Annotated in this window: 39 protein-coding genes and 2 tRNA genes (1 of these 41 running past the window's edge); 20 read left to right on the top strand and 21 right to left on the bottom strand. The window is 49.1% G+C overall.

What is annotated here, in order from left to right:
- On the top strand, positions 1 to 308 hold the 3' end of the coding sequence (locus tag HMPREF0645_RS03205; RefSeq protein WP_007173413.1) for a transglutaminase-like domain-containing protein. Its footprint begins 1,531 nt before the window's first position; 308 of the gene's 1,839 nt are visible here — the last part of the coding sequence; its start codon lies beyond the left edge, outside the window; its stop codon occupies positions 306 to 308.
- 4 nt (positions 309 to 312) lie between these two features.
- Positions 313 to 2,484 carry a DUF3857 domain-containing protein gene (locus HMPREF0645_RS03200; protein WP_007173412.1) on the top strand — a complete coding sequence of 724 codons (2,172 nt, stop codon included), beginning with the start codon at positions 313 to 315 and terminating at the stop codon, positions 2,482 to 2,484.
- Positions 2,485 to 2,747: 263 nt separating this feature from the next.
- Here the strand turns inward: HMPREF0645_RS03200 and HMPREF0645_RS03195 are convergent, their stop codons facing one another.
- Complete coding sequence (locus HMPREF0645_RS03195) at positions 2,748 to 4,157, bottom strand: amidophosphoribosyltransferase (protein ID WP_007173411.1); 1,410 nt, start codon at positions 4,155 to 4,157, stop codon at positions 2,748 to 2,750.
- A gap of 723 nt (positions 4,158 to 4,880) precedes the next feature.
- Between HMPREF0645_RS03195 and msrB the strand changes: the two genes are divergently transcribed.
- The 4 genes from msrB to recA all read left to right on the top strand — a co-directional run bounded on the left by msrB (position 4,881) and on the right by recA (position 9,180).
- The gene (gene msrB, locus HMPREF0645_RS03190) at positions 4,881 to 5,918 is read left to right on the top strand and encodes a peptide-methionine (R)-S-oxide reductase MsrB (RefSeq protein WP_007173409.1); all 1,038 of its coding nucleotides are present in this window, start codon (positions 4,881 to 4,883) and stop codon (positions 5,916 to 5,918) included.
- A gap of 129 nt (positions 5,919 to 6,047) precedes the next feature.
- Positions 6,048 to 6,665, top strand: coding sequence for a DUF6621 family protein (locus HMPREF0645_RS03185; RefSeq protein WP_044123160.1), 618 nt, complete (start codon positions 6,048 to 6,050; stop codon positions 6,663 to 6,665).
- 89 nt (positions 6,666 to 6,754) lie between these two features.
- Positions 6,755 to 7,978 (top strand): saccharopine dehydrogenase family protein, encoded by a 1,224-nt coding sequence (locus tag HMPREF0645_RS03180; RefSeq protein WP_211205375.1) that lies wholly within the window; start codon positions 6,755 to 6,757, stop codon positions 7,976 to 7,978.
- A gap of 149 nt (positions 7,979 to 8,127) precedes the next feature.
- Positions 8,128 to 9,180, top strand: a complete 1,053-nt coding sequence (gene recA, locus HMPREF0645_RS03175; RefSeq protein ID WP_007173405.1) for a recombinase RecA — start codon at positions 8,128 to 8,130, stop codon at positions 9,178 to 9,180.
- A gap of 50 nt (positions 9,181 to 9,230) precedes the next feature.
- Here the strand turns inward: recA and HMPREF0645_RS03170 are convergent, their stop codons facing one another.
- The 3 genes from HMPREF0645_RS03170 to dxs are packed head-to-tail and all read right to left on the bottom strand — an operon-like array spanning position 9,231 to position 13,932.
- Entirely contained in the window at positions 9,231 to 10,688 is a 1,458-nt protein-coding gene (locus tag HMPREF0645_RS03170; RefSeq protein ID WP_007173404.1) for a TrkH family potassium uptake protein, read from the bottom strand.
- The gene (gene trkA, locus HMPREF0645_RS03165) at positions 10,688 to 12,028 is read right to left on the bottom strand and encodes a Trk system potassium transporter TrkA (protein WP_007173403.1); all 1,341 of its coding nucleotides are present in this window, start codon (positions 12,026 to 12,028) and stop codon (positions 10,688 to 10,690) included. Before trkA ends, HMPREF0645_RS03170 begins: the two co-directional genes overlap by 1 nt.
- An 8-nt stretch (positions 12,029 to 12,036) precedes the next feature.
- Complete coding sequence (gene dxs / locus HMPREF0645_RS03160; protein WP_007173402.1) at positions 12,037 to 13,932, bottom strand: 1-deoxy-D-xylulose-5-phosphate synthase; 1,896 nt, start codon at positions 13,930 to 13,932, stop codon at positions 12,037 to 12,039.
- Positions 13,933 to 14,751: 819 nt separating this feature from the next.
- On the opposite strand from dxs, the gene HMPREF0645_RS03155 reads away from it, so the two are divergent.
- Together HMPREF0645_RS03155 and HMPREF0645_RS03150 are read left to right on the top strand one after the other, a co-directional pair.
- Positions 14,752 to 16,161, top strand: a complete 1,410-nt coding sequence (locus HMPREF0645_RS03155) for a C1 family peptidase (RefSeq protein ID WP_007173401.1) — start codon at positions 14,752 to 14,754, stop codon at positions 16,159 to 16,161.
- A complete protein-coding gene (locus HMPREF0645_RS03150; protein WP_007173400.1) occupies positions 16,161 to 17,126 on the top strand; it encodes an endonuclease/exonuclease/phosphatase family protein in 966 nt (321 codons plus the stop codon). The genes HMPREF0645_RS03155 and HMPREF0645_RS03150 overlap by 1 nt, the downstream gene beginning before the upstream one ends.
- Positions 17,127 to 17,192: 66 nt before the next feature.
- Here HMPREF0645_RS03150 and HMPREF0645_RS03145 read toward each other — a convergent pair whose 3' ends face one another.
- Positions 17,193 to 17,618, bottom strand: a complete 426-nt coding sequence (locus HMPREF0645_RS03145; RefSeq protein ID WP_007173399.1) for an FMN-binding protein — start codon at positions 17,616 to 17,618, stop codon at positions 17,193 to 17,195.
- 118 nt (positions 17,619 to 17,736) lie between these two features.
- Here HMPREF0645_RS03145 and HMPREF0645_RS03140 point away from each other — a divergent pair, with 118 nt between their 5' ends.
- Positions 17,737 to 18,702, top strand: coding sequence for a metallophosphoesterase (locus tag HMPREF0645_RS03140; RefSeq protein WP_044123159.1), 966 nt, complete (start codon positions 17,737 to 17,739; stop codon positions 18,700 to 18,702).
- Between the two features lie 56 nt (positions 18,703 to 18,758).
- On the opposite strand, the gene HMPREF0645_RS03135 is transcribed toward HMPREF0645_RS03140, so the two are convergent.
- Positions 18,759 to 19,658 (bottom strand): diaminopimelate dehydrogenase, encoded by a 900-nt coding sequence (locus HMPREF0645_RS03135; RefSeq protein WP_007173397.1) that lies wholly within the window; start codon positions 19,656 to 19,658, stop codon positions 18,759 to 18,761.
- A 195-nt stretch (positions 19,659 to 19,853) separates the two neighbouring features.
- Positions 19,854 to 19,927 (bottom strand) — tRNA-Met (locus HMPREF0645_RS03130).
- 171 nt (positions 19,928 to 20,098) lie between these two features.
- On the opposite strand from HMPREF0645_RS03130, the gene HMPREF0645_RS03125 reads away from it, so the two are divergent.
- From HMPREF0645_RS03125 to HMPREF0645_RS03115, 3 genes are all read left to right on the top strand, one after another.
- A complete protein-coding gene (locus HMPREF0645_RS03125; protein ID WP_007173396.1) occupies positions 20,099 to 20,497 on the top strand; it encodes an START-like domain-containing protein in 399 nt (132 codons plus the stop codon).
- A 182-nt stretch (positions 20,498 to 20,679) separates the two neighbouring features.
- The gene (locus tag HMPREF0645_RS03120) at positions 20,680 to 22,608 is read left to right on the top strand and encodes an LptF/LptG family permease (protein ID WP_007173395.1); all 1,929 of its coding nucleotides are present in this window, start codon (positions 20,680 to 20,682) and stop codon (positions 22,606 to 22,608) included.
- A gap of 13 nt (positions 22,609 to 22,621) precedes the next feature.
- Complete coding sequence (locus tag HMPREF0645_RS03115; protein WP_007173394.1) at positions 22,622 to 23,830, top strand: bifunctional 3,4-dihydroxy-2-butanone-4-phosphate synthase/GTP cyclohydrolase II; 1,209 nt, start codon at positions 22,622 to 22,624, stop codon at positions 23,828 to 23,830.
- A gap of 61 nt (positions 23,831 to 23,891) precedes the next feature.
- Here the strand turns inward: HMPREF0645_RS03115 and HMPREF0645_RS03110 are convergent, their stop codons facing one another.
- The 11 genes from HMPREF0645_RS03110 to HMPREF0645_RS03060 form a co-directional block, all read right to left on the bottom strand.
- Complete coding sequence (locus HMPREF0645_RS03110; RefSeq protein WP_007173393.1) at positions 23,892 to 26,090, bottom strand: sodium-translocating pyrophosphatase; 2,199 nt, start codon at positions 26,088 to 26,090, stop codon at positions 23,892 to 23,894.
- A 904-nt stretch (positions 26,091 to 26,994) separates the two neighbouring features.
- Entirely contained in the window at positions 26,995 to 27,876 is an 882-nt protein-coding gene (locus HMPREF0645_RS03105) for a carbohydrate kinase family protein (protein WP_007173392.1), read from the bottom strand.
- Position 27,877: 1 nt separating this feature from the next.
- Positions 27,878 to 29,437, bottom strand: a complete 1,560-nt coding sequence (locus HMPREF0645_RS13240; RefSeq protein WP_007173391.1) for an acid phosphatase — start codon at positions 29,435 to 29,437, stop codon at positions 27,878 to 27,880.
- 2 nt (positions 29,438 to 29,439) lie between these two features.
- Positions 29,440 to 30,843: an acetylxylan esterase AxeA1 gene (gene axeA1 / locus HMPREF0645_RS03095; protein ID WP_044123258.1), complete on the bottom strand. Its 1,404-nt coding sequence runs from the start codon at positions 30,841 to 30,843 to the stop codon at positions 29,440 to 29,442.
- Between the two features lie 11 nt (positions 30,844 to 30,854).
- On the bottom strand, positions 30,855 to 31,241 hold the full coding sequence (locus HMPREF0645_RS03090; RefSeq protein WP_007173389.1) for a VOC family protein: 387 nt from the start codon (positions 31,239 to 31,241) through the stop codon (positions 30,855 to 30,857).
- Positions 31,242 to 31,268: 27 nt separating this feature from the next.
- On the bottom strand, positions 31,269 to 32,822 hold the full coding sequence (locus HMPREF0645_RS03085; RefSeq protein WP_044123257.1) for a calcineurin-like phosphoesterase C-terminal domain-containing protein: 1,554 nt from the start codon (positions 32,820 to 32,822) through the stop codon (positions 31,269 to 31,271).
- Positions 32,823 to 32,839: 17 nt separating this feature from the next.
- The gene (locus HMPREF0645_RS03080) at positions 32,840 to 34,015 is read right to left on the bottom strand and encodes a BACON domain-containing protein (protein ID WP_156777828.1); all 1,176 of its coding nucleotides are present in this window, start codon (positions 34,013 to 34,015) and stop codon (positions 32,840 to 32,842) included.
- Between the two features lie 87 nt (positions 34,016 to 34,102).
- The gene (locus tag HMPREF0645_RS03075; protein WP_007173386.1) at positions 34,103 to 35,881 is read right to left on the bottom strand and encodes a RagB/SusD family nutrient uptake outer membrane protein; all 1,779 of its coding nucleotides are present in this window, start codon (positions 35,879 to 35,881) and stop codon (positions 34,103 to 34,105) included.
- An 18-nt stretch (positions 35,882 to 35,899) separates the two neighbouring features.
- Positions 35,900 to 39,196 (bottom strand): SusC/RagA family TonB-linked outer membrane protein, encoded by a 3,297-nt coding sequence (locus tag HMPREF0645_RS03070; protein ID WP_007173385.1) that lies wholly within the window; start codon positions 39,194 to 39,196, stop codon positions 35,900 to 35,902.
- Between the two features lie 76 nt (positions 39,197 to 39,272).
- Positions 39,273 to 40,550, bottom strand: coding sequence for an MFS transporter (locus tag HMPREF0645_RS03065; RefSeq protein ID WP_007173384.1), 1,278 nt, complete (start codon positions 40,548 to 40,550; stop codon positions 39,273 to 39,275).
- A 4-nt stretch (positions 40,551 to 40,554) separates the two neighbouring features.
- Positions 40,555 to 41,997, bottom strand: coding sequence for a mannitol dehydrogenase family protein (locus HMPREF0645_RS03060; protein ID WP_007173383.1), 1,443 nt, complete (start codon positions 41,995 to 41,997; stop codon positions 40,555 to 40,557).
- Between the two features lie 467 nt (positions 41,998 to 42,464).
- Here HMPREF0645_RS03060 and HMPREF0645_RS03055 point away from each other — a divergent pair, with 467 nt between their 5' ends.
- A complete protein-coding gene (locus tag HMPREF0645_RS03055) occupies positions 42,465 to 43,475 on the top strand; it encodes a LacI family DNA-binding transcriptional regulator (protein WP_007173382.1) in 1,011 nt (336 codons plus the stop codon).
- On the opposite strand, the gene HMPREF0645_RS13605 is transcribed toward HMPREF0645_RS03055, so the two are convergent.
- Positions 43,458 to 43,604 carry a hypothetical protein gene (locus HMPREF0645_RS13605; RefSeq protein ID WP_007173381.1) on the bottom strand — a complete coding sequence of 49 codons (147 nt, stop codon included), beginning with the start codon at positions 43,602 to 43,604 and terminating at the stop codon, positions 43,458 to 43,460. The genes HMPREF0645_RS03055 and HMPREF0645_RS13605 overlap by 18 nt on opposite strands.
- 130 nt (positions 43,605 to 43,734) lie before the next feature.
- On the bottom strand, positions 43,735 to 45,003 hold the full coding sequence (locus tag HMPREF0645_RS03050) for a DUF3078 domain-containing protein (protein ID WP_419185642.1): 1,269 nt from the start codon (positions 45,001 to 45,003) through the stop codon (positions 43,735 to 43,737).
- A 219-nt stretch (positions 45,004 to 45,222) separates the two neighbouring features.
- Here HMPREF0645_RS03050 and HMPREF0645_RS03045 point away from each other — a divergent pair, with 219 nt between their 5' ends.
- From HMPREF0645_RS03045 to HMPREF0645_RS03030, 4 genes are all read left to right on the top strand, one after another.
- On the top strand, positions 45,223 to 46,830 hold the full coding sequence (locus HMPREF0645_RS03045) for a CTP synthase (protein WP_007173379.1): 1,608 nt from the start codon (positions 45,223 to 45,225) through the stop codon (positions 46,828 to 46,830).
- Between the two features lie 66 nt (positions 46,831 to 46,896).
- Positions 46,897 to 48,807 carry a membrane protein insertase YidC gene (gene yidC / locus HMPREF0645_RS03040; protein ID WP_007173378.1) on the top strand — a complete coding sequence of 637 codons (1,911 nt, stop codon included), beginning with the start codon at positions 46,897 to 46,899 and terminating at the stop codon, positions 48,805 to 48,807.
- A gap of 116 nt (positions 48,808 to 48,923) precedes the next feature.
- Positions 48,924 to 51,104, top strand: a complete 2,181-nt coding sequence (dpp5, locus tag HMPREF0645_RS03035; RefSeq protein ID WP_007173377.1) for a dipeptidyl-peptidase Dpp5 — start codon at positions 48,924 to 48,926, stop codon at positions 51,102 to 51,104.
- Between the two features lie 77 nt (positions 51,105 to 51,181).
- Complete coding sequence (locus tag HMPREF0645_RS03030; RefSeq protein ID WP_007173376.1) at positions 51,182 to 52,804, top strand: MFS transporter; 1,623 nt, start codon at positions 51,182 to 51,184, stop codon at positions 52,802 to 52,804.
- A 197-nt stretch (positions 52,805 to 53,001) separates the two neighbouring features.
- Here the strand turns inward: HMPREF0645_RS03030 and HMPREF0645_RS03025 are convergent, their stop codons facing one another.
- Positions 53,002 to 55,650 (bottom strand): endonuclease MutS2, encoded by a 2,649-nt coding sequence (locus HMPREF0645_RS03025; protein ID WP_007173375.1) that lies wholly within the window; start codon positions 55,648 to 55,650, stop codon positions 53,002 to 53,004.
- 173 nt (positions 55,651 to 55,823) lie between these two features.
- On the opposite strand from HMPREF0645_RS03025, the gene HMPREF0645_RS03020 reads away from it, so the two are divergent.
- The 3 genes from HMPREF0645_RS03020 to HMPREF0645_RS13235 form a co-directional block, all read left to right on the top strand.
- Positions 55,824 to 55,908, top strand: a tRNA-Ser gene (locus HMPREF0645_RS03020).
- A gap of 367 nt (positions 55,909 to 56,275) precedes the next feature.
- A complete protein-coding gene (locus HMPREF0645_RS03015) occupies positions 56,276 to 57,499 on the top strand; it encodes a site-specific integrase (RefSeq protein ID WP_007173374.1) in 1,224 nt (407 codons plus the stop codon).
- A 38-nt stretch (positions 57,500 to 57,537) separates the two neighbouring features.
- Positions 57,538 to 57,671: DUF1896 family protein (locus HMPREF0645_RS13235; RefSeq protein WP_156777844.1), on the top strand; the 134-nt coding region annotated here is incomplete at its 3' end.

The following is a 57,671-nucleotide window of genomic DNA, read 5'->3' as shown; positions in this document are numbered from 1 at the left end:
ACACCACCGACCGCACCCACGACGTGATGCTGCCCCTCAGATGCCGCGTGGTGCGCGAGGTGAGTGTGCAGCTGCCGGCCGGATGCAAGGTCATGGTGCCCCCTTCGAAGAGGTTTGACATGCCGCAGGGCACAATGGAGTGCAGCTTTGTGCGTAACGGCGACCGCGTGGTGCTGCGCCGCGTGCTCACCATCCGCAACCGTCACCTGCCCAAGGCCGACATCATGAAATGGAACGACATGCTGAGCAAATGGAACGACGCATGCAACGAGCAACTGGTGATCACGAATCCTAACTCAAAAAACTGATATAATGAACAGAGTAAGCAAAATGTTGCTGTGCCTATGCACGTTGCTGCTGATGGGCACTACGGGCGTGTATGCCGACAAGTTGGAGAAGTACAAGGCCTTTGCCGATACGATAAGGCAAAACGTATGGGCCATGGACCTCCCGCAGTTTAAGAACACCGACATTCCGGCCAAGTACAAGAACGAGAGTGCAGTTATCGTGGCAGCCTACCGCGATGTGAGTGTCACCCAGAAGACGCGCTTGGATCTCTTCTCGTTGATCAATCTTAGTATCACGATGAAGCGGAACATTATCTCCAGCGATCTCAACCGTGTGTGCATACACATCAACGACCAGGCAGCACTCAAGAAGTATTCCGAGTTCGACTTCATTTCCTACTACCGCCGAAACCGGTTTGGCTGGAGCGAGAAAGTGCAGCAAGTGCTTGGTGTGAGGGTTATCAAGCCCGACGGCACCATAAGGGAAGTCAGCACCGACGACTACGTGAACACCGCCGAGGGGAAAAACGATAAGGAGAAAGGTCAGAAGCTGGCCGTGCCGGGACTGGCCATCGGCGACAACATCGATATCTTCACCTACGAGGAGAAGAAGTTGGAGGAGCACACCATGGAACCCTTCTTCATCTCTTATCAGGACGAATACCCCATGTTGTGGAAGAAAGTACACTGCGTGATAGACAAGGACCTCACCACGCAATACCGCACGCTCAACGGTGCACCCGACTTTAAGCAAAGCACCGATGAAGAGAAGAACATCATCCTCGATGCCGAGGTGACCAACGTGGAAAACACGGACCCCGACCTGTGGTATAATCCGATGGATCACTCGCCCATCACGGTACTCAACATTCAGGGCAAGCGACTCAAGGGTGAGTTTATTCCGCCCAGTTCCAGACATAAGGGGTTGCAGGCTAATCCCACCGCCAAGGCCATACAGGACGATGCGATAGAGTTTTTTCGTGTTGTGACATTCGAATATGAGGGCCACAAAGATCTCAAGAAACAGTGCAAGGCTGCTATCAAGAAGTTTCCAAACATCACCGACCGTGCCGACTATGTCTACGACTTGCTGTGCTTTGCATACGCCAGGGATCGTGTCACCGATGCTTCGCTGCGCCGGTTTGCCTACAACCTGCAGTTGCGACTCGCGCAGGCCGGCATTAAGAAAACGAAAATCGGATACACCACGATGGACGGTGTCGAGCCTATAGACCAACTGTCGGTCTATGCTAACGGCATACCGTTTCTCTACCTCAAGGAGGGGGAGCGCTACTATTCGTGGTGCCCGTCGCTCAACGTGGCAGGGGAACTGAGATGCGACATGCAGGGTCGCAAGGCCATACTCAGTCCGGAGAACAAGAAGGAAGCCAAGAGCGACTATCCGGTCTTTGTGTTGCCCGCCAGCAAGGCTGAGGACAATCAGAATGTCTACACGCTCAATGCAAAGATAGAAAACGGTAACGAACTGGCCATCAATCACGAACATAGTGCCACCGGTAATATGCGCGAGATGCTGGGCACGGAAATTCTTACATTGAAAGATGTGTACGACTCCTATCTCGACCGGGTGACTGATGCCAAACCCTTTACGGAAACGCAGGGCAAGAGGAAGGTTGAGGCCGAACAGCAAACGGTGGACAAGGCCATGGAAAAACAGCAGGAAAGGTTGAAAGATCTGGTCAAGGGCTATTGGGACGAGGCTCCGAAGAACATCAAAGACTGCAAGGTTGTATCGGTGGGTACGTCCAAGAAAAACCGCAGTTTGGCCTACACCGCCAACTATGCCATGGAAGGAATGGTGAAGAAAGCCGGTCGCAACCTCATCCTATCAACCGGCAAGATGCTGGGAGATGTGCTGAAGGTGGAGGGACAGCAGCGCCACCGCACAGCCGACATCGACATGATTTCGCCCCGGCAAGCGATATGGAACGTGGAGATTGCGTTGCCTGAGGGATACAAAGTGTCGGCAGACGCGCTGAACCAACTCCGCAAGAATGTGACCAACGAGTGCGGCTCCTTTGTTTCCAAAGCATCGGCAGAGAATGGCAAACTGCTCATCAATGTGGTGAGAACCTATAACCACAAGCATGAGCCGGCAGCCAACTGGGACAAACTGCTCCAGATTATCGATGCCACCAACGCATTCACGACCATACAGACCGTGATCAGGAAGTAAGCAAACAGCATACGGAAGATGACAAACACAAACGGGGCGTGATTTCATCACGCCCCTACGTTTTAGCAACGAATTTTTAATTAAGCCACAAAGCGTATTTTGCAACGACGTTCACGACATTCACGACCTCCTGCTACCAGTTCAATTAAGAGTGAAGAGGGAAGAGTTAAGAATCAACGCGCAGCCAATTGTGAATTGTGAATTATGAATTTTGAATTGGAAGGCGTTAGCCTAATTTTGAATTTTGAATTATGAATTTTGAATTACAAAACATAGCTGCTGCCATCGAAGCAGTGGGTGCAGAGTTTGCACTTGGGTAGGCCGATGCTCTTGACGAGTGTTTCGAGTTTGGCAAAGCGGAGTGTGGAGAGACCCAGCCGGCGGGCAATTTCGTCTACCATGCGCTGATATTCCGGCGAGTCGGTGGTGGCATATTTCTCGAGATTCTTCGGGCCATCGCCTTCAAACTCGTCGATGATGCGCCGCGTGATCAGCTCCATATCGCTCTTCTGCGAGGTGAACCCGATGAAGGGGCAACCATAGACCAGCGGCGGACACGAGATGCGCACATGCACCTCCTTGGCGCCGGCGTCGAAGAAGGTGCGCACGTTGTCGCGCAACTGCGTACCCCGCACGATGGAGTCGTCGCAGAACACCACGCGCTGTCCCTTCAGAAAAGCTTTGTTGGGAATGAGTTTCATCTTGGCCACTAAGTTGCGGCGAGCCTGATCGCTCGGCGTGAAACTGCGGGGCCAGGTGGGCGTGTATTTCAGTACGGCGCGGCGATAGGGAATGTTGTGTCCCTGCGCATAGCCCACGGCCATGCCCACTCCCGAGTCGGGGATGCCGCAAACGAAGTCGGCCGGCGTGTCGTCCTCCTCGCCCATCATGCGTCCGTTTCGCTCACGCGCCTCTTCCACGTTGATGTTTTCGTAAGCACTGGTGGGGAATCCGTAGTACACCCACAGGAACGAGCACACCTGCTGTTTGCCGGAGGACTGCTGCAACACCTCGACGCCATCAGCACGCAGGCGCACAATTTCGCCCGGAGCAATATCGCGCACCGTGTCGTAATCCAGATTGGGGAAACACGACGACTCGCTCGACACCGCGTAGGCCCCCTCCTTATGCCCGATGATGAGCGGCGTGCGTCCCAGGAAGTCGCGCGCGGCAATGATGCCGTCCTCGGTCAGAATGAGCATGGAGCACGACCCCTTGATGCGGCGGTAAACATTGTTGATGCCCTCGACAAACGTGTCGCCCATGTTGATGAGCAGAGCCACCAACTCCGTCTGGTTCAGTGTGTTGGCCGACAGTTCGCTGAGGTGCATGCGGTTCTTGAGCAGGTCGTCGGCAATGTCGGTCAGGTTGTTCACCTTGGCCACCGTGACCACCGCGTAGCGTCCCAAGTGGGAATTGACGATGATGGGCTGCGGGTCGGTGTCGCTGATGACGCCAATGCCCTGGTTGCCACAAAACTTGTCGAGGTCGTCCTCAAACTTCGACCGGAAGTAACTCCTTTCCAAACTGTGGATAGACCGGTTGAATCCCCGCTCCTTGTCGAAAGTAACCATACCGGCACGCCGAGTGCCCAAATGAGAATTATAATCGGTACCGTAAAATAAATCGTTGACGCAATCCTTTTGAGATATCGTTCCAAAGATGCCACCCATAATAACGTAGAATTTTTTGATTTATCAAATTTCGGTGGCAAAGTTACTAAAATTTGCGAATACTGCACGCTGTTGCCTCAAAAATATGTTTAGCAGATGTCATATTATATTAAATTGCAGAATTGGTATGTTGAACGACCCGCGTTTTGCGGTGGGAGGGGTGTTGCCGCGTAGCTCGCTACATACAATTTTTATGACAAACACCTTCGCAGGTTTGCCGAGTTGAAAAACAAAAACCTCGGAGGACGAAATACGCGAAAAATCGCAAAGTTTGCAACGAGCTAACAATCAGAGATTTATCAACTTTGGCCATGGTATCCTTATTTTATTGGTCGCGGTTAGATACCCAATGGTAGTGCGGTTCGAGCCCAATCGCACGGCGATCGCGGCTCCGTCGCGCAGCGTTCAGACTCAAACCGCCCGGCGATGAGCGCCTAACCGCATCGGCTCTGAATATTCTTGCTCATTTGGATTGATTTTAACGGCGAAAACATGGCGTCTTTTGCTCTGGATGTACTCAAAACCAACGTACGGTTTTTGCAAAGATTCTTTTACATTTTTGTGCAGCGTTGCCACCGGGGAAGGCCTGCGTGTTTGTGTTTTTTAAGGAAATAATTTTGTGAGATTTCGTATTTTTCGATAGATTTGTACATAGAACCAACACCATGACAATTGAGTAAATCCGCAATACAAACCCTGTGTCTGCTGCTCGCCGTGCTCTTCATGAACTGTCATGGCCGGGCGCAGTCATTCAAAGAAAAGGAAGACAGAATGAAACAACAAGCTGAACTCTATTTGGCCGGCGGCTGCTTTTGGGGTACCGAACAGTTTTTAAGGCAGATCGACGGCGTGGTTGAAACCGAGGTGGGATATGCCAACGGACGGGGGACAGACCCGACGTATGAGGAGGTGTGCACCGACACGACGGGCTTTGCAGAGACCGTTCGCGTGGTGTATGACCCGCACAGGTTGTCGCTCTCGCTGCTGCTACAGCTCTATTTCCAGACCATCGATCCCACAACGCTGAACCGACAGGGAGGAGATGTGGGTACGCAATACCGTACCGGAATATACTACACCGACGAGGCTGACGTGCCCATGATACGCGGCGAGATGGATAAGCTGCGCAAGCAATACGACAGGGCGGTGATGATCGAGGTGCTGCCGCTGAAGAATTTTTACAGGGCGGAAGACTATCACCAGGATTATTTAGAAAAGAATCCGGGCGGATATTGTCATATTCCGCAGGCGCTGTTTGAGATGGCACGCCAAGCCAACCGTCCCGCGACGGCCGTGAGGAACTATGCAAAAAAGGGGGATGACGAGTTGAGGAAACAGTTGACCGACCTGCAATATGAGGTGACCCAGCACGGGGCTACGGAGCGGCCGTATCAGAATGAATATAACGATGAGTTCCGTCCGGGCATCTACGTGGACGTCACCACCGGTGAACCACTCTTTCTCTCTACCGATAAATTTGAGTCGGGATGCGGGTGGCCGGCCTTCAGCAAGCCCATCGACAGGCATCTGCTGGAAGAAAAGCACGATTCGTCGCACGGGATGCACCGAACCGAGGTGCGCAGTGCCGTGGGGAATGCCCATCTGGGACATGTGTTTGACGATGGTCCCCGGGAAAGTGGCGGACTGCGCTATTGCATCAACAGTGCCTCGTTGCGCTTTGTGCCCAAAGAACAGATGGAACGCGAGGGCTACGGCGACTATATCCGCCTGATCGAACCGCTGCCGAAACATCGCCATTAGCCGGCTGCACCTCGGTGGTCGGGGCGGGTAGGAGGCAACGGAAGGGCGTCGGCTGGGAGCGTGTTGGGCAAGTCTTTGTTTTTTGCACAATCGCTTGTTCCAATGAAAATAAAAAGGTATCTTTGCAATATGAACTTGCAAGATACAAGCAACGTGAAAATGAGCGAAAATGTGATACTTGTCGATGCGGACTATGCCGACTATGTTGCATTTCAGCTCACTGTGCAATTTGAACGCATGTTGGGTCGCGCCATTCCTCCGGCCGACCTCAGTCAGTGGGTGGTGAACGTGGCGCTGGACGGTGGTCTGCGCGGCGACGGCGCACCGCATGAGACCCAGGTGGTGCTCGTGCATGGGCACGACAAACACCGGCTGGAGAATTTCAGGCCCTCGGCCTACGACACCGAACTCAATGCCCAGGCCTTCAAGGATGAGCACCTCGGAGAGTTTCTTGTCAATTCGGTTGCCGTGGGCGAGATGGTGTCGAAGGATGAATACCTGCTCGATGTGATTGGAACCATGGTCGGACACAAGGATGTGAAGCGGCTAATGATTGTTCCCAACGGCGAGGAGGGAAGCATCTACGACGAGATTCGTCACCTGCTGCGCCAGGCGCCCGACGACAAACGCATCACCGTGTTTGCCATGCAGCCCATGGGCGGAGGCAACTTCCGTCAGGAAATCCTGGGTTATTCGCTCATGAGTGCGATGGGAATACGGGGAGAAGAGATCACGAACCAGAAATAATACATAAAAAAAGAGATAAGACGATGAACGATATGCAGAAAGAAAAGGTTGCGGCGAAGACCGCGGCAACGGGAAAGGGGAGAGTGCTGATGATTGGTGCTGGTGGCGTGGCCACGGTTTGCGCCTTCAAGATTGTGCAAAACCAGGATGTTTTCAAGGAGTTGATGATTGCCAGCCGCCGCAAGGAAAAGTGTGACAAGCTGGTGGCAGACATTCATGCCAAGGGCTACAAGATGGACATCCAGACTGCCGGCGTGGATGCCGACGACGTGGAGCAGCTGAAAGAGCTGTTGGGTAGCTATCAGCCCGACCTGGTTATTAACCTTGCGCTGCCCTATCAGGACCTGACTATCATGGAGGCCTGTCTGGCCTGCGGCTGCAACTATCTCGACACGGCCAACTATGAACCCAAGGATGAGGCTCACTTTGAATACAGTTGGCAGTGGGCCTACAAGGACAAGTTTGAGAAGGCTGGACTGACGGCGATCCTCGGTTGCGGTTTCGACCCGGGCGTGTCGCAGGCCTACACTGCGTATGCGGCCAAGCACCACTTTGACGAGATACACTATTTGGACATCGTGGACTGCAATGCCGGCAACCACCACAAGGCCTTTGCCACTAACTTCAATCCCGAAATCAACATCCGTGAGATTACACAAAAGGGTCTGTACTACGAAGACGGCGAATGGATTGAGACCGAACCGCTGGCTGTGCACAAAGACCTCACCTATCCCAACATCGGGCCACGCGACAGCTATCTGATGCATCACGAGGAGTTGGAGAGTCTGGTGAAAAACTATCCCACCATCAAACGCGCGCGCTTCTGGATGACGTTTGGCAAGCCTTACCTCACCTATCTGGACTGTATTCAGAATTTGGGCATGAGCCGTATAGACAAGGTGGAATATGAAGCCGAACTGGCCGACGGGTCGGGCAAGAGCGTGAAGGTGAACATCGTGCCGTTGCAGTTTCTCAAGGCCGTGCTGCCCAACCCGCAGGATCTGGGTGAGAACTACGAGGGCGAGACGTCTATCGGCTGTCGCATACGGGGCATGAAAGACGGTAAGGAGCGCACCTATTATATCTATAACAACTGTAAGCATCAGGATGCCTACAAGGAAACGGGCATGCAGGGTGTGAGCTACACGACGGGTGTGCCGGCGATGGCCGGGGCGATGATGTTCCTCAAGGGACTGTGGAGCAAGCCCGGCGTGTGGAATGTAGAGGACTTCGACCCGGATCCGTTCTTGGAGGTGGTGGGTGCACAGGGACTGCCCTGGCACGAGAAGTTTGATGTGGACCTCGAACTGTAGGAACGTGCTCCGGCAAAACGCTGCCGGGAGGTTTATCGAAGAATATCAAGACAAAACGAATGGTAACAACAGCTCGGCCGAGACTTGTATATGCGACTCGGCGTTCCCCCCTCGCGGGTGGAGACGGGCACATCTATTTATAATAAAAAATGGCAAAATCAGAAGAAGAAGTGGCTGCAGAAAAGCAAGCGAAGAACACAAAGGAAAAGGATGCCAAGCTGAAAGCTTTGCAGGCAGCCATGTCGAAGATAGAGAAAGACTTTGGCAAGGGCGCCATCATGCGCATGGGCGACGAGAATGTGGAGCCCGTGGATGTTATTCCCACCGGCTCAATCGGCCTTGACGTAGCGCTGGGAGTGGGTGGCTATCCCCGTGGTAGGGTGATAGAAATCTATGGCCCGGAATCGTCGGGAAAAACCACATTGGCCATTCACGCCATCGCCGAGGCACAGAAGTTGGGTGGCATAGCTGCATTCATTGATGCAGAGCATGCCTTCGACCGGGTCTACGCACAGCAGCTCGGGGTGGATGTGGACAACCTGTGGATATCGCAACCCGACAATGGCGAGCAGGCCTTGCAGATTGCCGACCAGCTGATCAGCAGCTCGGCAGTAGACATATTGGTCATCGACTCGGTGGCGGCGTTGACTCCAAAAAAGGAAATCGACGGCGAAATGGGCGACTCGATGCTGGGCTTGCAGGCGCGGTTGATGAGTCAGGCACTGCGCAAGCTCACGTCGACCATAGCCAAAACCAATACGTGTTGCATCTTCATCAACCAGTTGCGTGAGAAGATTGGTATGACGTTTGGCCCTACGGAGACCACCACAGGCGGTAATGCGCTGAAGTTCTATGCCTCCGTGAGGTTGGATATACGCAAGTCCACGAGCCTGAAAGATGGCGACAGGGTGTATGGCAACCGCGCCAAGGTGAAGGTGGCGAAGAACAAGGTGGCCCCGCCCTTCCTCCGTGCCGAGTTTGATATCTTGTATGGTCAGGGCATCAACAAGGTGGGCGAGATCCTCGACCTGGGTGTGGAATACGATATTATCAAGAAAAGCGGAAGCTGGTACAGCTATAACGACTCGAAGTTGGCGCAGGGACGTGATGCCTCAATGGCCATTTTGCGCGACAATCCCGAACTCAGTGAGGAGCTTGAAAAGCTGATCATGGATGCCATCAAGGAGAAGTCGGAGAAATAAGTCCGTTACTCGGTAGTTCCTGCTCTCCCGAATCAGGAGAGCGGGAACGGCTAATTCCTCGTCCAGAACGACGGGGTGAGAATCACAATAACAGTGAATATTTCCAAACGCCCAACGAGCATCATGGTGGAGCACATCCACTTGGCGAAGTCGGGCAAGTGATTCCATGCCATCGTCGGTCCGATTTCGACACCCAGCGTCGGCCCAACGTTGCCCATACAACTCAGGCAAATGGTGATGGCGTTGGTGTTATCGATGCCTGCGGCAATCATGACGAAGGCTACAACCAGCAGCAAAAGCAGATAGGTGATGAGGAAAGCCAACAGCGAAACACGCTGAGCGTTGGTCACATTGACACCACTCACCTTGAGCGGAAGCACGGCATTGGGGTGCAATCTTTGCCGCAATTCGTTCCGAATGATTTTAGCCAGCATCACCGCACGGACGGATTTCAGTCCGCCACTGGTGCTGCCGGAACACGCACCAATGAACATACACACAGACAAAACCACCCACGTGACGTGTGGCCACTGGCCTGCGTCGTCGTTGAAAAGCCCTGTGGTGGTGATGAACGATACAACCTGGAACAAGCCGGAACGAAAAGCGTGCTCGATGTCATAGTGATTGCGCAGCATCAGTTCCGCCATGATGAAGGCGGTGAAACCAAGAATGACAAGACAGTAGAACTGGAATTCCGAGTCCCGCCACAGTTCCTTGAACTTGAACTTGGCTGCGGAGAAATACAGTAACGTGAAGTTTACGCCCGACAAAAAGCAGAAAAACGTGGTGGTGTATTCTATGGCGGGGGAGTTGAAGAACTCCGTACTGTTGTTGTGAATGGAGAATCCACCCGTGGCCGACGAGGTCATGGCATAATTAATACCTTGAAACCAGTCCATGCCAAAGAACATGTAGCTGCCCATGCAGGAAAAGGTGATGAACAGATAAACCATCCAAATCCAGCGGGCTCCCATCGATAGTTTGGGGTGGAGCTTAGTCTTGACGGGGCCTGTGGCTTCGGCTGCAAACACCCTGGTGCTCCCGCCAACGAGCGACGGCAGCAGGGCCACGGTGAAGAACACGATTCCCAGCCCGCCGATCCACTGTGTGAGCGAGCGCCAGAAAAGTATGCCATGGGGCAGTGCCTCCACGTTGTCGATGATGGTTGCACCCGTTGTCGTGAACCCAGACATCGTTTCAAAAAAAGCATCTGTGAAGCTGTGGAGGTAGCCGCCAATGAGGAAGGGCTGTGTGCCGAAAATGGAGAACGTCACCCACGCCAGTGTTACGACAAGGAATGAGTCGCGTCGCGAGAGTCGGTTTTCTGCGTTGCGCCCTGCATATCTTAGCAGGATCGCGCCCAACAGGGTGATGATGACCGAGATAGCGAATGCCAAGCTGTCGTCTTCCTCGAAATACAGCGCCATGCCTAAGCACGAAAGCATCAGGGCAACCTCTATGAAGAGCAGCGAACCCAGAATCTTGTATATGATGCGAAAGTTAATCACTAATTAAAAAGTTTTTCGATATTCTTCAAGTTGAGGTCGTGGCAGAACACCACAACCGAATCACCGGCCTCTATTTTCGTGTTTCCTGAAACGAGCATACCTTCTCCGTTTCGCACGATTCCCCCAATGGTTATGGATGCGGGAAGTTTGAGATCCTTGACCGGTTTCTTGGTTATTTTGGAGCCTTCCTTCGGGATAAACTCGGCCACATCGGCGTTGACCGACATCAGGAATGTGACGTTCATCACTTCGGCATCAAGCATGAGTTGGTAGATACGGCTGGCGGCAATGGCTTTCTTGTTGATGATGGTTCCGATGTCAAGACTCTCGGCCATACTCACATAGTCAATATTCTCGATCATGGCCACCGTCTTCCTCACTCCCAGCCGCTTGGCTGTGAGACAGGCCAGGATGTTCGCCTCAGAGCTTCCCGTCAGCGCCACGAAAGCCTGCGTGTTTCTTATCCCCTCGTCCGTTAGCTGCGAGATGTCGCGGGCATCGCCGTGAATGACGAGCGTGTTGCTGTCGAGAATCTGGTTCAGTTCCTCACAGCGGTCGGGGTCTATCTCGATCACCTTGGCATCCATATATTTGGGCAGGCTTTGCAATGCCCTCACTGCAGTGACCCCGCCTCCCATGAACATCACATCCTTGACATCCACATAGGTTTCCTTGCCCACAATCTTGCGGACATAGGGTACATAGTCGCGGGTAGTCATGAAGTAGGCCAGGTCGAAGCACTCGAGCTCGTCGTTACCACCTGGGATAATCGTGTCGTTGCCACGCTTGATGGCCACGATATGATAGGGATCGGTCGGACCGCATATCTCCCGCAGCGGTCGGTTCAGCACCCCGCAGTTTTCCCGCAGCTTGATGCCGAGCATGACGAGTGCGCCACCATGCACGTCCCATCGCTGCCTCACCCACGACATTTTCAGTCCGTTGATGATGTCGCGGGCAGCAAGTATCTCCGGATAAATCAGCTCGTCCACGCCCAGCTCCATATACATCTGATGCACAGCCGGCTCCATGTATTCGGCATGGTTCACCTGAGCCACCGTCTTCTTGGCTTTAAGCGCATGAGCTATGATACAACTGTTGATGTTCTCGTCTTCGCTCGGGGTGAGGGCGATGAAGAGATCAGCACTGCCTGTGCCGGCTTCTTTCAGCGTCTTGACGCTTGTGGGCGAGCCGTGAACCGTGAGCAGATCATAATCGGAGCCGATCTTCGCCAACCGATCCTCGTCCTCGTCGATAATGGTCAGGTCATCTTTGTTGCGCGATAGCAAACGAGCCAGATATGTGCCTATGCCATAGGCACCTGTGATGATAATCTTCATATCTGATGTTATGATTTCATGAGTTGTAAAATTTCTTCCTTAATGGATTCGGCATCAATCCTACATTTCTTATATAGCTGTTGCACGGTGCCATGCTCCACAAACTCCGAGTCTGGCAGGCCAAGCCTCACCACTCTCGGCGTGTAGCTGTGGTCGTCCATCCATTCGAGCACAGCCGACCCCATGCCTCCGTTGCGCACCCCATCCTCGATGGTGATGATGCGCTTGAAGCGCTGTCCCACTTCGTGCAAGAGTTTGTTGTCCAAGGGTTTGAGAAACCTTAGGTCATAGTGGGCTACCGAAAAGCCTGCCTGCCTGATGGCCTCTTGTGCCTGATAGGCTATGGGGCCGAGGGTCAGTATAGCCAGATCCTCGCCATCTGTTAGCCTGCGCCCCGTTCCCACTTCGATTTCCTCCAACTTGCAATGCCAGTCTCTCAGCGCGCCTCTGCCCCGGGGATAGCGAATGACAAACGTGCCCTTGCCGGGAAGCTGAGCGGTGTACATCAGCTTGCGCAACTCGTGCTCGTTCATGGGCGAGGCAATGGTGAGGTTGGGAATGGGACGGAGGGCGGCCAGGTCGAATGCGCCGTGGTGGGTTGAGCCGTCTTCGCCCACGAGTCCGGCACGATCCAGACACATCACCACCGGCAGGTTGAGTATGGCCAGATCGTGGATAATGTTGTCGTACGCACGCTGCGAAAACGAACTGTAAATATTACAGAAGGGCATGAGTCCGTCCTTGGCCATGCCGCCGGAGAATGTCACGGCGTGCCCCTCGGCTATGCCCACGTCGAACGTGCGGTCGGGCATCTCTTTCATCATGATGTTCATCGAGCATCCCGAGGGCATGGCGGGTGTCACCCCGACAATCCTCGGATTCTGCCTGGCAAGTTCCAGTAGCGTCTTGCCGAACACTTCTTGGAATTTCGGAGGCTCGTTGCTGGTGTCCGAAATGATGCGCTCACCCGTCTTGGGGTCGAACTTTCCGGGGGCATGCCACACCGTGGCCGCCTTTTCAGCCGGTTCATATCCCTTACCCTTCGTGGTGTGCAGATGCAGGAGCTTGGGGCCTTTCATGTCTTTAATCTGCCTGAGTATCCTCACCGTTTCGCGCACGTCATGCCCGTCGAACGGCCCGAAGTATCGGATATTCATACCCTCAAACACATTCTGCTGCTGGCTGATGGCACTCTTGATGGCATTGTTCAGGCGTATGATGCCCTTGCGTCGCTTGTCGCTGAGATAGCCTTTCGATCGCAGCCACTGCGAGGCCTTGAAGCGAATCTTGTTGTAGGTCTCGTTGGTGTCGAGGTTCAGCAGATATTGCTCCATGCCGCCGACTGCCCGGTCGATCGACATGTCGTTGTCGTTGAGAATGATCAGCAGGTCGTTGGGAGTCGAACTGGCATTGTTGAGTCCTTCGAAGGCCAGTCCCCCGCTCATCGACCCGTCTCCGATCACAGCCACCACATGCCGATCCTCGTGCCCGGTTTTCTTGGCTGCCACAGCCATGCCGAGCGCTGCGGAGATGCTGTTGGAGGCATGCCCGCAGGTGAAGGTGTCGTATTCGCTTTCCAATGGGGTGGGAAAGGGGCGTATGCCGTCCAGCTTTCTGTTTGTGGAAAACTGGTCGCGTCGCCCGGTCAATAATTTGTGGCCGTAGGCCTGATGCCCAACATCCCACACGATGCGGTCCTCGGGCGTGTCGAAAACGTAGTGCAAGGCTACCGTAATCTCCACAACGCCCAGGCTCGATGCAAAGTGTCCGGGGTTGACCGACACCTCATCGATGATGTCCTGGCGGAGTTCTTTGCATACCTCCGGCAGCTGGTCGATGCTCAGCTTCCTAAGGTCGGCGGGATATTTGATTTGGCTTAACAGTTCGAATTTCTCTTGATCCATTGATATTCTGTTGGAATAACCTTGCAAAGTTAGTGTTTTATTTCGGTAGATGCAAAGAGAATCATCATTTCCTCGCGTTGCACTTCATATTGTCCAACCTCTTTTTGCCCTCCGTTCAGCATTCTGACCAGCAGGAGACGGATGGGCGAGGGACGTTCCCAACCTCTCGGCTTCTATGCTGCTCGCAGCTTCCTGATGCTCAAAACGGTTGTGCCGTACGGAGTAGTTTGTCAATAAAACTTTACTCTAATCGTGTTGAGATTTGCGGAGTAACCAGAAGAAAATGCGCCATGTTTGCGACGGAAATATTCGGTCGGCACGGCGCAAATTCTGATGCGGCACGGCGGTTGAGGCTTAACGGCTGCTCGGTTAGGCTTTCGCGACGCTGCGGCAACGGCGTAGTCGTCGTGCGAATCGGCCTTAACCGTCGTGCCGTTCACGGTGCAACCGCGGACGACTAAATCCTGCCGCTAAGGGTTACTCTGCTAAATGGCTGATTATGAACAAACTACGAATTACGCGAATTTCTCTAATTTTCGACTGAAGGTCAGTCTCTTTTCAAATACGCCCAGCATTTCAGGACTTTTGTCAATAATTTTATCGATATTTGACCGCCACCTCAAGGCCTTGTCAGTGGGCGCACGGTCATGTCGCGCAACAGTGGTGTGGCAGTTTGCCGGGCATCAAGTCACGTTTTGTCTTTGATAATTATATCTTGCAAATATGCAATATTAGCTTGTCTTTATGTTTTTATCGTTCAATATTTTTGTTATCTTTGCATGATCAAACTTTGATTTTATCAACCATTAACACCTATTTATGAACAATAGAACACTTGTGTTATTCCTTTATGCAGCCGTTTGCTGCGCACTTTCGGCACAGACCCGCGACGGTGGCATATCGCCGGAGATGCTCCACCAAATCGAGAGTGGCCAAAGTCGGAACTCTGCTTATAAGGCTTTGGCCAACGCCATTGCATCCAATAAGATAGATGACTTGGCAAAGAACTATAAGAATCTGGGACAGATAGACACCTATTTCAGTGTGGAGACACCCAAGCAAAGCATTCACGACCAGCAAAGTTCGGGACGTTGCTGGATGTTCTCGGGCTTTAATGTGCTTCGTGCCAATTTTGCCAAGAAGCATCAGGATACGCTGAAGGTGGAGTTTTCGCAAGCTTATCTCTTCTTCTACGACCAGCTGGAGAAAGCCAACCTCATGTTGCAGGGCGTGATAGACTGTGCCAAAAAGCCTATGGATGATGCCCGCGTGCGCTTCTTTTTTCAGCATCCCATCGGCGACGGAGGCACCTTCTGCGGTGTGGCCGACCTGGCCGACAAGTACGGACTTGTGCCCATGAGCGTGATGCCCGAGACGTTTTCGGCCGACAACACGTCGCAAATGCGCAGCTTGCTCGCTTCGAAGTTGCGTGAGTTTGGTCTCGAGTTACGCCAAATGGTGAACGATGGCAAGAAGGCTGACGTCATCAAAAAGCGCAAGACGGAGATGCTCGGCACGGTATACCATATACTTACGCTGACCATCGGCGAGCCTGTGAAGGAGTTTACATACGCTTTCCGCGACAAAAACGGGAAATCCGTAGCCCCGGCCAAGACCTATACACCACTGGAATTTTACAGGGAAACGGTCGGAGGACCTATCACAGGATCGTTTATCATGGTGATGAACGACCCCCGGCGACCCTACCACAAGACCTATGAGGTGGAGCTGGACCGACACACCTACGATGGGCAGAACTGGAAATACCTCAACCTGCCCATGGACGAGATTGCCCAGATAGCCATTGCCTCGTTGAAGGATGGGCACAAGATGTACTCCAGCTATGATGTCGGCAAGCAGCTCGACCGCAAGCGCGGCTACTTAGACATCGAGAATTATGACTATTCATCGCTTTTGGGAACCGAGTTTGGCATGGACAAAGCCCAACGCATCATGACGTTCGACAGCGGTTCCACTCATGCCATGACACTCACGGCGGTGGATCTCGACGCTGAAGGCAACCCCCTGAAATGGAAAGTGGAGAACAGTTGGGGCGCGAACTATGGGCAGAATGGTTGCCTCATCATGACTAATCGCTGGTTCAACGAATATATGTTCAGGCTCGTGGTGAACAAAAAATATGTTTCCGGGAAGCTCTTGGAGCAATTCAATCAAAAGCCTGTCATGGTGATACCCGAAGATCCTCTCTTCCAGGGCGACAACATGTGATGTACCTGATCACATTCTTATTATCCGTTTTCACGGTTGTGGAGCTCAATTGTGAGAATCTGTTTGACACCGTCGACGACAGCCTGAAGCAGGACGAGGAGTTTCTGCCTGGCTCAGGCCGTCATTGGACCCCCTATCGGTACTGGGTTAAGCAGAACCGCATAGGACAGGAAATCCTGTCGTGCGGGATGCTTGATTCCATGGAGGTTATACCCGATTTGGTTGCCCTGACGGAGGTGGAGAACGACTCCGTGGTCCACGATCTTACCAAGCGGTCGCTCCTGAAAAACGCCGGTTATGAGTATGTCGTGACCGATAGCCCCGATCAGCGTGGCATAGACGTGGCTCTGCTTTATCTGCCCAGCTCGTTTCGCCTGCTCAGTTCCCGTTCTATCCGCATCCCCCCGTTTCGCCATTTCCGTCCCACGCGCGACATTCTCTGTGCCTCGGGGGCGACAGCCTCGGGCGACACCCTGCACGTGTTTGTGGTTCATGCGCCCAGTAGGTCGGCCGGTGAGAAGGCCACGCGCCCCTATCGCATGCATGTTGCCCGGCAGTTGTACGGGGCAATCGACTCCCTTCGGGCCTTGTATGCGCAGCCCGGAATTATCGTTATGGGCGATTTCAACGACTATACCGGCAACGCTTCCATACAGTTCTTGCTGTCCGGAGGGCTGAGGGATGTATCGGCTGAGGCACGGGGAGGCCATGGCGCCAAGGGTACCTATCGGTATCACAGTGATTGGGGCAGTCTCGATCATATTCTCTGCGACGAGCACACGGCAGCCTGCGTGGTGAAATGCAGCATCAACGACGCACCGTTTTTGCTTGAGAATGAACAGAAATATGGAGGCGTGAAACCCCGCCGCACCTATCTGGGGCCGAGGTATCTGGGTGGTTTCAGCGATCATCTGCCGCTGGTTGCCGTGTTCGACTTGGGGAAAAGGCAAGAGGTTGGGAAGTAAGGCTCGGAACAATGCTGCTCCGCAGGTCTTACATCCCAACCTCGTGCTGTTGCTGTAAAAGTTTGGTTACTTGTGCTCCTTGTAATATTTCAGTCCTGTCCGCACGTTCTTGACGAGCGCATTGCTCGAGAGGGTGGCACCGCTCACGGCATCTACGCTCATTTTCTCGGCTTTGGTTACGGTTTTTCCCGTAAAGCTGTTGAGCACCGCCTTGGCTTTGGCAAAATATTTTGGGGTCTCCTGATTTCTCAGGGCTTCCACCTTGACAATTCTGTTTTTCTCGATGTAGATTTTCACTGGGGTCGCACTCTTGTATCCCCTGACCTTCGTGGTCAGTGTAGTGGTGTTCACCACGGTTGTGGCTCCGTTCTTGGTCATTACACTGTCGGCCGGAACTGCACTGATGAAGAATGCAATGGCCAGGGCTGCAACAATGGGTCTGATCATGTTTTTCTTACGCATGAGTTTTATATTTGATTTGGAATTTTTCATAAAGTGGTGTAAAGTTAGCCAAAGTTCAACAAAAAAAGGAGTTTGTATTCCTTTTTAACCTTTATCTCTTGCCTTTTAATGTTTAAAACTTTACTTTTGCCGCCAAATATAAAATACGATGGCAGTAAGGATACGTCACAACAGTTTGATGCGCCTTGTTTTTGGCAGTTTGCTTTTTATTGTGCTCCCGGGGCTGCTGTTCTTGGCTTTGTGGCCCTTGTTGGGGTGGAAGATCGCCTTGTCGGTGCCCGTGCTGGTTTGGTTGGTGGTGCTCTATGGCTTCTTCTTTGGCTGGCGCCACATCGTTGTGCGCAGCGCCACTTGCGAGTCGCCGTTGCTGCCGGCATCTTTTGATGGCTATCGGGTGCTGCAGCTGTCCGATATTCATATCGGCACCTTTCTCCGCAACCGTGGATTTGTCGACAAGCTGGTGCGGATAGTTAATGCACAGGAACCCGACCTCATTGTTTTTACAGGCGACCTGGTGAATGTGAGTGCCGAGGAGGTGATTCCCTTCCAGCATATTCTGAAACAGATGCGTGCACGCGACGGGGTCTATTCCATTATGGGAAATCACGACTATTGCGAGTACGGCGACGACAAGAGCATCGGCAACGTGACCCGCAACCAGAACATATTGAAATATCTTGAGGAGAAAATGGGTTGGCGGTTGCTCATGAACGAGCACGTGAGGATCGGCAACGGCTGCGGCGACGAAATAGCCGTCATTGGTGTGGAGAATATCAGTCGGCCGCCGTTTCCTGATTATGGAGACCTACGGAAAGCCGTTGCGGGGTTGCCTGCGGGCATGTTCAAGATTTTGCTCAGTCACGACCCGAGCCATTGGCGGCGTGGTGTGCTTCACGAAACCGATATTGCCCTGACCCTGTCCGGCCATACGCATGCCGGACAGGTGCGCATCGGGAAATTTTCCCCGGCGCGCTGGGCTTACAACGAATGGGGTGGCAAATATGTGGAAAACGATTCCATGCTCTATGTGTCGCTCGGCGTTGGAGGTACAGTGCCCTTCCGCCTGGGCGCCTGGCCTGAGGTGAATGTCATTACGCTCAGAACCAGAGAGTAGGGCAGGGAATCGGAATCCGTCACCCCGGAAAATACAGCATTTACAAGGTCTGGAGATTATACCAGCGTGGCCACGATATCCTCGCGCGTGCCGGGTAGCATGTCGATCACGGGAATCTCGGGCATGGTGTAGCATCCCGGCTGCAGGCGCATGGAGGCGCGAGCCACGTTGACGAGCACCTGTGCGGTGAGTGCGGGGTTGTTGATGCTCATGTTGAACTCCATGCGTTGGTTGGGAGTCTTGCCGCTTACGCCCTTGCGCACCAGGTTCACGCCGTGTCCCATATCTTGCACGTCTTTCACGTTGGCTACGGCAAACACATGGGTTTCGTCGTGGGCGAAATAGGGGTCGGCTTTGATTTCGGCGGTCACATTCTCCAGTTTGGCACCATCTTCCAGCTCCACATAAACCATGCGGCGGTGGATGCCCTCACCCAGCGGAATGGTTACCGAGAGTGCATCTTTCACGCCCTTCTTGCCACGCACGCAAACACTGTGTCCCATCGACATGCCCGGGCCGAAGTTGGTATAGGTCAAGCCCTTGGGTGCAAGGCTCTGCATCAGCACGCGCACGATGGAGTCGGATCCCGGATCCCATCCGGCCGAGATGACACTCACGCGCCCGGCCTTCTTGCAGTGCTCCATCTGACGGGTGCGATAGTCGAGAATGGACGTGTGGATATCGAAGCTGTCCACCGTGTTGATGCCCATGGCGACAATTTTTTCGGCCTGCTCGGGGCATAAGCGAGTGGGTAGAGCGAGGATGGCCACATCCACGTCCTTGAGTTTAGTGATGTCGTTCACCACCTCGTAAGGAGTTAGTTCAAGCGGTTTGTTCTCATTACCCTGACGGCGTACAATGCCTACAATCTCGAAATCGGGTGCTGCTTCCAATGCCTCGATGGCATATCGCCCGATGTTTCCATAGCCCACAACGGCGGCTCTAATCTTTTTCATCTTTCCTACATGTTTAATTTTACAATAATTCCTGCTTGCAAAATTACATTTTTCTGCTGAAAACGGATAAATCACGTGCGATTATATTCTAAAAAAAATGTAATGCCCATCGGTTGGCTTGAAAGTTTCGCTCGCATGAGAACCGATAGAAACAAAAAAAGGAGTTGCATGACTGCAACTCCTCGATTTCGAATGTAGCGGGACCGGGCTACGATCCCGGGACCTCCGGATTATGAATCCGACGCTCTAACCAACTGAGCTATCCCGCCCTCATGATGAAAGTGTCATCACCTCGAAAGCGTGTGCAAAGGTAGAACATTATTCTTTTATTTCCAAATTTTTCATGTGTTTTGTTGAGATTTAATGAAAAATACTTATATTTGTGGTCATATCATCATATGAGACGATTATCTTTGCGAAGTTATATAACAAAAGTTTAAATGAGAAAGGTTAAGATTTCCATAGAGCGCCCATTGCGCTCCCGCTCCGAATCAATTATATGGAAGCTGATATCCACCCCTTCCGGCCTGAGCCGATGGATTGCGGAACAAGTAACGCAAGAGGGAAACTCACTGGTGTTCACGTGGGGAAAGCCGGGTCAGGTCTATGAAACCAGATGGGCACGCATCCTGGATGTCGAGAAAAACGCTGCCATCAGGTTTCTTTGGGAAGACGAGGACGATCCGGAGGCCTATACGGAGATTGCCATGGTTAAGCTTGACGTAACCGACGAGATTGCCCTGTGTATCACCGATTTCTCTGATCCTGACGACATCGAGAGCATGACTTATATGTGGAATCATGATCTCGACAGACTGCAGAACAAGATGGGTATTTAATATAAAGGTGTTTTATTGTTGACACACGCCTTGCTTTTGCGACGGCAGTCTTCATGCCGGAAAGTCTGCCGCAAGTATAAAAAAAGCAAAACAGACACTTTCTTGATAATTTTACATTACCTTTGCACCCAAATCAATCCCGCGTGTGCAGAGGGAGGACGAAGTGTCCTGTACCAAGATTTATGAACTTCCGCATTAAGAAACTCGACATATTCATTACCCGTCAGTTTGGGCTTTTGTTCTTGGGAACTTTTTTCATCTGCCAGTTTGTGCTGATGATGCAGTTCCTATGGAGATTTGTAGACGATCTCATTGGCAAGGGATTGTCCATGGAAATTTTGGCTCAGTTCTTCTGGTACATGGCTTTGATGCTTGTGCCCCAGGCTTTTCCCCTGGCCATCCTTCTCAGTTCGCTCATCACATTCGGTAATCTTGGCGAGAGTTCAGAGCTTACAGCCATCAAGGCTGCGGGCATCTCCCTGATGCAATCGTTTCGATCGCTGATTCTCATCACGATGATCATCTGTCTCGGCTCATTCTATTTCCAAAACAACATCGGCCCCATGGCCAACATGAAGCTTGCCCAACTGCTCTTCTCCATGAAGCAGAAGAGTCCGGAACTGGAAATACCCGAAGGTGTGTTCTATGACGGTATTCCCAACACCAACCTCTATGTTCAGAAGAAAGACGTCAAGACCGGCAAGCTCTACGGTATCATGATTTACCGCATGACGCAGAGCTACGAGGATGCTGCCATCATCTTGGCAGATTCGGGCATGCTTCAATCTACTGCCGACAAGAAGCACCTGCTGCTCAGTTTATGGAGTGGCGAATGGTTTGAGAACATGCAGAATCAGCAGTTGGCTGGTAGTGCGGCGGTGCCCTACCGACGGGAGACCTTTGTGAGCAAGCAGATCGTGATCGACTTCGACGGCGACTTCAACATGACCGATGCCGCCGCGCTCTCGAATAATGCCCGAGGCAAGAGCCTGGCACAGATCAGAAACGATATCGACTCCTTGAACCACACGTACGATAGCATTGGGCGATCGTTCTACGATGATGTCCGACAGATATACTATGCCACCCCCAAGTTGTCCAAACGCGACTCCATCGCGGCTGTGAAAAAAGGTATGGCCCAGGCTTTCGACCTTGACAAACAGTTTGATAAGAAAAAGACCGACAAAAAGCGACAGATCATTACTGATGCATTGGGACGCGTGCAGGGAGAAGTCAGCGACTTGGAGTTCAAGAGTTTGATAACCAGAGACAATGAGCGCGTTATCCGTCAGCACGAGATCGAAGCCATCAACAAGTTTACGTTGGCTCTGCAATGCCTCATCTTCTTCTTTATCGGTGCTCCCCTTGGAGCCATCATCCGCAAGGGTGGACTGGGCGTTCCGGTCATCGTGTCGGTGCTGGTGTTTATCGTGTACTATATTCTCGACAACTCCGGCTATCGAATGGCCCGGCTCGGCGTATGGGCCGTATGGTTCGGCAGGGGCCTTGCTCCGGCCTTGCTCACTCCCGTTGCCGCATTTGTCACCTATAAGGCTTATAACGACTCGGTGGTGTTTAATGCCGATGTCTGGCGCAATGCCATCATGCGCTTGCTTGGGTTGCGCACCAAACGGCATGTCAACTGGAAAGAAGTGATTATCAACGAACCCGACTACGCGGCAGACAATGCCATGCTGCTCAGCATCAACGATGCCGTCACCACCTACGCGCACGATCACAGCCTTGTGTCGCCACCTAATATCATTCGCGTGTTCTTCAAATATCAACCCGACCATGAGATTGAGCGCATCAACGGGGAACTGGAGCGCGTGATAGACGATCTGTCGAATACGCGCGACAAGCAGGTGATGCACCTCATCAATCAGTATCCCATCCTTTCGGTCAAGGCACACACCAGACCTTTTGAGCGCAAGTGGCTCAACATTCTCTCGGCTCTCATCGTGCCGCTCGGCTTGTTTTTCTATCTCCGCATGTGGCGCTATCGCCTGCGTCTGCTCCGTGATCTTCGCACCATCAAGACCACCAGCACCAGCCTTGTAAGCTATATCGAGAAACATATTCTCGCAGAACAACATACATTAAAAAAATAACCCCAATATCAATATGACAGATTTCAAGATGAGCAGCGTGGAAGACGCTGTAAACGATTTTAAGCAAGGAAAGTTTGTTATCGTTGTCGACGATGAGGATCGTGAGAACGAGGGCGACCTGATTATAGCTGCAGAAAAGATTACACCCGAGAAGGTGAACTTCATGCTCAAACATGCGCGTGGTGTGCTCTGCGCTCCCATCACCCTGTCGAGGGCGGCCGAACTCGACCTGCCCCACCAGGTGTCGGACAATACCTCTGTGCTGGGCACGCCCTTCACCGTGACCGTGGACAAGCTCGAGGGCTGCACCACGGGCGTTTCGGCTCACGACCGCGCGGAAACCATCCGGGCTTTGGCCGACCCAGCCTCGAGGCCGGAGACCTTTGGCCGCCCCGGGCATATCAATCCGCTCTATGCCCAAGATAACGGTGTGCTGCGCCGTTCCGGACATACCGAGGCTGCCATTGACCTCTGTAGGTTGGCTGGACTCCGCCCCGTTGGTGCATTGATGGAAATCATGAACGATGACGGCTCCATGGCTCGTCTGCCCGAATTGCAGCAGAGAGCCAAGGAATGGGATATGAAGATCATATCCATCAAGGATATTATCGCTTACCGACTGCAGCGCGAGACCATCATCGAGGTGGGCGAGGAGGTCGATATGCCCACGCTCTATGGTCACTTCCGCCTCATCCCCTTCCGCCAGAACAGCAATGGACTCGAACACTTCGCCATCACCAAAGGCGAATGGGAGCCTGACGAACCTATCCTCGTCCGCGTGCATTCTTCATGTGCCACGGGCGATATTCTGGGCAGCCAGCGGTGCGACTGCGGCGAACAGCTGCACAAGTCAATGCAGATGATTGAGCAAGAGGGCAAAGGCGTGCTGGTGTACATGCAGCAGGAAGGGCGTGGCATCGGACTGATGAACAAGATTGCAGCCTACAAACTCCAGGAGCAGGGGCTGGACACGGTTGATGCCAACGTGCACTTAGGGTTCAAGCCCGACGAGCGCGATTACGGTTGCGGAGCACAGATGTTGCGCCATTTGGGTGTGCACAAGATGCGACTCATGACCAACAACCCCACCAAGCGCGTGGGACTCGAAGCCTACGGACTGCAAATCGTGGAGAATATTCCCATCGAGGTGATGCCCACCAAATACGACGTGAAATACCTGCGCACCAAGCGCGACCGCATGGGGCATGACTTACATTTGTAAGTAAGCCCCAGCGCATGCCCGACAACACCCTTTGCTGACCCTTTTTTGCCTTGGGAACGTTTTATCCCAAGGCAGCTGTGAGGCCGGCCATGACAATGCTCACCATGGACATGAGTTTGATGAGGATGTTGAGAGAAGGGCCGGAGGTGTCTTTGAACGGATCGCCAACCGTGTCCCCAACGATGGTGGCCTTGTGCCCGTCAGAGCCTTTGCCGCCATAGTTTCCTTCCTCGACATATTTCTTGGCATTATCCCATGCTCCACCGGCATTGGCCATGAAGATGGCAAGGGTAAAGCCGGCTGCCAATCCACCAACTAACAGACCCAGTACACCGGCCACACCGAGTACAACCCCGATAACGATGGGGATGGCAATGGCAAGCAGCGACGGGAATATCATCTCGTGCTGTGCACTCAAGGTTGAAATCTCCACACACCGGCCGTAGTCAGGCGTGCCTTTACCATCGAGAATACCCTTGATCTCGCGGAACTGACGCCGCACCTCTTCTACCATTTTTTCTGCCGCACGCCCAACAGCCCCCATCGTGAGACCACAGAACAGGAATGCTGCCATGGCACCCACAAAGGCTCCCACGAGCACCTTGGGATTCATGAGGTTAACCTGGAAGTAGTTCATAAAGTCGGGAATGGTGGCATTGGCCGCGTCGATGGTTTCGCCGGCCACATTGGTCATCGTGTCGCCCACGCGGTGCATGGCAATCTTCACCTCTTCTATATAAGATGCCAAGAGCGCCAGTGCCGTCAGGGCTGCCGACCCAATGGCAAAGCCCTTGCCTGTGGCTGCCGTAGTGTTTCCGAGGGCATCGAGCGCATCGGTGCGCTGGCGCACTTCGCTGCCCAGTTCGCACATTTCTGCGTTGCCACCCGCATTGTCTGCTATGGGACCGTAAGCATCGGTGGCCAACGTGATGCCCAGTGTGGATAGCATGCCCACGGCAGCAATACCGATGCCATATAGTCCGATTTGTATGCTTTGCGCACTCATGCTCATGTCAAACCCATTGGCACAGAGATAGCTCAGCATGATGGCCACCGAAATGGTGAGTACAGGCACACAGGTGGAAATCATTCCCGTGCCGATTCCTTTAATGATAACGGTGGCGGCTCCTGTCTTCGAAGCCTCGGAGATTTCGCGCGTGGGCTTGTAGCTTTGCGATGTGTAATATTCGGTAGCTTGTCCGATGATCACGCCGGCAGCAAGACCGCTGATTACGGAAAAGCTGATACCAACCCAATTTTCTATTTGTAGCCAATAGAGTATTAAAAATGTAGAGATGGCGATCAGCACAGCGGCCGTGTTGGTACCAACGCCCAACGCGCGCAGCAGGTCCTTCATCGTTGCATCCTCCTTGGTTCGCACCATATATATGCCCAGCAGGCTCAGGAACACGCCGACAGCAGCGATGAGCATGGGGGCTATGACCGCGCGCATCTGCATGTCGCCGGCCGATGCGGCAAAGGCCGTGGCACCGAGGGCCGCTGTACTGAGTATGGAGCCGCAATAGCTTTCGTAAAGGTCGGCTCCCATTCCGGCCACGTCGCCCACATTGTCGCCCACGTTGTCGGCTATGGTAGCCGGATTTCGCGGGTCGTCTTCTGGAATGTTGGCTTCCACCTTACCCACAAGGTCGGCTCCCACGTCGGCAGCCTTGGTGTAGATTCCTCCACCCACACGTGCAAACAAAGCCTGTGTGGACGCACCCATTCCGAAGGTAAGCATGGTTGTGGTCACCGTGATCAGTGCGGTGTTGTCGCCATGGTAGAAGTGGGTGAGGATCAGAAACCATATCGCAATATCAAGGAGGCCCAGTCCCACAACGACAAGGCCCATGACAGCACCCGAGCGGAAGGCAATCCTCAATCCTTGGTTCAGGCTCTTGCGTGCGGCATTCGCGGTGCGCGCGCTGGCATATGTAGCGGTCTTCATGCCAAAGAACCCTGCCAGGCCACTGAAGAAACCCCCGGTGAGGAATGCAAAGGGCACCCACGGGTTCTGCACGTTGAAGCCGTATGCCATGACGGCAAAGATGATGGCCAGAACGATGAAAACAATCAGCACGACCTTGTACTGCTGTTTCAGATAGGCCATCGCACCTCGTCTCACAAACTCAGCAATTTCAATCATGCGAGGAGTGCCCTCGTCTTCTTTCATCATGCTGCGAAAAAAATACCAAGCCATTCCCAATGCACACACGGAAGCAATGGGGATAATCCAGAATACTGAAGGGATATTTTCCATAAAGGGTTAAGTTTAGATAAGTTAGAGTTTCTGCGGCAAATATAGGTTATTTTTCGTTAAGGTGGTGCATTTGGGGGAAGAAAATTAATAAATAAGGCTATTTTTAATAGAAGAGTGAAGAGTGAAGAATGAATAGTTAAGAATCAACGCGCCAGCTTAATTGTGAATTGAAAATTGTGAATTGTTAATTGCAACCGCGCAGCTTAATTGTGAATTTTGAATTATGACTTTTGAATTGCAACCGCGCAGCCTAATTGTGAATTGAAAATTGTGAATTGTGAATTGTTTTGACAAATGTCCTTTTATATTTCGCTGATTTGAAAACAATAACCCCTATGACCAAAAAATTCGTAAAATTTGCGTAATTCGTAGTTTGTTATTAATCAACCGTTTGGCAGAGTAATCCTTCGCAGTATGATTTTGTCGTCCGCGGTTACACCGTGAACGGCACGGCGGTTAAGGCCCATTCGCATGACGACTACGCTGTCGCCGCAGTGCCGCGAAAGCCAAACCGCGCAGCCGTTAGGCCTCAATCGCCGTGCCGCATCAGAAATTGCGCCGTGGCGAACCGAAATTCCCGTCCAAAACATGGCGCATTTTCTTCTGGTTGCTCCGCAAATCCCAACACGATTAAAGTGAAGTTTTATTGACAGACGGCTCCTTTAGGCACAACCTTCTTAACAGCAAGCAGTACTTGCAAACATATAGCACCGTCACCCCTTAAACCATAAAGGCTGGCAAGACTTCTCCTTAACTATGATAAAAGAACGTCAGTTTATTTAATAAAGCGGGGAGCAAGGTCACTAAAAGAGGTGTGCCTTTCAACGTAACTACACACCTCTCTCATTAAAGGAGACATACTGGGAAATGGAAAGGTAATTTAACTAATGCAATATTAACATCCTCAATAAGAAGGCATTGCACCTGATTTTGTACATACAAAAGCACTGGTATCAACAGCCTTCCTATGAGCTTCTTCCAAACAATCTCCCTTAAGCAGGGAAGCGACAAAAGCACCAGTGAAACTGTCTCCAGCTCCGACTGTATCTACAACGTGCACCTTTGGAGTCGAACGATATAGTACTTCGTTCGAAGTAATGATATAACTTCCGTTAGTACCACAAGTCAGCACTACCATTTGTAAGTTATAATCGTGGATAACACCTTGAGTCACTGCGATTTGATGTTCTTCCAGCCTACTATTCCTTGAGGAATCCTGGTCATAACCGAGCATAGGTGCAATGAGTTCAAGCTCCTCATCGTTGATTTTGAGGATATCGCTCTTTTTAAGTGAGTTCTCAATCAGTTGCTTGGTATAGAACTGCTGTCTGATGTTGATATCGAATATTCTCAGACAATCATTTGGAACCGAATCTAAGAACTTTTCAATGGTATTTCTTGACTCGTCTTCCCTTTGGGCCAACGAACCAAAACAAACGGCCTTGCAGTTCTTTGCAACTTCAATAATCTCTGTAGTAAGTGGTATATGGTCCCATGCGACATTCCTTTTTATCTCATACAATGGTATCCCAGCTGCATCAACTGTTACCTGAACCGTTCCGGTAGGGAATTCTACACGAGGCATAATATAATCCAACTGCTTTGATTTGAAACATTGGAGCGTCTCATCGCCAAGTGTATCGTTACCGACAGCACTAATGGCAATGGCATCAAAGCCTGTCTGAGCAACATGGTAGGCAAAATTGGCCGGAGCTCCACCTAATTTCCTTTCTGTGGGCAAGACATCCCATAGAGCCTCTCCCAAACCGACAACATATCTTTTCATCTTATTTATTTTTATTATTTGCTAACTTCACAATACCAGCACCATTGGTCTGGATATAGGCGTCACCTTTATAGAAATCCATATCTTCCATCTCATAATCCAACTGACCACTGTAGTCAAGAACATCGACAAGGGTCTTGTTACGTAAATCCCATACATAGACAACACTTGGTTCTGTTTTAGTACCAAATCCCGTTGGCATAATAAGACAATCATCATACACACAAGCACCCTGCCCGACGACACGAGCAGGATAACGCCCATCATGCTGCTGAATGGTATAACACTCGATTGCATCAGATGACCTGAGGTGTACCTCCTTTCCTCTTTCCAGTCGGGGCAAAGGGAAGATAATGATACGGAGTTCATTATTAGGATCCTTATTAGACTTCGTATTACCAAAGCCAATAAGGTGACGATTCTTCCTGTCTACAGTCCACTGAAGGGCATAGCCAAAAAGATGTGCGATATCATCAAAATGTATCGTCTGAACAGTATTACTGCTACCATCGAGATTCAAACGCTCGACATAACAGTAGTCTTTCTTTCCATTCACAGGCTTCTTATAAGCCTGTGAGACATAAAGCAATGGGAGAGCATCACTATTAGAGAATTTCTCACAACCAAAAGCTGCCGCATTGGCATGATTGCAACTATTATAGCAGCCCAAAGGGAATACGTCTGTAAGTTTCCTCATAGAAGGTAGTTGATAAATGGTTGCGAGCCCCCGATTCTGGAGACTTACAAGATAATTTCCGTCAATAGCCATGCCCTGAAAAGTCTGAGTCGAATCCTTTACCAAAGGGGCAACTGTATTCAACTGCCATTGGGATAAATCAAGAGTAGAAGGATAAATGAGTCGAGAGAGTTCCCTCTTGGACTTTTGAAGCTGACTCATGAATGCATCATCTGCATGTAAACGAGCAACGATTGCACTGGCAGCAAGGCGAGCTGCCTCCACATCGCTTTCATAATGATAGCCTTCTATAACTCGGCTTTCACCATACTGATACCCACGCTCCAGGATCTGAGACTGGCGGTCAGGGCGCAACTCTGCAAGGACCAAAGCTGATGCCCATCCACGAGCAGAATGGCCGGAAGGATAAGATCCAGTATGACGAAGCTCCTCTTCCTGGTCGGGACACCCCGTATGCTCATTAAACTGCACATAAGGACGCTTGCGCATATAGCGACGTTTAGCTGCGGCGACACCAAACTCAGCGTCTACACAAACCCTGCACATCAATGAATAGGTCTCAGGAGTAGTTGAAGGAGTAATAGCCATACCAAATGCCCGCGTATATCCCTTAAGGATGGAATCTGCTTGCCAATAAGTATCGAAATCAGCCTGACGCCCACGAGGTGTAGAACGCTGTGCCTTGCCCCATTGGTACTTATGAAAATCGACTAGATAAGCGATACTGGAAGTATCAGGAGGAGCAGGTAGGTAAAAGGATGCATCAGGAGCCTGTCGTGCCTTGAGGAAAGAAGGGGAGTCTTCCTGAGCCTGGGCACTGTATGTAGTGAGAATCGCGAGAGATAAAAGAACTATATGTTTCATTGTTATTTCTTGTTTTCTAAGGGTAAGATAAATGATTTGATGACATCAGCAAGATAACCTGCACCCTCGATAGTAGGATGTATGCCATCACGCTGGATCATCCCTTCAGTAGGTTTATACAGCGTATGAAGGTCAATAAACCGGCACTTGTTCTTTTGGGCCAGTTTCTTCACAACAGGACAAATCTCATTGACGATAACTGAATCACTGATAGTTCCAAGATCACTATAGGCTGTAATTGGAGAAGCCAGAAATATCTTCGGCTGTGATGGCAATGCCTTCAAAGAATCTATCATCTGTTGCATATCGGCCGAGAATTCCCTACCATACTTCCAATTCTTAGGCTTTGAATCATTGGTACCTAGCTTGATCACGACGATATCCGGATTGAATCCAAGAGCATCTTTCCATGCCTGCTCTTTCATATAAGGATAGTCGCCATGATTGAGCATAGTGCGACGGCCTACACCGAAGTTACGAACGACATAACCATTACCTAATTTCTGTTGCAACTGTGCAGGATAACCAAATAGAGAGCGCATGAAGATGCCGGAGCCATCAGTAATGGAATTACCGACACAAGCCACACGAATAGCATTACGGTTTGGAGAAGGAATGGATGCCAGCCATTCATCCAGATCACGAAGCATCTGCTGATGATACTTGAAATCAGCATGAAACCCAAAACCATGACCTCCTGATGGGTAGCAATAGAGCGCACTATTATTGCCTACATGATGTTGAGCAGAGAAATAAGCCACGCCATTTGGCAGGATGGGAACGATATCATCATCATTAGCCAGAAACACCACAGAAGGAGGAGTAAGATGCTTGGTGACAGCCAAGTCGTTGGAATACTGAGCCACCACAGAGGCATCATCCTTGTCCTTTCCCAAGAAGTTATCAACAGACCCATGATGAGTTTGCTTGTACTGCATAGTGATGACAGGATAGAACAAAATAGAGAAATCAGGGCGCAAAACCATTGGGGCATGAGTGCTGACGGTAGATGCCAGATGACCACCAGCAGAGAACCCCATAATACCGACGTCCAAAGGATTGATGTCCCATACCTTTGCACTGTCACGAACCATCTTCATAGCAGCATAGGCATCATCGATAGGGATATTACGATTGCCATGAGGCATACGATATTTCAACACACAACAAGCAATGCCCTTGTCCATGAAATATCCAGCCCAGTCGGTGCCCTCATAATCCACCATCAACTTAGAATACCCGCCGCCAGGACAAACAACAATGGCGCGTCCCGTAGCATTGCCCTCAGGTAGGAACACCGTAAGGGTTGAAGCCCTATCAGAAGTAATGTTGCGCACAAAAGTCTTTGCCGGCACCACTAAGGATGCCAGCGAAAGACACGAACATAAAAAGAGAGTTTTTTTCATAACCGAATTCATTAAAGCATTTCACAGAACTCTATCTTCTCCTTGTTAGGACCTTCGATAGTGAAATACTTCACACCGTTTTCCCAATAAGGAAGACTGCATACATGCCCCTCGAGACTCTTGTACCCTTTCTTCTCAACTACATGAAAGAGTTCTTCAACATCCTTCACATCCAGACTGATATGATCAATACTACCCCACTTCATAGCAGCCTGACCGTTCTGCCAGGTTTCAATGGTCAAATTTCCAATACGCAGGAAAGCTACTTTCTCACCGTCATTGACAGTTGAATAAGCTATTTCAAAGCCCAAGTCTTTGAAAAAAGCCTTAGTCTTTTCTATATCATTCGTAGGAATACCGATATGCTGTATTCCTGAGCAATAGTCTTTTATCTTCATAGCATATTATTTTTAAGTGTATATAAATTATTTATATTCTTTTGCTTCGTTGAAATCCGTTGTAAAGACATCCTGCGTATAAGTATGACCATAACCATCTGTCGCTACGATCTTCACCTTTGCAGATGGATTTTTCAGTTTATAGATGAAGTCGTGCATGGTGTATTTCTCAAAATCATCAGCTTTACGCTGGAGGACTCCGATGTGATAACCACAAGCCCAAGCATCAAGATGGAACTTATCCAATGAGTTGATCATCTCTCCCGACAGTACACCATCCTCATAGCAATAGACTTTCCAACGGTAATCCCAATTCCATACATTGGCAACAACATAGTCAGACGATAAACCATATTTATAGGCTCCATAAGGACCTCCAAAGTGTGCATCACCATGAAATAGGCGTATCTGGTAATTTTTTGGTTGGTTCACCGCCTGGTACCAGTTATCAACGATCTGATTGTCCTTTACTTCATAGACGCTGAATCCATTAGGAGTACCGTCGCCATTGATGGTAGAATGCCAAAAAGCACCACAAGCTGCGGCATTGATACGTTCTTCCACTTTGACAGGTGCCTTGGTGACATAATTACGCAGGTAGTGGGTATGCCCACAAATCAAGATACGGTTAGGATAGCCAGCCAAAAGACTGAGCATATCATTACGCCCCTCGTAATTCTTATCATCACGAACAGGGATATGATAGTATACGACAATGAGCTTGCTCTTATCAACATAACTCAGATCCTTTCTCATCCAGCTAATCTGTTCAGGACTAAAAGCTCCCTTATAAGTCATTCCATCGGAATACTTCACATTATCGAGAGCTATGAAATGCACGTCCCCCTTATTGAAGGAATACCACGTCGGTCCCCATGATTTCTCATAAGTCTCACTGCTGCGGGGCTTCGTGGTACTACCGTCGACCTTGAAATAATCATGATTGCCTATAGCTGAAAAACAAGGCATGGAAAGGGAATTGAGCAAGCTACGCATCGGTTTCATGTATGTCGGACATTCCTCATGGCAGACATCTCCTGTGGTAATGCCAAGGACTGGTAAGGTAGAATTACCGATGAAAGACTTGAGTTCTTCCATTCCTTCCTGACGGAAACGGCGGTAGCTGTCATCACTTCTTATCTGCGGATCGGCCATAGCAACCAGATAGAAATGACTCTCATCACCGATAGCTGTCTCAAGTTTGAAATCATAACGCTTGATGCCTTCAGAAAGAGACTTATAGAAATCGGCACTACTCTGTTTGAAACCCTTGGGGATGGAATAGAATACGAAACGAGCAGAAGAATTGCGCCTCATCTCATAAAAGCCCTTGGCATTGGTAGTAACACAAGTATAACCATCAGAAACGACTACACCCTGGAGAGCCTGTCCTGCCTGACTGGTGATCTGACCATAGAGATCATTGCCAATCTTAGGGGTGAAATCCTCAGTGGAAGGTTTCTCTACACCTTCGATTCCTCCACCTCCGCTGATATCGTCAGTACCTGTACCACACGAAGTCAAAGGTTCAACGGCCAACAAAACCGTCAGCATCCATATTTTTGAGATTATCTTCTTCATATTCATTACTTTCATTGTTATTCACTGACAACTATATCATCGATACAGAAACGAGTAGCGTTAGCTGTAGTGAAGGTGATTTTAGTATCCGCAGTAACACCACTGACAGTAAAGGTCACGGTTTCCCAAACCTGACCTGTCATGGTGCCATCATGCTGATACTTGTAGGTAGCAATGGATGGAGTACCCTCACTCACCTTGATAACAAGACTAGAGCCCGTAGTTCCTCTATATTGTGCCACTTGGCAGGTGACAGTGACTACACCAGACTTTGGAGCATAACCCAAGGCTGGAGTGGTGATATAACCTTTGACCTTACGAGTTCCCATCTTCACATATCCAGGGTGCTCATGAACCTCAAGACCTGACCATCCCGTCATACCACGTGAGGCAAGGAATGAAGGAGCAAAGACCGCAAAGAAATCAGCACCACCGTCATCAGTGGTATTGGTTGCTTTCAAGGGAACACTAGGATCTACGACACGCCCCTCAGGGGTTTCCATATACCCTCCCTTGACACCAGGTTTGTTGGCAACAATATCTGAGCCCCATACACAAAGATCAAAGTGCTGCTCGATAAGGATACGGTTGGAAACCTTGGCTGTAAGGGAAACTGTTTTCGCATCGGTATCATCAGAGGTAACATTCAAGGTGATGTCTCCTTTAGTGGAAGGAGTACCTTTGAGAGGGATCTCTACGGTACCCTTCTCAGATGACAGGGTCGTTGTAAAGGGGTCTACAGAAAGACCATCGGCACCTACACCAGAAAGCGCAACATTGAAAGTGACTTTCATACCGTTATAACCATAGGTATATGGTATTTTGATAGCTACACCAGTGGCATCCACACCCGACTGCAAGGCAAGAGACAGAGAGGGAGTGCCTAAAGTGAAAGGCTTTCCCTCATCCTGCTTGACACGAACGATAAGTTCCTTGCCCGCAGCATGGATCAGGAAAGAATCCAAACGTTCGGCAGAAGTGTTGCGCTGGGCACCGACACGAATCTGCTCACGTGTAGAGCCATCACCTTGACCAGACTTTTTATCGATGTCCAACCAAGTCGAGTTTGTAGTGATCGTCCAATCACCATCTGTACATATGGTAAACAATTTGGAAGTGCCACTGCTTGTAAGAGTGATGGAATCATCGCTACGCAACACGAAACCCTTCTCGTCATCCGAACAGGACGTCATAACCATAGTTCCTAACATCAGGAATCCAAAAAGATGAATATATATTTTCATGACATGATTTCTTTATAGATTAAACAACAGATGCTACTATTTGTCCCAGCCATAGTTCTGACCCAAAGCAGGGTTCTTCACCAAGGCTGCACGAGGGATAGGATGAACATATTTGTTGTCAGTCCAACTGGCATCATTAGCAATATGCAGTCGTCCATCTTTCCACTGATAAAAAGGACTCTTGCTCAAGTTCACATAGTATACACCAGACACCTTTTTAGAAGGTACCTTATCGACTACAGCAAGATCTACCTTTCCATCACCGTCAGAGTCGATCGGTTTTCCCTTCTTGCCGATATAGATACTTGACCAATGGTTCATGAGCATCTCTCCCTCATTCCAGCGCATCAAATCGTTATAACGTAGGTTACCACCTTCCATAAAAAGCTCGATGGCTCGCTCACGACGGATCTCCAACAACCATTTATCAGTACACTTATTATGATAGTATGCGATGAGGTATGGGTCGGCATCAACAGGAATTTTACCATCAACACCAGCTCGCTCACGGATAGGACGGATAGTCTTATTCCAAAGACCCTCTGTCATCTCACCCAGCTCAGCCTTGGCCTCTGCCTCGTTGAGAAGGACTTCAGCATAGCGAAGTACTGGGAATGAGTTAATGCCACGGCCTGTCGTTTCATAGAAAGTATCATCAAGATTGAACTTGATGATCTGATAGCCTGAAAGGGTAATGTTCCAGTTAGGACTATAGTGTTGCATCTTTTGGCTGACTTTCTTTTGATAGGCAGGCGTGATGACGGTCTGTGCAAGACGCCAGTCACGATTCTTGCAGTTATCCGCAAAGGACAGCTGGTCGTAAGAAGGCTGATCGGTGAAGCGACTTCCATCGCGTTTAAGATAGGTGTTGATGAACTCCTGTGTAGGAGACCAACGCTTGGAATCATTACCTGCCGACACGAACGACTGGGTCACATTATGTGTCACTGCAAACTGTGAACTATACTCACGGGCAAGGATGATCTCCTGTGTCTTTGGAGATTCTTGGTTGAAAAGACTTCGATAAGAATCCGAATCACCGCTGACAATACTGTAAGCCTTGCTATCGATAAGCGCCTCACTGGCCTTGACACATTCCCGAAGATAACGAGCGCTACTACCATTCTCTGTCCAAGGCTGTCCTGTGGCAGGATTTGTCTGGTGATACTTACGGAAGGTTCCTTCATAGAGGCATACACGGGATTTAAAGGCCAGTGCTACATACTTCGTAATGAGATAGCTCTTAGCTGTTTGGAGATGAGCACAAGCATAATCGAGATCGGCAAGTACACTGTCCATGACAAGCTCACGGCTGTCACGCTGCTTGTACAGTTGCAGTGAGTCATTCTGAGCAATGGTGTTGCTGTACCAAGGAACATTGCTGTAGGTTTTCACCATTCCGAAATAGAACCATGCACGCCAGAAACGCGCCACCCCACGATAATGATCAAGAATGGTAGGTGAAACTACTCCTGCTGCCTTGTTGATATGTTCAAGGAAGTAGTTACAGCGGAAAAGGTCATGCCATGTGCTCCATGTCCATCCACCCTGCTTGTCGACATCGAAATCAGGATGCAGGAATGTCTCACAGCTGCTAACAGCGATGTTATCGGCAGTGGTGTTACCAAGACTCAGGCCTGCTGCTGTAGGCATGAATGTGACATACAGGCCATTGGCATAGATCTTCAGTTCATCCTCATTGGCGAAAAACTTTTCAGAATCAATCTTACTGTATGGCTCACGGGTGAGATAATCATCACATGATGTAAAGGCGATCGCCAAGAATCCCAGAGCCAGGAATAACTTATTTTTCATTGTCTTACGCTTTAAAAGTTAGAATGTTATGTTCAGTCCAACGGTATAGGTCTTCATCATTGGATAGCTGTATCCTTCACCTACGACACCGACCTTATTGAGTCCATCGTGATCACCGGCACTGATGACCTCTGGGTCAAAGTTCTTGGCATGCTTGTGCAATGGAGTGAAGGTAAGGAGATTCTCACCTGTCACATACAGACGAAGCTGAGATAATTTCATGGAACGAATCAATGTCTTAGGGAATTCGTAAGAGAGGGTCACATTTTTTAGACGGAGATAAGCTGCATTCTGCAGATACATGGTGTTGGCATTTGAAAGGATACCCTTAGGCATTTGGGCAATCCAACCACGCTTTCTTGGCCAGTAGGCTCCAGCATTGACAATGTTACCTTCCTCATCAATATCAGCACAGTTGTTGCCATCCTGCCATGGGAGGTCGAAGCTGTAAGGGCGTGAATACTGTCCCCAGAAAAGTGAGGACTCACGCGCAGGATACCAATCACGCTTGCCAACTCCCTGCCAGAACATAGATAGTCCGATGCCATTCCAGTTACCACTGAGGGAGAAACTGTAACAATAGCGTGGTGTGGTATTGCCGATGACCTTAAGGTCGCCATGGTTGGAAAGGGTGCCGTTACCAGGATTGATGTACTTGTCATCATTGAGATCCTTGAACTTCAAATCACCAGCCTCCCAGACTGTACCTGCACTCTTGTAGTTGGCAAAATAGCTCTGTGAAGGAGAATTAAGAACATCCTCCTTGCTCTGGAAGAAGCCATCCGCCTCATAACCCCATATCTCTCCAATGGTCATACCCTCATAGTAATGAGTGGCATAGATGGTAGGAAGGGTGTTGGTAGTAGAGGTGTACTTGGTAATTTTGCTGGTTGCATCCCAGACTGACGCCTTGACGCTCCAGTTGAAAGGCTTGCCGGCAAGATAGAAATGATCACGCCAGCTCAGACTAGCTTCCCAACCGTTAGTACGGAGATCGGCATTATTACCCTTTGGAGCAGAATTACCATAAACAGCAGGAAGTTCCTGACCTACAACATACATATTGGTGATGTTCTTGCGATAGATATCAAAAGTCAATCCAAGACGTCCCTTGAACATGTCCACATCAACACCTATGTTATAGGTTGCAGTCTTTTCCCACGTGAGGCCCGTAGGAACAGGTGTAGGAGCGTTGGTATATGAAAGCAGCTGACCATTGGCAACAACATTCGATGTAGCAACAGACATGGTAGAGAGATACTGGTATGGAGAGACAAGTCCATTACCAGCAGAACCTGCAGAAAGACGAATCTTCATGTTATCCAGAAAGCTCTCATGAAAGGCGTGCATGAACTTCTCATCGCTGACTCTCCAACCAACGCTGACAGAAGGGAAGAACCCCCATTTCTGGGCTGCTGGGAATTTTGAACTACCATCGTAACGACCACTGGTTTCGATGAGGTAACGTCCCTTCCAGTTATAGTTCAGACGGTAGAATACGCCTATGAATCCCCAGCTGTAGCTGCCGTTATCATTGATATAATAGGCATCACCATCTGTAAGATTGAAGTTTGGCTTGTCCTTGACCAATAGGTTGTTACGCTCTACACGAGTACTCTTGTACTTTTCGTCCTCAATATTCCAACCTCCCATGGCGGAGAAATGATGGTCCTCACCAAGCTTAGGGGTAAAGGTAAGGATTACATTGCTCGATAGATAATCCGTATCATAGAAACGATTTTCAAGATAACTGAAAGACTGATGGACCACAGGAATATCAGGACCGCGATAGCCAGTATAAAGATTACCAACCTGGTTACGAGTAGCATGATAATGATTATAGGTAAAATCAGCCTTAGCCTGCAGCACATCCTTGAGGATATCAGCCGTCAATGTCGAGGTGTTCCTTATACGCATATCCTTATACTCTCGCCATGAGTCACCATCACAGAAGCCAGCCCATCCAGAATAGACAGAAGCTTCTGTCCATGTGCCATCGAGGTTCTTCTCCAAAGTCATCGGATAAAGCTGTTGTTCCATCTGGCGTTGAATTGGGATGAGCGATGACATATCAGTTGGATAATAAGCATACATTACCGCAGGCTCATGATACTTACGCTGCCAGAACTCGGCATTATTCTCCAGCAATAACCACGGACGGATACGAATGCTACCTTTGGCACGCAGATTATAGCGTTTGAAGCTCTCACCACCTTCGCTATAGACACCATTATTGAAGTTATAGCCTCCTGAAAGAAGATAGGTAGCGATGTCATTGCCACCGCTGACACTCAGATTATGCTGAGTAGCGTAGGAGTTGTCCTTATAAATACGACCGAACCAGTCGGTATTACCATAATATTCATAATAGCCATTCTTATTGGTACGCATCTTCTCAAGGGTTGGATCAGCATCACGCTTCTTGAGTTCACCGTACCAGTCCTCCCAAGAATTGATACCTTTGTTGAAAACATTACCGATCACACTGGGGATAGTACCTTTTTGGTTAACATAAGCTGTATAGAAATTGGTAGCCCATTCAAGGCCGTTGTTGACAGTCTCAGGCCTCACAGTACGACGTTGGAGAGATACGTTACCGGAATAACGCACGACAGGAGCTCCTTTTTTGGCTTTCTTGGTGGTCACAAGAATAACACCAAAAGCACCCCGAGCACCATAGATAGCACTGGTAGAGGCATCCTTCAGAACAGATACACTCTCCACGTCCTCCGGATTCACAGCATTCAGATCTCCCTCCACTCCATCAACAAGGATAAGGGCATTGCCGCCAGCACCAATAGAATTAACAGCACCACGAATCTTGATATTACCAGAACGAATAGGCTTACCATCGGTCATGGTGATGGTAAGGCCTGGAATCTCCCCCTGGAGGGAGCGGGTGACATTAGGATTGGCTCGGTTCTCCAAGACCTCACCACCGACCTGTGATACTGTACCAACAAGGTCACGCTTATGTTGCATACCATAACCAACTACAACAAGTTCGTTGAGGTTTTTCCCCTCTTCTTTTAGAATGATTTTGTTATCACCTGAATGGACAATAACAACGCTGGACTTATAGCCAACATAGGAAATACGAAGTTTCTTTCCAGGCTTGACACTGATAGAAAACCGGCCATCGATGTTGGTGACTACACCATTTTCGGTGCCTTCTTCCATGACGGTAGCACCGATTAGTGGTTGACCATTCTCATCTTTCACTTCTCCCTTGATTATGCCTTGAGCAAATGTTGTTGCCGACATGGCACAGGAAGCAATGAAGAGAGCTACAGATCGTTTACTCCATTTGTTCATAACTTTCTTATTTTAAAATGTACTGAAAAGTACCAGGTTAGTATTATGATTCTATTGCAGTAATGTTGAATTTCTATTATTTTTCCAGATTACTCAGGCACCACTCATCTGTTACCCTATAACCATAGAGACCATAGAGGAGCATGACAATCTCGCAGGCAAGAGCGATGACCCAAGTATATTGCCAACTACACATCACATCAGCAAAGAAGCCTTGGGCTACAGGGAAGACTGCACCACCGAAAACACCCATCATGAAAACGCCGGATGCCTTAGAGGTATATTCTTTCAGACCCTGTGTGGAAAGAGTGAAAATACAACTCCACATCACAGAATGGAACAAGCCCACTGCACAAAGGAACCATAGGTTCTCGCTCACAATGGCAATAACGATGAGTACTGATGAGATGACGGTAGTGGCGATGAGGGTATTCCGAGGATTGAAGTCACGGAAGAAAGTAGAAACGAATCGTCCAACAAGGAATCCTCCCCAATAGAGGGTGGCCAAAAGGGCTGGTACACCATCTCCCATCCGGAGTTCCATAGCATGAAGATTAATATTCGAACCTATAGAGACCTCAGTACCTACATAGAAAAAAATGGCAATGACACCCAATGTGAGATGACGGAAGGACCAAATGCTCCTTGGTAATCTCTGATTGCCTTCAGCACGTGTCCCAGACAAGTCTGGAAGTGACATACGAGTAGACAATCCCGTGACAAGGGCTATGATGCCGGCTATAACAAGGAACGGTACCAGAAGCTGGTTAGCGGTGATATCATCAAGTGATACGCCAGAGAATACAACCATTGTCAGGAAGAACGGTGCTATTGTCGTACCGAAGGAATTGACGGCTGTAACGATGTTCAGACGTTGTGCAGGACGTGTTCCCGGAAGGTTGTAAGCTGATACATAAGGATTGATCACCACCTGCAGAATTGCAGCCGAGGTTCCCATAAGGAATGATCCAAGGAGGAATACTATGAAGCCCCATGGGATGGAACCTCCTGTATACGCTATGCGTATATCATAATAATGTACTACAATATAAGCGGCAAGATCATACAACAACAGACCTGCAACCATACACACAAGGGCACGTAACATGGTACTCTTATAACCATGCCTGTCAATCCATCTTCCAGCTACACTGCTGTTAAGCAGGTAGCCCAGGAAAAAGAAAAAGGATATCAGTGTAGTGAAGGTGTTCTTTATATCTCCGGCATCACTGAGGAATGCTATCTTCAGCGGTCCCTGAAATTGACCATTAATGGTTGTCAGGAAGCCGACGAGGAAATATACGAAGGTGAGAAAAATAAATGGTCCTACACTGTAATGACGCAACTGTTCCATAAGTCTATATGATAGTTTCCAATGTCTTCATAGCACCATTTTTTGCAATGGCTTCTACAAACTTGAGATATTGAACCTTGAAAACTTCAGAAGCTGCAAGATCGGTACTCTCAAATGGTGAGAGATGCAGGAACTCTACGGCATCGTCACTGGCAATAAGCTTCCTGTCGTTATCAGTGAGCCATGGCTCGGCTACCTCAAAGGTTGCACCATCATCATCCTTATGATACTTCAAGTAGTGACGGTAAGCAGCCAAAAGATAGGTCACACGTATGAGATCCTTACCATCGGCAATCATATGAATCAGGTTAGGCATCACATATACAGGGAACTTGCTGACACCATCGAAACAAAGACGTGCCACCTGGTCGCTCACAGTGCGATTGGCAAAACGCTCGATAAGAGTCTGCTTATACTCGTCAAGGTCGGTATTACCGGGAGCAGGTACATAAGGGGTAATATCTATCTCCATGAAATCTCTCACAAACTTCACGATACGCCCATCACGCATGGCTGCATCGACCTTACGATAACCACCTAAAAAAGATGGATATGAAAGAAGCGTATGACTGGCATTGAGAAGAGAAAGCTTCATATTCTCGTAAGCACTCACATCCTTACAGAATTCCACTCCTACTTTTTCCCAATCAGGACGGCCTGCAGCAAAATTATCCTCGATAACCCACTGTATGAAATCCTCCGTATATACAGGTGCTTCGTCATGAGTTCCATTACGCTCATTCAAGCGTTTAATATCCTCTGGCTTGGTAGCAGGAGTGATACGGTCGACCATGCTATTAGGGAATGTTACATTGGCTTTCAACCACTCGTAGAGATCTTTGTCCTGAGCCTCTATAAAAGTGGTGAACGAACGACAACAAGTGTCGCCATTATGCTGAAGATTATCGCAAGAGAGGATAGTGATTTTACCGACACCGGCATCACGACGACGACGGAGACCTTCTGCTACATATCCAAAGACTGTCATTGGGTGTTTCCAATCCTCAAGATCGTGCTTGATCATCTCATTCTCCAACATGAAACGACCGGTAGACTTCTCCTGATTGTATCCGCCTTCGGTAATTGTCAAAGTGATAATCTTGATATCCGGATCTGCAATCTTATTGAGGATAGCTTCTTGATTATTCATGCCCCAGTACAACTTCACGAGTGAACCGATAAGCCATGTTTGGTCCTTACCATCACGTCCGCATACGGTAAGCGTATATTCACCTTCCTGGTTATGAAGAGCCGTATAAAGGCGTTCATCCTGAGGTAGTATCATGGCTCCACAGAGTCCCCAAGAACGCTGATCAGGATTCTGCTCCAATAGCAGGTTAGTCAGATACGCAAGATGAGCGCGATGAAAGTTTCCAACGCCAAAATGAAGTATTCCGGTTTTAACGTTGGTGCGGTCATAAGTAAACGTGTTAACAATAGTGTTCATAATAAATTGGTATTAATAGTTTAACATTGGTTTTTATAGTTAATTTAAATCATTAGGCTTAGCAATTTCAAATATATATAAAAAAATGCGTCATGTCAAGTGAAAACTTTACGCAAACGTTCCCGCAAACGTTTGAAAAAAATGGAAACGTTTGCATCCAGTGTCAATACACCAAAAACTCTCTCCATAATTTCGACCTACTGCCTAAAATACTAAGATAAAAATATCTTTATGCACGACTAAGCTACATACCATTCTCATAAGCCTACATTTTGAGGGGGCAATTTAATAATGTGGCTTAAAGCACGTATTTAGGACAAAGGTATATATACTGGCTCTGACTCTTTTCCTTCAAAAAGGAAGACCATTCGGAAATTATTTTCTGTTTTTTATTCCCATTGGCTTATATATCACGAATTTTATGTATATTTGCTACATTACCTAATGAAAATAGATTCAAGACACCTATGAAGTACGTAACGATTAAAGATATCGCTAAAGAACTTGTGGTTTCTGTATCAACTGTTTCAAGGGCTCTCAACGATGATCCGAACATCAGTAAGGAAACCCGCGACAAAATCATCAGCACAGCCCACAGAATGGGTTATCGAAGAAATCCTGTCGCCTTGAACCTCAAGAACGGCAACACCAAGACCATTGGTGTGCTGGTTCCGGAGATGACAACACCTTATGCAGCACGAGTGATTGAAGGTATACAGAATGTATGTTACGCGAAGAACTACAAAGTGCTCATTGCTTCTGCAAGTGAGGACTGGGAAAAGGAACGCATGAACCTGGAGGTTATGAAACAGTTCATGATCGACGGCATCATAGTCTGCCTATGTGACTATCATAAAAACACCGATATATTCCAAAAAGTCATGGATAGTGGTGTGCCGGTTGTCTTCTACGATCGTATCCCATATGGCATCAAGGCACCAGAAGTGATCATCGATGATGAGACTAAGGCATTCTTTTTGGTCGAGCATCTCATCCGCTCTGGAAGGAAACATATTGCTTACATTGGTGCCAACAGCAGCGTGGTTTATAATTCGGTATTACGACACAACGGATACATAGAAGCCATCAAACGCTATGGCCTGCAATATAATCCCAGTATTGACATTGAAGCAGAAGGCTTGTCCTACTTTTCCGGAGCTGCATCCGTAGACCGAATCCTGAAAGAAGAATTCGATGCGATATTTGCTTTCACCGACACACTGGCCATAGGAGCTATGAACAGACTGAAATCACTGGGAAGAAAAATTCCTAAGGACATCGCTGTAGCAGGTTTCTCTGGCACAGAGTTGAGCACAATAGTTTCTCCACAATTGACTACGGTAGAACCACCCCAGTTTGAAATGGGACAGGAAGCAGCAAGGCTGATCATCAAGCATATAGATAATGATTCCTCAACAACAGAAGAAATCGTTGTTGATGCCAATATCATATATCGCGACTCAACTGAAGACTATTGAAACCTCAGGAAAAGACGGACTGGTTGATACATTGTTCGCCTCACAGAATGACTTGAGGCTTACATCCGGATTGTTGAAATACTGGCGAATGAGAAACTCTTTCTCCAACGGGTTTAAATGCTTCTTCATAATTTTACGCGTTTAGACCAAAATGAGCGTGTAGGCAAATATAGGATTTTAATTTTCCAATAGAATATCTGAGCGCTTGTTTGGCGTTTCCGTGTAAACTTTTTGAGGAGCAGCACAGCAAGTAGCCGAATTAAAAGTTATAGGAGAATCCTAAGGAGACATACTCCTTCAGTTGCCAGTAGCCGTGCTTGTCATCACGTTTGCGACCGTCGTCAAATCGGGGGTAAACAAAGAATTTCGTGGAGATATACTTGTTGAACTGAAAGGTGAACGTGTTTTCCCATTCAATCTCTCCGCGATGATAAGTCGTATAGCCGTATAGCCTGGTCTGCCAAAGGATATTGTCGGTGAATTTCCATTTCAGATCGAGCGTCATCTGCGAACCGAAATCATGCAGCACGTGTTTACCCTCGTCAATGCCATAGCGCGATGCCAGTGCCAGTCGGTCGACATATTTAAAGTTGTGAGCCAATGGAGCCAAGTGCACAGTACCCTTCAGTCTACCTTTGAACCAGTCTACCCTATAGTCCATACCGATAGAAGTGTTGACGTTAAGGGGAGAGATGAAGTCGGCCAGAACTGCATGCTGGTTGGTTTTGTAGTTGGGCATGAATTGTGTGGTGGCCACCACCTGAAAGGTGTAATACCAGCGTTTGGAGGCCTGCAAACCCACTCTGCCGGTATATCGCAGCATGTCCGTAGAGGTTTTCAACTTGTGCAGGGAGTCGCTCTTGGAAGTCTGGAGACCCAATTTCATCTCCAACTTGTTCTCCCACTTGAATTTAGACTTGTTGTTATAATTGGCTTCAAGGGTCAGGGCACCCACCATGGAATAGTTGCTCTCTCCGCCCTTATACCAGTTTTCTGAAATATAATTTTGCAGGAATTGCAGATAATAGTCGCCTGTAAGCGTCCAAAAATTAGGTTTCAGCACGACAACATCCACCGGCATGACATCCGGTTCTTTGGCCGCGGGCTGTTTCACCATGACCGTGGGCTTGTCGGCCACGGTCTTTGGAGCCAGTGTCGGACCGGCCTTCTCCAACTCGCTCTGGGTGCTCTCCACCATGTCGGGACGCCGCAAATACACATGCAGAAGTTGCAAGTCTAAGGGTGACAGATCCTTGTTCAGAACAAAGGCGTTGTGGCTGATATTCTTATAGAACGTCAAGGGTAAAAACAAGGGAGCCATGTCTTGTTTGGAAAGGGTAGGCGGCACCACAACATCTTTGCGATATAGGGAGTCGCCAAAGATTCTCAGCGAATCCTCATAGTTCAGGAGGCTGCGCTGTGGCAACAGCCAATAGCGTACCGGATGATTATCTCCTTTTGCCAATACGGTCAGAGGCAAAAGCATAACAGCCATCAACAAGATAGCACCAAACTTATATTTATTCATCGATTTCATGGGTTTGACGTTATATCTATAGGAAGTGGCAACCCACCTCATGCTTGCAAAGTTAATAATTATTGTACGAAATACTTACAACTTAACATTTTTTCTTTCAAACAATTCTTTGTCCCCCGCGTCAAAGTTTCATTTTGTTTTGTTGTGCGTTTCGTAAAATTATGCTACCTTTGCACCAAATTACACATCAACCATTTAACACTTACGATCGTGGCAAAAACAAAATATATCTTCGTCACCGGAGGCGTGGTTTCTTCTCTTGGTAAAGGAATTATTTCTTCTTCTGTTGGCAAGCTTTTACAGGCAAGGGGGTATAATGTTACTATTCAAAAATTCGACCCATATATCAATATAGACCCGGGCACGCTGAACCCCTATGAGCATGGAGAATGCTATGTAACGGTGGACGGCATGGAAACCGATTTGGACCTTGGGCACTATGAACGCTTCACCGGAATACAAACCACCAAGGCCAACTCGCTCACGACAGGCAGAATCTACAAGGCTGTCATCGACAAGGAGCGCCGGGGTGACTATTTGGGCAAGACCATTCAGGTGGTGCCACATATCACGGATGAGATCAAACGCAACGTTAAATTGCTGGGACAAAAATATCATTATGATTTTGTCATCACCGAAATTGGCGGTACGATTGGCGACATCGAGAGTGCACCGTTTATGGAGGCCATCCGACAGCTTAAATGGGAGTTGGGGAAGAATGCCCTCAACCTGCATCTCACCTATGTACCTTATCTTCATGCTGCCGGCGAACTCAAGACCAAGCCCACCCAGCACTCGGTCAAGGAACTGCAAAGTGTGGGTATTCAGCCGGACATCTTGGTGCTGCGCACAGAGAAGCATCTCCCTGACCAGATGCGCAAAAAGGTGGCTGCCTTCTGTAATGTAGACTTGGACTGTGTGATCCAGAGTGAAGACCTTCCCAGTATTTATGAAGTGCCCGTGAACATGCAGAAGCAAGGACTCGACACGGCCATCCTGAGAAAAGTGGGCGAGCCTATCGGCGAAACGCCAAGTCTCGGGCCTTGGCGTGCGTTCCTCGAGCGGAGGAACAGAGCCACGGAAGAGGTGAAAATTGGTATTGTGGGCAAGTACGACCTGCAAGATGCCTACAAGAGCATACGCGAGGCCTTGTCACAGGCCGGTACCTATAATGATCACAAGACGGTCATCACATTCATCAATTCCGAACACATCACGGAAGAAAACGTTGCCGAAAAGCTGGCCGGACAGGATGGCATCATGATTTGTCCGGGATTCGGACAGCGCGGTATAGAAGGCAAAATCATCGCTGCACATTATACCCGCACGCATAATATCCCCACTTTTGGCATTTGTCTGGGTATGCAAATGATGGTCATCGAATTTGCCCGCAATGTGTTGGGATATGCAGATGCCAACTCGCGCGAAATAGACGAAAAGACGCCGCATAATGTCATCGACATCATGGAGGAACAGAAAAACATCACAAACATGGGCGGTACCATGCGTCTTGGTGCGTACGAGTGTGTGCTCAAGCAGGATTCCCGCGTGATGAACATCTACAAGCAAGAGTACATACAGGAGCGTCACCGTCACCGTTATGAGTTCAACAACGAGTATTTGCAGGAGTTCGAACGTCATGGAATGATGTGTGTGGGACGCAATCCGGAGAGCGATCTGGTGGAAATCGTGGAGATTCCGGGATTGAAATGGTATATCGGAACACAGTTCCACCCCGAATACCAGAGCACCGTGCTCAAGCCACACCCGCTGTTCGTGGACTTTGTGAAAAATGCAATTGATAATAAAAAGAAATAATAGACCAAGGCGTTGGCAAGCGACAAACCTCATTTGACTTCCCAACGCCTTAACGCTCAAAAAAACATGGATAAAAACTCACTCATAGGATTCGTCCTTATAGCGGTAGTTCTCATCGGATTCAGCTGGTATGCGCAACCTTCAGAGGAAGAGCAGCGAGCACAATTTGTGAAAGACTCCATTGCGCATGTCAACCGCGCCAAGGCCGAGAAGGATGCCAAGGCTGCTGCTTTCAAGCGCCAGCAGGCTGCCCGTCAGCAGGTTCAGGAAGACACAACAGCGCTCTTTCATCATGCCCTCACGGGTCAGGCTCAGGACGTTGTGCTGAAAAATGATAAGTTGGAACTTACCTTCTCAACAAAAGGTGCACAGGTTAAAAAGGCTGTTGTCAAAAACTATAAGGACAACATCACCGAGAAAAAGGACGTCACCCTGTTTCAGGGAGACGAGCAGAGCATAGAATATATGCTTGTTGCCAAGGAGGCCAATATCTCTACGGCCGACCTTTTCTTCCAAACCTCGGAAGTAACAGACTCCACGGTGGTGTTCACCGCCGAAGCAGGGGCGGGCAAGACCATTCGGATGATCTACAGTCTGGGTGATAGCTATCTGCTCCGCATGAAGTTTCAAGTCAGCGGTATGGCCGGACTTTTCGCTCCAAACACCAGCACCATGGCCATCAACTGGCAGGATAAGGTGCGGCAACAGGAGAAGGGATTTGCTTTCGAAGCGCGCTACGCTACACTCACCTATCATGAAAGCGACGGTGGCACCGACTACCTGAATGCCTCTAATGAAAAGATTGATGAGGAAATTAAAGAGAGCATCGACTGGGTTGCCTTCAAGAACCAGTTCTTCTCAGCCGTGATGATTGCCAAGGATAACTTGGGCACCAACACGCTGATGACGTCGATTCCACAGGAGAAGGGGAGCGGATATCTGAAGCAATACCAAGCCAAGATGAAGTCGTTCTTCGATCCGACCGGCAACACGCCGACGGAATTTGAATTTTATTACGGCCCCAACGATTTCCGATTGTTGCAGAGTGTGGAGGAGGAAAGTGCCTTTGGCAAAGACCTTCAGATGGAAAGATTGGTCTATCTGGGTTGGCCTTTGTTCCGCATCATCAACCGTTGGTTCACCATCTATGTGTTCGACTGGTTGAGCAAGTGGTTCCCGATGGGAATTGTACTCATCCTGATCACCTTGCTGCTCAAGGCCATCACCTATCCTATGGTGAAGAAGAGCTATATGAGTTCGGCCAAGATGCGCGTGCTGAAACCCAAACTCGACGCCGCCACGAAGCAGTTTGACAAGCCCGAAGACCAGATGCAAAAACAGCAGGCTATGATGGCAGAATATGCCAAATATGGTGTCTCACCGCTCTCAGGATGTCTGCCCATGCTCATCCAAGCGCCGATCTGGATTGCCATGTTCAACTTTGTGCCTAACGCCATCCAGTTGCGTGGAGAGAGTTTCCTGTGGATGGATGATCTGTCGACCTACGATCCCATTCTCCAATGGAACACCAACCTGTGGCTCATCGGCGACCACCTCTCGCTGACGTGTATTCTGTTTTGTGGCGCTCAGATTATCTACAGCTGGTTTACGATGCAGATGCAGAAAGACCAGATGGTGGGTCAGCAGGCCGAGCAGATGAAGATGATGCAGTGGATGATGTATCTCATGCCGCTGATGTTCTTCTTCATATTCAACGACTACTCCTCAGGTTTGAATTTCTACTATTTCGTTTCGCTCATCATGTCGGCTGCCATCATGTTTGTGCTGCGCAAGACAACCAACGAAGAAAAGCTTCTGGCCATTCTTGAAGCACGCTACAAGGAAAACCAAAACAATCCGCAGAAGATGAAAGGTATGATGGCACGCATGCAGGCTTTGCAGCAAATGCAACAAAAACAGATGGAGGAGCAGCGTCGGAAGCAAGACGATCTCAACCGGAAAAAGAAAGGATTGTAACCTGACAACCCATACCCTACAGGCCGTTCCGAAACCGATGGTTTGGTGGCCTGTAGGTTTTGTTTTACTTTTTTGAATCCTATAACGATCCTGTAAGTCTTAAAAATTCAACAACAATGAACAAAGCGATAGCTCTGGCATTGGGTATTCTGCTTTTAAACCAGCCCCAAGCCAATGCACAAACCATGATTCAGAAAGATACCACTTCACTTTTAGCTTTAAACTGCGACCTCATGACGCCCGAGGCTTTATGGGCTATGGGTAGGATTGGCGGTGCACAAGTGTCTCCTGATGGCAAGCAGGTGGTTTATCACGTGAGTTATTACAGCGTGAAGGAGAACAAGAGCCACACCATGCTCTTTGTCCAGCCTACCAAGGTGGGAAAGAAGATCGCCACCCCCACACTACTCACGGTCGATGCCAAAAGCGAGACCGATGCCGCCTGGATAGAGAATGGGCAAAAGATAGCATTCCTGAGGGAGGGTCAGTTGTGGAAGATGAATCCCGACGGAACGGGCCGCGAGAAACTGACCAACTCGAAAACCGATATCGAGGGATTCAAGTTCTCGCCTGATGGTCGGCATGTCATCCTCGTCAAGAGTCTGCCTTATTATGGTACTATACAAAAAAATCCGGACGACCTGCCCAAGGCCAGCGGACGATTGGTGACCGACTTGAACTATCGCCATTGGGATCATTATGTGGAGTCTATCGCCCATCCATTCCTTGCCGAGGTGAACGGAAATTCGGTTTCCGAAGGCATAGATATTATGGAGGGCGAGCCTTACGAATGTCCGATGGCTCCTTTCGGTGGTATAGAACAGATTGATTGGAGCAAAGACTCCAAGCAGGTGGCCTACACCTCACGCAAAAAGACGGGAGTAGACTATGCTATCTCTACCGATGCGGATATATACCTCTATAATATAGAGACCAGTGAAACCCGAAATCTCTGCAAGCCGGCAGACTATCAGGAACCCCGAATAGACCCCACCAAGAGCATGCGTAATCAGGCTGTGAACAGGCAGGCGGGCGATATGAACGTGGGCTACGACATCAATCCGAAGTTTTCGGCCGATGGTCAGTACATCGCCTGGCAGAGTATGGCTCGCAATGGCTATGAGAGCGATCGCAACCGCCTGTGTATCTACAATCTGAAAACGGGCGAAAAGAAATATGTCACGGAGAGTTTCGACTCCAATGTCGATGACTTTTGTTGGGCTCCGGACTCCAAAACACTTTATTTCCTTGGGGTTTGGCATGGCACGGAGATGGTCTACCAAACGGATTTGAGTGGTTGTGTGATGCAGCTCACCGATGGCTGGTATGACTACGGCTCGCTGCAAATGATGGGCAACGGCAAACAACTGCTCGTCACGCGTCACTCGTTCTTGCATCCCGACGACCTCTATGTGCTCACGCCGAGCAAGAAAGAGAAGAAGTCGGAGGTGGCTAAGATTACGGATGAGAACAAACATATCTTTGACCAGCTGGCCATGCCCACCGTGGAGCAACGTTGGGTGAAGACCACCGACGGCAAAGAAGAATTGGTATGGATTGTCCTGCCGCCCCATTTCGATGCGAACAAGAAATATCCCACCTTGCTGTTCTGCGAGGGCGGACCACAAAGTCCGGTCAGCCAATTCTGGAGTTACCGTTGGAACATGTCGATTATGGCAGCACACGGCTATGTGGTTGTGGCACCAAACCGACGCGGATTGCCCGGCTTTGGAAGCGAATGGAACGAGGCCGTGAGTCAGGACTGGACCGGACAATGTATGGACGATTACCTCTCGGCAATTGACGATGCAGCCAACAAGCTTCCCTATGTAGACAGAGACCGTCTTGGAGCCGTGGGCGCCTCGTTCGGAGGATTCTCCGTGTACTATCTTGCCGGACATCACAACAAGCGTTTCAAGTGTTTCATCGCTCATGACGGAGCCTTCAACTTAGAGTCGATGTACACCGATACCGAGGAAGTATGGTTCTCCAACTGGGAATATGACGATGCCTATTGGAACAAGGACCAGACAGAAGCTGCGCGGAAAACCTATGCCAACAGTCCTCACCGCTTTGTCGACAAATGGGATACGCCCATCCTCTGCATCCACGGAGAAAAAGACTATCGCATCAATGCCAACCAAGGTATGGGGGCATTCAATGCAGCCCGCTTGCGTGGCATTCCGGCCGAGCTGCTCATTTTCCCGGATGAAAACCACTGGGTGCTGAAACCGCAAAACGGAATCCTGTGGCAGCGTACGTTCTTCAACTGGCTCGACCGCTGGTTGAAGAATTAACCTCTAACCCATGAACGACTCCATGGGAGTCGCTCATGGCAACTTTTACTCGATAGAAAATAACTACGATACACATTATGACTACTCAAGTTCAACACACACTTCGAGACTCTGCTGCCATGCGATGGACGGCACTCCTCCTCTTGGCATTGGCCATGTTTTGTTCCTACATCTTTATGGACATCCTTTCTCCTATCAAGGATTTGATGCTCACCGAACGCGGATGGGATTCCACGGCCTTCGGAACGATGCAGGGCTCAGAAACCTTTCTGAACGTTTTTGTATTCTTCCTCATTTTTGCCGGTATCATTCTCGACAAGATGGGCGTGCGCTTCACGGCTGTCCTTTCGGGTATGGTGATGCTCGTTGGTGCACTGATCAAGTATTATGCCATCAGCGAGAGTTTCATGGGCAGTGGGGTAGAGGCGTGGTTTACAGAAAATCTGAACCACATCCCCGTGTTCGAGCAGTTGGGCGTGTCGCCCTTCTATGAGGGCATGCCGGCTTCTGCCAAGGTTGCTGCCTGCGGCTTCATGATCTTCGGCTGTGGTGTCGAGATGGCCGGTATCATGGCTTCTCGTGGAATTGTGAAATGGTTCAAAGGTCGCGAACTGGCATTGGCCATGGGTTCTGAAATGGCATTGGCACGTCTGGGCGTGGCCACCTGCATGATTTTCTCCCCCTTCTTTGCCAAGTTGGGTGGCCAGGTTGATGTTTCTCGGTCGGTGGCTTTTGGTGTTGTGCTGCTCTGCATCGCACTGATCATGTTTATTGTTTACTTCTTTCTGGATAGGAAACTGGATGAACAGACCGGTGAGGCTGAGGAGAAGGAAGATTCTTTCCACATCAGAGATATCGGACAAATTCTTTCCAGCATGGGCTTCTGGCTTGTATCCCTGCTCTGTGTGCTCTATTATTCTGCCATCTTCCCCTTCCAGAAGTATGCGGTGAACATGTTGCAGTGCAACCTGACGTTTACTGAATTGCCCTCCGACTCATTCTGGACGTCCACCTCGGCAACCCTCGTTCAGTATGCCATCATGTTGATTGTGGCTGCCACAGCATTCATGTTTAACTTCATGAAGCAAAAGAGCATCAAACACATGGTGCTTTGTATTTCCATTGCCTCGCTCGTTCTTTATTGCTATATGGGTTACATGCGCCAGTCTGCCGAGTCTGTGTTTGCCGTGTTCCCACTGCTTGCCGTGGGCATCACGCCGATTCTCGGCAACTATGTGGACCACAAGGGTAAGGCAGCGACGATGCTGATACTTGGTTCGCTCCTGCTGATCGCCTGTCACCTCACCTTTGCTTTTGTTCTGCCTCAGTTCAAGGATAGTCAGGTGGGCGGTGTCATCGTAGCCTATCTCACGATTCTCGTACTTGGTGCTTCGTTCTCGTTAGTGCCTGCGTCGCTTTGGCCGAGTGTGCCTAAACTAGTCGACGCGAAGATTATTGGTTCGGCCTACGCCTTGATTTTCTGGATTCAGAACATTGGCCTATGGCTCTTCCCCCTGCTCATTGGCAAGGTGCTCGACAAGACTAACCCCGGCGTGACCGACGCTACCCAACTCGACTACACTGCGCCGCTCATCATGCTGGCCGGTCTCGGTGTGGCAGCTCTCATCATCGGACTCATTCTCAAGGCGGTCGATAAGAAAAAAGGACTCGGCCTCGAGGAACCCAACATCAAGGCTTAACATCGTTATAGATACAACTTTACCGTTAAGGGTCAGGAATCAACACTTCGTTATTCTTGACCCTTAACGGTATATGAGTGTTCATAGTTTGTTAGATTTTGGCAATTTGTTTGTTTTATTGCCAAAATCTAACTGTTTTGCACAGAACCATGAGCGAGAATAGAATGAACGTCAATGATATCGTGAACAGTGTGTCATTATCCTAAATCGACAACCGTAATGCCGGCTCCGCCAAACTGCACGTGCTCGTCGGCAAAATGGGTTACGTTCGACTCGGAAGATAAGTATTGGCGAACCAGTTGCCGCAAGATGCCGTTGCCCTTGCCGTGTAATATTCTGACTTTATGCACACCCATCAATATCGCATCGTCGATATAATTCTGAACGACCCGTAAGGCTTCGTCTCCGCGCATTCCTCGAATGTCTAAGTCTTGGCGGAAGGTGCGTTTGTGTTCATCGATGGTAGCCTGGGTAGCATGCGAGATGCTGTCGTTTTGTAAGTTGGCTTTCAGCTTGTCCATCTTAGATAGAGTTTCCCCCTCTCCCGCAGTATCTTTTTTTGTCCTCTTGGCATCAACGAGTTCCAGTCGTTTCTTTTCTATTTTTGTCTTAATACCACCAAGAATGACGGTAACCGTCTTGCCGTCCACAGCATCGACACGACCTTGGGATGCAATTCCCTTGATACGTACTTCGTCGCCCACTTCGATATCGTTGGCCTTTCTCGGTTGTGATGATCTTGCAGCTGCAGCACGCAGAGCCTCGGCGGCTTTCTGAGACGCTGCGTCCTTGTTCTTTCTGCGCTCTTCCCGTCGTTTCTTTCGAGCTTTGATCTCCTCCACTTTCTTTTTAAAATCATCTTCGCTCAATATTCCGCTTTCAGGCTTTCGCTTCTTGGTCCATTTGCCCTGCTCCACATCCTGCTTGAACTCGTCGAACTCAGCTCTGATACGACGTGTGTCCTCCTTTTCTGCCTGAGCTTCACGAATCTCTCGGATTGTGTTTTCTATTTGACGGTTGCTTTCTTTCAGGAGTTCGTCTGCCTCCTGCTTGGCCTTGGCCAAAATGTTCTTGCGTTGCTTTTCAACATCAACAATGTTGGTCTCATAACGCTCAATTTGTTTGCGCAGATCTTTTTCCTGTTGACGCACGGCTTGGCGCTTTTGCTCCCAGTAGCGCTTGTCACGAACGATGTCCTGTAAATATTTGTCGCTTTGAATATAATCTGAACCGACCAACTCGGAAGCTTCGGCTATCACCTCTTCAGGCAGTCCTATTTTGCGAGCAATCTCGATGGCGAACGAACTCCCCGGACGGCCAATGGCCAACTGAAACAAGGGTTTCATCTCGTGGCGGTCGTAGAGCATTGCTCCGTTGATCACGCCCGTGTGGTTGTCTGCAAAATGTTTCAGGTTCTGATAGTGAGTGGTGATTACTGCCCATGCTCCGCGCTTGCAGAATTGTCCCAAAACGCTCTCGGCTATAGCTCCGCCTATTTGAGGTTCGGTACCGGTGCCAAACTCATCGATCAGTATCAGGGTGTTGGCAGAAGCCTGACGCATCATGTTCTTCATATTCAGCAGGTGTGAGGAATAGGTGCTCAGGTCGTTTTCCAAACTCTGCTCATCACCAATATCAATCATCAGGTCTTGGAAAATACCGCATGTGGTGCGGTCTCCGACCGGAATGCTAAGGCCCATCTGCAACATGTATTGAAGAAGTCCCACCGTTTTTAGGCACACCGATTTGCCACCGGCATTCGGCCCTGAGATGATCAGGATGTGCTTCTCCGGAGTAAGCATAATATCCAAAGGTACAATCACTTGTCCTTCTTTCAGGTGAGATTCGAGCAAGGGGTGACGGGCGCGGATGAAGTCGATATAGGGTCGATCTTTCACCTCGGGCTCAATGGCATTCATTTGGACGGCCATCTTCGCCTTGGCTTGTATATAATCTATTTGAGCAAGAAAATGATATGAGTCGAGAATTTCGGCTGTGTGGGGACGGATTCGAGCTGCCATCTTCGTCAGGATTCTCACAATCTCTTGACGCTCCTCGTTCTCGAGCTCGCGGATTTTATTATTGGCTTCCACCACCTCCGTGGGCTCTATAAACACTGTTTTCCCAGTGGCGCTCTCGTCATGTACAATACCCGAGATACGGCGTTTCAAAGCCGGAGCCACCGGTATGACTAAGCGGCCGTCTCGAATGGCGGGTGTAACATCCTTTTCAACCACTCCCTCATTCTGCGCAACATTCAGAATACCGCTTAATATCCGGGAGACAGATTTTTCTGTCCGTGCCAGCTCGCGCCGAATACTTGCTAATTCTGGCGAAGCCGTGTCACGTATATGTCCAAACTTGTCTATGATTTGATCAATTTGCTGAATCAACACGGGAAATGTAGCAACGCCGTCAGCCAACTCATGCAGATGGGGGAAGTACCATTTTTTCAACACGACATCCGACTCATTCCCATAGCCCTCAGCGTCATTCTGTGGCAAGTCGTCACCACGATACAGAAACGCTACCAATCGTTCTATTGTGCCCAGCGAACGCCGTAAGTCGAAAAGTTCTTGCTCCTCCAGCCACGTGCCTTCCAGTCGCACACGTCTCACATGGTCGCGGACATCATAGAAATAGTCCAGCGGAAAATCCTCCTCTTCCTCGTTTATACGGCGCATCTCACTGATCTGTGCCATCCAGATGCTCACACATTCCGCATCAGAGGAGAAGGCCATCTCTTCCACAAGACTCATGCCCAAAGTGGAAAGACACTCCGCTTTCAGCCTTGTGCGTATCTCGTCAAAACCTACCTTAGTCTCAAAGTTGTTCGGGTATATCATTTGAACCTTTATCTTTTAACAGTTACAAAATTACCTCTTTTTAGACTCGTGAGACCTCTGTATCTGTTAATAAAGCTTAAGCGAGTCAAGATTATAAATTACAAAGTGTAATATATGATTTTTATTATCTATCTTTGCACTCGCTTTCAAGAAAAACTATTCGCAACATCATTGGAGAGATGGTAGAGTGGTCGATTACAACGGTCTTGAAAACCGTCGCACTGAGAGGTGCCGGGGGTTCGAATCCCTCTCTCTCCGCGTGAAGTACTCTGTAAAAAGAGTTGAGAAAAACTTCAAAAATCCGTAAGTATCGTAACTTCAGTAAGTTGCGATACTTTTATTTTATACAAATCTTACTTTTCAGAGGTCGTTTAGAGGTCGTATATACTCCCAAAATACTCTCCTGTGGCTACAATCTGGCTACATTTTTTTGAGGCAAACAAAAATTGTAGCCAAGAGTTCGTAGAGAGTTCGTTTAGAGTACTTGTATTTTACTGCTATTCAAACAATTATGTAGAACTTTGTAGCTGGGCTACAGAAGTTGAAAGTATGGACGTTTGGCTACAATTTCCTTTCCGTCTGGCTACAATTTCTCTATTTCTGGCTACAATTAAAAAAAACAAGTATGAAGACAAATTTTAGAACCGCCTTCTATCTTAGAAGCAACTATGTCAACAAGGAAGGAAAGACACCAGTAATGTTGAGAATCTATCTCAATAATGAACGTCTTTCACTTGGCTCCACAGGAATTGCGGTAGAGCAATCACTATGGGACAAGGAGAATGAGAAACTGAAAGGACGTACAACCGACGTTCTTAGTACAAATCTTGAACTGGACAACATTCGTAATGGCTTGCAGAGTATCTATCGAAAATTAGAAGACAACCCCGATGTATGTCTGGAGCGCATCAAATCAGAATATCTGGGTAAGAAAGAAGACATTGACACACTGTTGCAACTCTTTGATAAGCACAATGCCGATATAGCACGACAAGTCGGTATTTCTGCGAGTAGTGCAACATTACAAAAATATAATGTCTGCGAACGCCACTTCAGGGAATTTCTCCAAAGGAATTACAAAAGGTCGGATATCAAACTATCAGAGCTTACATATACGGTTATTCGAGAATTTGATATCTACCTTCGTACAGTCGTTGGGCAAAATCCCAATACCGCAACCAAGACAATGAAAACTTTCAAGACCATAACAATATTAGGACAAAAAATGGGCGTTTTGTATCACGACCCCTTCCTCAATCATCGTTTTCACTTGGAGCCTGTCAATCGAGGTTTTCTCACGGATGAGGAGATTATGAAGATAGCCAACAAGGAAATTTCTATTCAACGCTTGGAGTTAGTAAGGGATGTTTTCATCTTTTCATGCTTCACAGGCCTGGCATATATCGACGTATCCAACCTTACACCAGACAACATCGTTACGCTTGATGACAAGCAGTGGATTATGACCAAAAGGCAGAAAACAAGCGTGGAAACAAATGTGTTGCTTCTTGACATTCCCAAGAATATCATCGCCAAGTACAGTCACAAGACCTATCGGGACGGCAAACTGTTTCCCATCTTAACTAATCAAAAAACCAACGCATATTTGAAAGAAATTGCCGATCTTTGTGGCATCAAGAAGAATCTGACCTTCCATCTTGCCCGACATACGTTTGCAACCATGTCGCTCAGCAAGGGTGTTCCTATGGAAAGTGTATCGAAGATGTTGGGGCATACCAACATTAAAACTACACAAATTTATGCCCGCATAACCAACAAGAAAGTGGAGCATGACATGGAACAGCTCGCTGACAAACTCGGCAAGTTTAATAAGGCGATGGGCATCTGATAATATAATAAAACGTATAACTCTAAAATAAAAGATTTATGGAAACCAAGAAAGAACTATCTTACTTCCGTCTGAAGTTGGAGAACTATCTCAGTGAGCATTTCCCAGAACTGCTGGGCGACAAACCATTCATAACGGCAAGAGCCGATGAAGCACTTTCCACCTACTGCAA

The organism is Hallella bergensis DSM 17361 (genome assembly GCF_000160535.1).
GTDB lineage: Bacteria > Bacteroidota > Bacteroidia > Bacteroidales > Bacteroidaceae > Prevotella > Prevotella bergensis.
Note: the sequence above shows the minus strand (reverse complement) of the source record. Positions and strands in the feature narration are given on the sequence as shown.

Coding starts and splice junctions, on each gene's coding strand:
- yidC (WP_007173378.1), top strand. CDS start 46,897: ATGGATAAAAACTCACTCATAGGATTCGTCCTTATAGCGGTAGTTCTC.
- HMPREF0645_RS13240 (WP_007173391.1), bottom strand. CDS start 29,437: ATGAAACATATAGTTCTTTTATCTCTCGCGATTCTCACTACATACAGT.
- HMPREF0645_RS03050 (WP_419185642.1), bottom strand. CDS start 45,003: ATGAATAAATATAAGTTTGGTGCTATCTTGTTGATGGCTGTTATGCTT.
- HMPREF0645_RS03180 (WP_211205375.1), top strand. CDS start 6,755: ATGATTGGTGCTGGTGGCGTGGCCACGGTTTGCGCCTTCAAGATTGTG.
- HMPREF0645_RS03125 (WP_007173396.1), top strand. CDS start 20,099: ATGAGAAAGGTTAAGATTTCCATAGAGCGCCCATTGCGCTCCCGCTCC.
- dpp5 (WP_007173377.1), top strand. CDS start 48,924: ATGAACAAAGCGATAGCTCTGGCATTGGGTATTCTGCTTTTAAACCAG.
- HMPREF0645_RS03070 (WP_007173385.1), bottom strand. CDS start 39,196: ATGAACAAATGGAGTAAACGATCTGTAGCTCTCTTCATTGCTTCCTGT.
- HMPREF0645_RS03105 (WP_007173392.1), bottom strand. CDS start 27,876: ATGAAAAGATATGTTGTCGGTTTGGGAGAGGCTCTATGGGATGTCTTG.
- HMPREF0645_RS13605 (WP_007173381.1), bottom strand. CDS start 43,604: ATGAAGAAGCATTTAAACCCGTTGGAGAAAGAGTTTCTCATTCGCCAG.
- HMPREF0645_RS03075 (WP_007173386.1), bottom strand. CDS start 35,881: ATGAAAAATAAGTTATTCCTGGCTCTGGGATTCTTGGCGATCGCCTTT.
- HMPREF0645_RS03085 (WP_044123257.1), bottom strand. CDS start 32,822: ATGAAGAAGATAATCTCAAAAATATGGATGCTGACGGTTTTGTTGGCC.
- HMPREF0645_RS03140 (WP_044123159.1), top strand. CDS start 17,737: ATGGCAGTAAGGATACGTCACAACAGTTTGATGCGCCTTGTTTTTGGC.
- HMPREF0645_RS03030 (WP_007173376.1), top strand. CDS start 51,182: ATGACTACTCAAGTTCAACACACACTTCGAGACTCTGCTGCCATGCGA.
- HMPREF0645_RS03115 (WP_007173394.1), top strand. CDS start 22,622: ATGACAGATTTCAAGATGAGCAGCGTGGAAGACGCTGTAAACGATTTT.
- HMPREF0645_RS03015 (WP_007173374.1), top strand. CDS start 56,276: ATGAAGACAAATTTTAGAACCGCCTTCTATCTTAGAAGCAACTATGTC.
- HMPREF0645_RS03135 (WP_007173397.1), bottom strand. CDS start 19,658: ATGAAAAAGATTAGAGCCGCCGTTGTGGGCTATGGAAACATCGGGCGA.
- HMPREF0645_RS03110 (WP_007173393.1), bottom strand. CDS start 26,090: ATGGAAAATATCCCTTCAGTATTCTGGATTATCCCCATTGCTTCCGTG.
- HMPREF0645_RS03090 (WP_007173389.1), bottom strand. CDS start 31,241: ATGAAGATAAAAGACTATTGCTCAGGAATACAGCATATCGGTATTCCT.
- recA (WP_007173405.1), top strand. CDS start 8,128: ATGGCAAAATCAGAAGAAGAAGTGGCTGCAGAAAAGCAAGCGAAGAAC.
- HMPREF0645_RS03065 (WP_007173384.1), bottom strand. CDS start 40,550: ATGGAACAGTTGCGTCATTACAGTGTAGGACCATTTATTTTTCTCACC.
- HMPREF0645_RS03185 (WP_044123160.1), top strand. CDS start 6,048: ATGAACTTGCAAGATACAAGCAACGTGAAAATGAGCGAAAATGTGATA.
- HMPREF0645_RS03145 (WP_007173399.1), bottom strand. CDS start 17,618: ATGAAAAATTCCAAATCAAATATAAAACTCATGCGTAAGAAAAACATG.
- dxs (WP_007173402.1), bottom strand. CDS start 13,932: ATGGATCAAGAGAAATTCGAACTGTTAAGCCAAATCAAATATCCCGCC.
- HMPREF0645_RS03060 (WP_007173383.1), bottom strand. CDS start 41,997: ATGAACACTATTGTTAACACGTTTACTTATGACCGCACCAACGTTAAA.
- axeA1 (WP_044123258.1), bottom strand. CDS start 30,843: ATGAAAAAAACTCTCTTTTTATGTTCGTGTCTTTCGCTGGCATCCTTA.
- HMPREF0645_RS03080 (WP_156777828.1), bottom strand. CDS start 34,015: ATGACGTCCTGTTCGGATGACGAGAAGGGTTTCGTGTTGCGTAGCGAT.
- HMPREF0645_RS03200 (WP_007173412.1), top strand. CDS start 313: ATGAACAGAGTAAGCAAAATGTTGCTGTGCCTATGCACGTTGCTGCTG.
- msrB (WP_007173409.1), top strand. CDS start 4,881: ATGAACTGTCATGGCCGGGCGCAGTCATTCAAAGAAAAGGAAGACAGA.
- HMPREF0645_RS03025 (WP_007173375.1), bottom strand. CDS start 55,650: ATGATATACCCGAACAACTTTGAGACTAAGGTAGGTTTTGACGAGATA.
- HMPREF0645_RS03120 (WP_007173395.1), top strand. CDS start 20,680: ATGAACTTCCGCATTAAGAAACTCGACATATTCATTACCCGTCAGTTT.
- trkA (WP_007173403.1), bottom strand. CDS start 12,028: ATGAAGATTATCATCACAGGTGCCTATGGCATAGGCACATATCTGGCT.
- HMPREF0645_RS03150 (WP_007173400.1), top strand. CDS start 16,161: ATGTACCTGATCACATTCTTATTATCCGTTTTCACGGTTGTGGAGCTC.
- HMPREF0645_RS03055 (WP_007173382.1), top strand. CDS start 42,465: ATGAAGTACGTAACGATTAAAGATATCGCTAAAGAACTTGTGGTTTCT.
- HMPREF0645_RS03155 (WP_007173401.1), top strand. CDS start 14,752: ATGAACAATAGAACACTTGTGTTATTCCTTTATGCAGCCGTTTGCTGC.
- HMPREF0645_RS03195 (WP_007173411.1), bottom strand. CDS start 4,157: ATGGGTGGCATCTTTGGAACGATATCTCAAAAGGATTGCGTCAACGAT.